At 48.0% G+C, this 57,671-nt stretch carries 47 protein-coding genes and 2 pseudogenes (1 of these 49 running past the window's edge); 22 read left to right on the forward strand and 27 right to left on the reverse strand.

The window, feature by feature from the left end; translation table 11 throughout:
- Positions 1-51: 51 nt before the first annotated feature.
- Positions 52-225, reverse strand: a pseudogene (locus tag IAE30_RS30150) (hypothetical protein); the annotation flags it as partial.
- A gap of 176 nt (positions 226-401) precedes the next feature.
- Here IAE30_RS30150 and IAE30_RS26430 point away from each other — a divergent pair.
- The 3 genes from IAE30_RS26430 to IAE30_RS26440 all read left to right on the forward strand — a co-directional run bounded on the left by IAE30_RS26430 (position 402) and on the right by IAE30_RS26440 (position 3,756).
- Complete coding sequence (locus IAE30_RS26430; protein WP_234472867.1) at positions 402-935, forward strand: DUF2913 family protein; 534 nt, start codon at positions 402-404, stop codon at positions 933-935.
- Between the two features lie 227 nt (positions 936-1,162).
- Positions 1,163-2,584 (forward strand): hypothetical protein, encoded by a 1,422-nt coding sequence (locus IAE30_RS26435; protein ID WP_200681293.1) that lies wholly within the window; start codon positions 1,163-1,165, stop codon positions 2,582-2,584.
- 17 nt (positions 2,585-2,601) lie between these two features.
- Positions 2,602-3,756: a DUF3800 domain-containing protein gene (locus IAE30_RS26440; protein ID WP_200547977.1), complete on the forward strand. Its 1,155-nt coding sequence runs from the start codon at positions 2,602-2,604 to the stop codon at positions 3,754-3,756.
- Positions 3,757-4,155: 399 nt separating this feature from the next.
- Here the strand turns inward: IAE30_RS26440 and IAE30_RS26445 are convergent, their stop codons facing one another.
- Positions 4,156-4,827, reverse strand: coding sequence for a hypothetical protein (locus IAE30_RS26445; protein ID WP_200547976.1), 672 nt, complete (start codon positions 4,825-4,827; stop codon positions 4,156-4,158).
- A gap of 56 nt (positions 4,828-4,883) precedes the next feature.
- On the opposite strand from IAE30_RS26445, the gene IAE30_RS26450 reads away from it, so the two are divergent.
- The 7 genes from IAE30_RS26450 (at position 4,884) to IAE30_RS26480 (ending at position 15,449) form a co-directional block, all read left to right on the forward strand.
- Positions 4,884-6,101 carry a tyrosine-type recombinase/integrase gene (locus IAE30_RS26450; protein WP_370585638.1) on the forward strand — a complete coding sequence of 406 codons (1,218 nt, stop codon included), beginning with the start codon at positions 4,884-4,886 and terminating at the stop codon, positions 6,099-6,101.
- A 265-nt stretch (positions 6,102-6,366) separates the two neighbouring features.
- Positions 6,367-7,722 carry an amidohydrolase family protein gene (locus tag IAE30_RS26455; RefSeq protein ID WP_234472868.1) on the forward strand — a complete coding sequence of 452 codons (1,356 nt, stop codon included), beginning with the start codon at positions 6,367-6,369 and terminating at the stop codon, positions 7,720-7,722.
- Positions 7,723-8,341: 619 nt separating this feature from the next.
- Positions 8,342-10,771 (forward strand): membrane-bound PQQ-dependent dehydrogenase, glucose/quinate/shikimate family, encoded by a 2,430-nt coding sequence (locus IAE30_RS26460; RefSeq protein WP_200578525.1) that lies wholly within the window; start codon positions 8,342-8,344, stop codon positions 10,769-10,771.
- 110 nt (positions 10,772-10,881) lie between these two features.
- Positions 10,882-11,706, forward strand: a complete 825-nt coding sequence (locus tag IAE30_RS26465; protein WP_234472869.1) for a sugar phosphate isomerase/epimerase — start codon at positions 10,882-10,884, stop codon at positions 11,704-11,706.
- A 107-nt stretch (positions 11,707-11,813) separates the two neighbouring features.
- Positions 11,814-12,728, forward strand: coding sequence for a myo-inosose-2 dehydratase (gene iolE, locus IAE30_RS26470; protein ID WP_200547975.1), 915 nt, complete (start codon positions 11,814-11,816; stop codon positions 12,726-12,728).
- 14 nt (positions 12,729-12,742) lie between these two features.
- Entirely contained in the window at positions 12,743-14,173 is a 1,431-nt protein-coding gene (locus IAE30_RS26475; RefSeq protein WP_200547974.1) for a sugar porter family MFS transporter, read from the forward strand.
- Positions 14,174-14,378: 205 nt separating this feature from the next.
- Positions 14,379-15,449, forward strand: a complete 1,071-nt coding sequence (locus IAE30_RS26480; protein WP_200547973.1) for an oxidoreductase — start codon at positions 14,379-14,381, stop codon at positions 15,447-15,449.
- A gap of 559 nt (positions 15,450-16,008) precedes the next feature.
- On the opposite strand, the gene IAE30_RS26485 is transcribed toward IAE30_RS26480, so the two are convergent.
- Positions 16,009-17,034: a LacI family DNA-binding transcriptional regulator gene (locus tag IAE30_RS26485; protein WP_200547972.1), complete on the reverse strand. Its 1,026-nt coding sequence runs from the start codon at positions 17,032-17,034 to the stop codon at positions 16,009-16,011.
- 453 nt (positions 17,035-17,487) lie between these two features.
- Here IAE30_RS26485 and IAE30_RS26490 point away from each other — a divergent pair, with 453 nt between their 5' ends.
- The gene (locus IAE30_RS26490) at positions 17,488-18,522 is read left to right on the forward strand and encodes a substrate-binding domain-containing protein (protein ID WP_200547971.1); all 1,035 of its coding nucleotides are present in this window, start codon (positions 17,488-17,490) and stop codon (positions 18,520-18,522) included.
- A gap of 277 nt (positions 18,523-18,799) precedes the next feature.
- On the opposite strand, the gene IAE30_RS26495 is transcribed toward IAE30_RS26490, so the two are convergent.
- Both IAE30_RS26495 and IAE30_RS26500 read right to left on the reverse strand, forming a co-directional pair.
- Entirely contained in the window at positions 18,800-19,411 is a 612-nt protein-coding gene (locus IAE30_RS26495) for a hypothetical protein (protein ID WP_200539156.1), read from the reverse strand.
- Between the two features lie 589 nt (positions 19,412-20,000).
- Positions 20,001-20,732, reverse strand: a complete 732-nt coding sequence (locus IAE30_RS26500; protein ID WP_200539155.1) for a GntR family transcriptional regulator — start codon at positions 20,730-20,732, stop codon at positions 20,001-20,003.
- A 103-nt stretch (positions 20,733-20,835) separates the two neighbouring features.
- Here IAE30_RS26500 and IAE30_RS26505 point away from each other — a divergent pair, with 103 nt between their 5' ends.
- The 5 genes from IAE30_RS26505 to paoC all read left to right on the forward strand — a co-directional run bounded on the left by IAE30_RS26505 (position 20,836) and on the right by paoC (position 27,500).
- Positions 20,836-22,191, forward strand: a complete 1,356-nt coding sequence (locus IAE30_RS26505; RefSeq protein ID WP_200539154.1) for an adenylosuccinate lyase family protein — start codon at positions 20,836-20,838, stop codon at positions 22,189-22,191.
- Between the two features lie 59 nt (positions 22,192-22,250).
- Entirely contained in the window at positions 22,251-23,543 is a 1,293-nt protein-coding gene (dctA, locus tag IAE30_RS26510; RefSeq protein ID WP_200539153.1) for a C4-dicarboxylate transporter DctA, read from the forward strand.
- Between the two features lie 167 nt (positions 23,544-23,710).
- Positions 23,711-24,352: an aldehyde dehydrogenase iron-sulfur subunit PaoA gene (paoA, locus tag IAE30_RS26515; protein WP_200539152.1), complete on the forward strand. Its 642-nt coding sequence runs from the start codon at positions 23,711-23,713 to the stop codon at positions 24,350-24,352.
- A complete protein-coding gene (locus IAE30_RS26520; protein WP_200539151.1) occupies positions 24,349-25,305 on the forward strand; it encodes a xanthine dehydrogenase family protein subunit M in 957 nt (318 codons plus the stop codon). Before paoA ends, IAE30_RS26520 begins: the two co-directional genes overlap by 4 nt.
- Positions 25,302-27,500 carry an aldehyde oxidoreductase molybdenum-binding subunit PaoC gene (gene paoC / locus IAE30_RS26525; RefSeq protein ID WP_200539150.1) on the forward strand — a complete coding sequence of 733 codons (2,199 nt, stop codon included), beginning with the start codon at positions 25,302-25,304 and terminating at the stop codon, positions 27,498-27,500. The genes IAE30_RS26520 and paoC overlap by 4 nt, the downstream gene beginning before the upstream one ends.
- Positions 27,501-27,566: 66 nt before the next feature.
- Here the strand turns inward: paoC and IAE30_RS26530 are convergent, their stop codons facing one another.
- The 5 genes from IAE30_RS26530 to IAE30_RS26550 form a co-directional block, all read right to left on the reverse strand.
- Positions 27,567-28,142, reverse strand: a complete 576-nt coding sequence (locus IAE30_RS26530; RefSeq protein WP_353621450.1) for a nucleotidyltransferase family protein — start codon at positions 28,140-28,142, stop codon at positions 27,567-27,569.
- Entirely contained in the window at positions 28,139-29,134 is a 996-nt protein-coding gene (locus IAE30_RS26535) for an XdhC family protein (RefSeq protein WP_200539149.1), read from the reverse strand. Before IAE30_RS26535 ends, IAE30_RS26530 begins: the two co-directional genes overlap by 4 nt.
- Before the next feature lie 73 nt (positions 29,135-29,207).
- Positions 29,208-30,545 carry a cytochrome c gene (locus IAE30_RS26540; RefSeq protein ID WP_200539148.1) on the reverse strand — a complete coding sequence of 446 codons (1,338 nt, stop codon included), beginning with the start codon at positions 30,543-30,545 and terminating at the stop codon, positions 29,208-29,210.
- Positions 30,546-30,572: 27 nt separating this feature from the next.
- Positions 30,573-32,813, reverse strand: a complete 2,241-nt coding sequence (locus IAE30_RS26545; RefSeq protein ID WP_234465546.1) for a xanthine dehydrogenase family protein molybdopterin-binding subunit — start codon at positions 32,811-32,813, stop codon at positions 30,573-30,575.
- Positions 32,810-33,268 (reverse strand): (2Fe-2S)-binding protein, encoded by a 459-nt coding sequence (locus tag IAE30_RS26550; RefSeq protein WP_200539147.1) that lies wholly within the window; start codon positions 33,266-33,268, stop codon positions 32,810-32,812. Before IAE30_RS26550 ends, IAE30_RS26545 begins: the two co-directional genes overlap by 4 nt.
- A 353-nt stretch (positions 33,269-33,621) precedes the next feature.
- On the opposite strand from IAE30_RS26550, the pseudogene IAE30_RS26555 reads away from it, so the two are divergent.
- Positions 33,622-34,512, forward strand: a pseudogene (locus IAE30_RS26555) (LysR family transcriptional regulator).
- Here IAE30_RS26555 and IAE30_RS26560 read toward each other — a convergent pair.
- Complete coding sequence (locus tag IAE30_RS26560; protein ID WP_200578530.1) at positions 34,484-34,762, reverse strand: hypothetical protein; 279 nt, start codon at positions 34,760-34,762, stop codon at positions 34,484-34,486. The pseudogene IAE30_RS26555 and the gene IAE30_RS26560 overlap by 29 nt on opposite strands.
- A 96-nt stretch (positions 34,763-34,858) precedes the next feature.
- Here IAE30_RS26560 and IAE30_RS26565 point away from each other — a divergent pair, with 96 nt between their 5' ends.
- Positions 34,859-35,728 (forward strand): aldo/keto reductase, encoded by an 870-nt coding sequence (locus IAE30_RS26565; RefSeq protein ID WP_200539146.1) that lies wholly within the window; start codon positions 34,859-34,861, stop codon positions 35,726-35,728.
- A 211-nt stretch (positions 35,729-35,939) separates the two neighbouring features.
- On the opposite strand, the gene IAE30_RS26570 is transcribed toward IAE30_RS26565, so the two are convergent.
- Both IAE30_RS26570 and IAE30_RS26575 read right to left on the reverse strand, forming a co-directional pair.
- Positions 35,940-36,686 (reverse strand): SDR family oxidoreductase, encoded by a 747-nt coding sequence (locus IAE30_RS26570; RefSeq protein ID WP_200539145.1) that lies wholly within the window; start codon positions 36,684-36,686, stop codon positions 35,940-35,942.
- A gap of 348 nt (positions 36,687-37,034) precedes the next feature.
- The gene (locus IAE30_RS26575; RefSeq protein ID WP_200681294.1) at positions 37,035-38,003 is read right to left on the reverse strand and encodes a GlxA family transcriptional regulator; all 969 of its coding nucleotides are present in this window, start codon (positions 38,001-38,003) and stop codon (positions 37,035-37,037) included.
- A gap of 179 nt (positions 38,004-38,182) precedes the next feature.
- On the opposite strand from IAE30_RS26575, the gene IAE30_RS26580 reads away from it, so the two are divergent.
- Positions 38,183-39,364 carry an S-(hydroxymethyl)glutathione dehydrogenase/class III alcohol dehydrogenase gene (locus IAE30_RS26580; RefSeq protein WP_200539143.1) on the forward strand — a complete coding sequence of 394 codons (1,182 nt, stop codon included), beginning with the start codon at positions 38,183-38,185 and terminating at the stop codon, positions 39,362-39,364.
- Between the two features lie 131 nt (positions 39,365-39,495).
- Positions 39,496-39,912 carry a phosphoribosyl-AMP cyclohydrolase gene (gene hisI, locus IAE30_RS26585; protein ID WP_200539142.1) on the forward strand — a complete coding sequence of 139 codons (417 nt, stop codon included), beginning with the start codon at positions 39,496-39,498 and terminating at the stop codon, positions 39,910-39,912.
- Between the two features lie 363 nt (positions 39,913-40,275).
- On the opposite strand, the gene IAE30_RS26590 is transcribed toward hisI, so the two are convergent.
- From IAE30_RS26590 to metC, 4 genes are read right to left on the reverse strand one after another with little or no spacing between them, the layout of a single operon-like run.
- On the reverse strand, positions 40,276-41,040 hold the full coding sequence (locus IAE30_RS26590) for an amino acid ABC transporter ATP-binding protein (protein ID WP_200539141.1): 765 nt from the start codon (positions 41,038-41,040) through the stop codon (positions 40,276-40,278).
- Positions 41,037-41,687 (reverse strand): amino acid ABC transporter permease, encoded by a 651-nt coding sequence (locus IAE30_RS26595; protein WP_200539140.1) that lies wholly within the window; start codon positions 41,685-41,687, stop codon positions 41,037-41,039. Before IAE30_RS26595 ends, IAE30_RS26590 begins: the two co-directional genes overlap by 4 nt.
- Positions 41,687-42,511 carry a transporter substrate-binding domain-containing protein gene (locus tag IAE30_RS26600; RefSeq protein ID WP_200539139.1) on the reverse strand — a complete coding sequence of 275 codons (825 nt, stop codon included), beginning with the start codon at positions 42,509-42,511 and terminating at the stop codon, positions 41,687-41,689. Before IAE30_RS26600 ends, IAE30_RS26595 begins: the two co-directional genes overlap by 1 nt.
- 35 nt (positions 42,512-42,546) lie before the next feature.
- Entirely contained in the window at positions 42,547-43,698 is a 1,152-nt protein-coding gene (metC, locus tag IAE30_RS26605; RefSeq protein WP_200539138.1) for a cystathionine beta-lyase, read from the reverse strand.
- A 108-nt stretch (positions 43,699-43,806) separates the two neighbouring features.
- On the opposite strand from metC, the gene IAE30_RS26610 reads away from it, so the two are divergent.
- A complete protein-coding gene (locus tag IAE30_RS26610; protein ID WP_200539137.1) occupies positions 43,807-44,715 on the forward strand; it encodes a LysR substrate-binding domain-containing protein in 909 nt (302 codons plus the stop codon).
- A gap of 141 nt (positions 44,716-44,856) precedes the next feature.
- On the opposite strand, the gene IAE30_RS26615 is transcribed toward IAE30_RS26610, so the two are convergent.
- From IAE30_RS26615 to IAE30_RS26625, 3 genes are all read right to left on the reverse strand, one after another.
- Positions 44,857-45,879, reverse strand: a complete 1,023-nt coding sequence (locus IAE30_RS26615) for a hypothetical protein (RefSeq protein WP_200539136.1) — start codon at positions 45,877-45,879, stop codon at positions 44,857-44,859.
- Positions 45,867-47,216: a GTP-binding protein gene (locus IAE30_RS26620; RefSeq protein WP_200539135.1), complete on the reverse strand. Its 1,350-nt coding sequence runs from the start codon at positions 47,214-47,216 to the stop codon at positions 45,867-45,869. The genes IAE30_RS26615 and IAE30_RS26620 overlap by 13 nt, the downstream gene beginning before the upstream one ends.
- Before the next feature lie 433 nt (positions 47,217-47,649).
- The gene (locus tag IAE30_RS26625; protein ID WP_200539134.1) at positions 47,650-48,291 is read right to left on the reverse strand and encodes a TetR/AcrR family transcriptional regulator; all 642 of its coding nucleotides are present in this window, start codon (positions 48,289-48,291) and stop codon (positions 47,650-47,652) included.
- Between the two features lie 100 nt (positions 48,292-48,391).
- Here IAE30_RS26625 and IAE30_RS26630 point away from each other — a divergent pair, with 100 nt between their 5' ends.
- On the forward strand, positions 48,392-49,333 hold the full coding sequence (locus IAE30_RS26630) for an aldo/keto reductase (RefSeq protein WP_200539133.1): 942 nt from the start codon (positions 48,392-48,394) through the stop codon (positions 49,331-49,333).
- A 212-nt stretch (positions 49,334-49,545) separates the two neighbouring features.
- Here the strand turns inward: IAE30_RS26630 and IAE30_RS26635 are convergent, their stop codons facing one another.
- From IAE30_RS26635 to folE2, 7 genes are all read right to left on the reverse strand, one after another.
- Positions 49,546-50,730 carry an FAD-binding oxidoreductase gene (locus IAE30_RS26635; protein ID WP_200681296.1) on the reverse strand — a complete coding sequence of 395 codons (1,185 nt, stop codon included), beginning with the start codon at positions 50,728-50,730 and terminating at the stop codon, positions 49,546-49,548.
- Positions 50,731-50,771: 41 nt separating this feature from the next.
- On the reverse strand, positions 50,772-51,668 hold the full coding sequence (gene amiA / locus IAE30_RS26640; RefSeq protein WP_234465544.1) for an N-acetylmuramoyl-L-alanine amidase AmiA: 897 nt from the start codon (positions 51,666-51,668) through the stop codon (positions 50,772-50,774).
- Between the two features lie 9 nt (positions 51,669-51,677).
- Positions 51,678-52,694: a porphobilinogen synthase gene (gene hemB, locus IAE30_RS26645; RefSeq protein ID WP_200539132.1), complete on the reverse strand. Its 1,017-nt coding sequence runs from the start codon at positions 52,692-52,694 to the stop codon at positions 51,678-51,680.
- Between the two features lie 25 nt (positions 52,695-52,719).
- Positions 52,720-54,069: a dihydroorotase gene (locus tag IAE30_RS26650; RefSeq protein ID WP_200539131.1), complete on the reverse strand. Its 1,350-nt coding sequence runs from the start codon at positions 54,067-54,069 to the stop codon at positions 52,720-52,722.
- 80 nt (positions 54,070-54,149) lie between these two features.
- Positions 54,150-56,108 (reverse strand): threonine--tRNA ligase, encoded by a 1,959-nt coding sequence (thrS, locus tag IAE30_RS26655; RefSeq protein WP_200539130.1) that lies wholly within the window; start codon positions 56,106-56,108, stop codon positions 54,150-54,152.
- A 181-nt stretch (positions 56,109-56,289) separates the two neighbouring features.
- Positions 56,290-56,850: a carbonate dehydratase gene (locus IAE30_RS26660; protein ID WP_200539129.1), complete on the reverse strand. Its 561-nt coding sequence runs from the start codon at positions 56,848-56,850 to the stop codon at positions 56,290-56,292.
- Positions 56,840-57,671 carry the 3' portion of a GTP cyclohydrolase FolE2 gene (gene folE2 / locus IAE30_RS26665; RefSeq protein WP_200539128.1) on the reverse strand. It continues 98 nt past the right edge of the window, so the window shows 832 of its 930 coding nt (coding positions 99-930); its start codon lies beyond the right edge, outside the window — the gene reads right to left on this strand; the stop codon is at positions 56,840-56,842. The genes IAE30_RS26660 and folE2 overlap by 11 nt, the downstream gene beginning before the upstream one ends.

Genomic DNA, 57,671 nt, shown 5'->3' on the forward strand with positions numbered 1-57,671 from the left:
CTTGAGAGTTTACTCACTTAGTCGCGTGTCCACTATTCGCGGGTAGGATCAATCATAGTCCTTTGCGAAGCAGTGAAATGAATAGGTCACCCAGAATCTGTAGGTTATGTCTTCCTTTCCCTCTGCCGAATGAACGTAGACAGCTTCGTGCGCATCAAGGAACGACAGATCACGAACAGTTCCGTCTGGATGATTAAACGCAGTCCATTTTTCTACTTCTGCCACACATTTCCCCGAGGTGAGTAAGCATATCCTTGTATTATATTAATAATTAAATGCACAATGAAGTCTGCCGATAACTTACTTGCGTTGTCTCTCATAACTACCAGACAAACCCCAAGGTAAAGCGAGTGGATTGAGAAAGCATCTATCATCATCAAATGCTAAACGTAAGTAACTTTATGACACTTCAAGTGACAGCTCAAAATACAATGATGGTTGAAGACGACTGTATGAAATCTCAAAACCTTTACGTTGATCATCTTGCCTGGTGTGCTCTAGTAGCTCTAAATATGGCCTGCAAAGATGGAATCGTCAGCTCTCCTGCTCAGGAAAACATGTTCTTATGCCGTTGGCTTGCTACAGCTGAGAAAAAGCGGCTATTCCGGCGAGAGCTATCTACAGATGCCCAGTGGCTTTTAAAAGAAGGCCGTGAGAAAGGTCTCAGGGCGGATCTTCGGGGCAAGTTTGATTACCTCTGGCGTGCAAGTCGAGGCGATCTTTTAGAGCAGAATGACCTCTTCCGACTCCAACACATAATGCATGCTTTAAAGCTAACTGGCATAAAATATGGTGTTTTGAATGATAGAGAGTGGGAGGGGAAGCATGCAGTCAAGCTCAGTGAAAAGGTACCGGGAATCTTTATACGCAAAGCAGACCTTGACTCTGAGTTTGATGCCGAAGGTAATCAAAAAAAGCCATTTCTATTCGTATAACTGCAAATTTTTCAGCAGTTGACGATTTGTTAATTCGTGCCAGATGGCAACGAGTACTCACAGGCTCTTCACCAATTGAACACCAGCTTAAAGTGCCAATTGTTTCGAAATAAACGTGAGTGGTAAAATTAACTATTTACTCAAAATAACACGAATTTAATAAATCCACCCCAAAGTAAAGACATACAGAATATTTATTTTTATAACGCAAAAAAGGATTTTAAATTATGATGAATGCATTACCTTCTAATTTAAATGTTTTAGTTCATACAATCGAAAAAACAATAAACGATTGGCCAGTAAAGATCTCATTAGAGCATGCAATCAAGTGGGTTTTACAATTCGAAGTTGAACATTATGCTTTAGCAGTGAGGATTTTAGAGAATTTAGACATTCTTGACTCATCTAGCATTAGATCTTCATTGGAGGTTGCTCAAACCAAGCTCATTCGTAAGATTTCTGAGAAAGGTTCCCCAATGAAAGGAAACAACACCTTATTTGCAGCGATAGGTAATACTGCCAAAAGTGGTGCATTAATTGCCTATCATTACAGGGCAACAACTGGGATATCTGAAGATGACTTTGTGTCTAGTGATGAAGAAGAACAACTTGATCTCTCAAAAATAGACAATATTGTTTTAGTGGATGATGTAATTGGATCAGGTAAGACTATAGCAAAAGAAGTTAAACGCGTAGCTGAAGAAGTTTATTCATTATCAAAAACCAGGAACATATTCGTATTGACAGTGGCTGGTTACGATGATGGCATTAAGCATATTACGAAAGAAACTGGGGCAACTGTTGTAACAGCATTGGAATATAATACAAGAGATACTGTTGCAAATCTTGATGCGGCTTTTTATAAGGGAATGCCGGTTGCAGAGAGGAATGCGGCTTTAGAAACCATAAAAAAATATTGTCGTTTAATATCCTCATCAAACTTAGGTTATTCAGAACTTGGTGGTTTATTAATATTTGATCATAATACTCCTAATACGACCCTTCCAATTATTTGGAGTAACAGTAAAGGCTGGCTTCCATTATTTCCCAGAACAAAGAAAATGCCGGGAGTTGCAAAGTTACTTAAAAGTGCAGAGGAAGAGAGAAGAGTAACAAGCCCTTCAAATCAGTTGACTTTGTTTGTCGAAGGTAAACTAGATGAGATATTCATTGACTGCTTCCTGAAAACGAAGAATTTATTACAGGAATTACAAGTTCCTGATATTAAGGCAATCGCTTTAGGTGGACTTAATCAATCTGAAAGATTGCTTGAGCTAATCACTGAGAGCAAAAAACAGGCAATTTTCATCGTCGACAATGATCTTTATTCTCAGCGAGCATTAGAACGCATTGATTATATAAAAGAATCACACGTTCTTAAGCTGAACCCTACATTCGCAGCTATGCTGGATATTGACAAAATTTACGAGAACAAAGAAAGATTTCCTAAATTACCAGAAAAAATTCCTAATATTGATGATGAAAAATGGTGGAGTGAGTTTGAACACGCCATTTTAAAAAGAGGACCAATATTAACAAACTATAACAGGATAGATCAAATCATTGAAGAATTTCTTGATCAAGAAAAGTACAGAGTTTTTTGTGAAAATCTGAAATTAAAAATACAAGAAATGTTGAATTTTAAATAATAAAAATAGGTTATTTTATGAAAATCTACGTAGATGAAGCAGGGTTATTTAATCCTCACACGGTATTGGACAATATTGACAAAGCATGGGGAACTGTCGGGGCAGTAACTATTCCGCACAAAAGCGAAAAGAAAGTTATTTCAGCATTAAACGATTTAAAAACTAAAATGAATATCCCCTTGAATGAAGAGATTAAAAAAAATAGGCCTGATCCTAGCACTAATGATTTCTCCAATTTTGTAGATGAACTTAGAGATGCTAATTGTAGCTTACATGCCATGACAGTAAACCGTGCATCACTAAACAATGAAAGCTCAAGCGCTCACAAAGAAGACCAAATAAAAGCAAGAAAAAATTATTATGATAAAATCAAAAGTAACCTAAGCCCAGAACAACAAAATGAATATTTATCAGAGCTTGAGGATATCAATGTTCTAATTAACACAACAGGACTCCAGGAATATAATCAAATAGTAATTCAGTCTAAATTAATATCTTTCATGCTAGATAAAACCATGACATTTTATGGCCGTGTAAGTCCACGCGAACTAACTAGATTTGAATGGATATTTGATAGAAAGAACGAATCCCCTAAAAAGTTTGAGCTATTATATTCCAAATTCATGCCAGCAACTGTGCAGGTTGATTTCATAAGAGAGACAAGAGGGGTGGCAATTAATAAAGAAGATATAGTATATTTTACAAGAAATTATGGGAATAAAAAAGCTCCGTATGGAATGGGTGAAGATGAAATTGAATTTCGAAAAAACATTTACTCAGTAGATCACTCATCGATTGCAGAAAATGTAGTCTCATTTGATTTCAAAAAATTACTTAATGATAAACTTAGTTTTTCCAACTCGAAAGAGCATGCCGGATTACAAGTAGCTGACTTGCTTATTTCGGCAGTAAACAGGTATCTAAAGGGAAATGTTGATGATGTTAATAAAAGTGCAGAAATATTAGGTTCATTATTCCTTAACTCACCAAGAGATGATGTCCCTTCAATACCACATATCAATTTTTACAATGAAGATATTGCGAAACCAGAGATTGATTTCAACACACTAAGATTAATCAATGCTAAAACAAGGATTTTATACAACCCCATTTACAGAAGAAACTTCACAAAGAATATCCAAGATTTGATTGAACGACAAAACGGCATTTGATTGATAAAACCAGTGCTATAAACCAAATCAATAACAAATTCATAAGTCCACTGTTCAAGGCATTTATCAGTATTTGAAAGTACATTATTTAAAATTTGAGATAAGAAGGCAATGTTCATGCCATGGACTTAACATTGCCGGATCCTTTTAAATCATCGATAGAATTCGATTTATGGAATTAATTAAATACGCATCTCATCTTTCATAGAAAGAGTATATACAACGTTCTGGGAAAACTAGTGACTTCGGCACGCCGTGCCTGATTCTCAGGCATGGAGAAGGTAATAATAATGTGAATAAACCTTATCGTATAGTACGCCTTAGATATGGTCTTAGTAAGCTTTCAGATATCTTATTCAACATAATAAACCTTTTGCGAATTCATGTAACATACTGATTTTAATCACTTTGCATTGAAGCTGTATCATCCGCGTGATCTTTTTCATTAAGATATTTCTTGTACTTTTTCTGGAAACGGAACGCCGGTATTGAATAACACACTGTAGACTTCAATAAAAACAGAAGAATAATGGCAAAGCCTAAAAGAGCAACACACGTAACTGCCATAAATATAACAACCCATAATGGTCCTGATTTTATGTTCTGGAGGATAATATTGACATAATCATTTATTGACCAAACCACAAAAGCTAGAGCCAGGGTACTAAATAAAATCAAAGTAATTACAGACAATACCGCGAATCGATGCCTCTTCGCACTTCCGTTATCTTCACATTTAAACAAGCCCGCCATTTGCAAAAAACAACTGAGGTCTGAATTAGCAAGAGATATATTTTTGTCTTCGATATAATTGAATAGTTTTTGCATGAATGAATAGCTGTAACGGACATTATAGCTTTCAAGTTCGTTTTTCATCTCAATCTGATCATCATAGTTAATGGTGGTATTTCGTCCACGGATCAACTGTATGAAATTCCGCCTCTTCTTATAGCTTAATTTAGCGAATGTCTGTTCAGATGAAAAAACTTTCATGCCTGAGGAGAGTTTGTTTAAAGCCAGCAAAATTAAAGTTGGAATCACTGCTTTCAGAATGTCATACGTAAGGTTCATTCCCTTTCCCCTAAATAGCGCGGTTACCCTAATGATTTTTGTGCTGCGATTTGTCCATGGATTGCATAGTGTTCTGTGAGAACCAGCGCAACCTGCTCGATGAATCGCCTCAGCCCCACCTTAACTCTTTACGCTCTTCATTCAAGGAAAGAGTGCAGAAAAATAGCTACTTATTAAAATATGTATTTGAAAAAGTAGCTTTACCGGAAGCACATGTGCAGGGGATAATCCTGTCAGATTTCAACTGTCGCGAAGGCTGCAGCCTTTTCAACCCAGAGGTATACATGACCGACTCTGCCAACGATGGCGCTCTTTCACGCGATCTCGCGCTGTCGACAGACGAAGTCCTTGATGCATCCGCTCTGGCTGCCATTAGCAGCAGTCCGTCGCTGAACCCGGCTCAGTCATACCTCATTGGTCTCTCCTCCGCCACCAGCCGGCAGACCATGAAGTCCTTTCTTAATATCGTGGCGGGCATGCTTGGCTTCAGCTCCCTGCAGACATGCGCATGGGGAAGTCTCCGCCGTCATCATATTCGTGGCCTGCTGGAAATGCTTCAGGTCAGCGGTCGGGCGCCGGCCACCATCAACACCTATCTTTCAGCACTGAAGGGTACCGCCCGCGAGGCGTGGATGATGAAGCTGACAGACACAGAGAGTTATCAGCAGATTCAGGCAATACGAGCAGTAAGGGGAAGCCGGCTTGCCCGCGGACGTGCACTGGCAGCTCAAGAAATTCAGGCGCTGTTCCGCTGTTGCGAACAGGACTCCGCCTGCAAAGGCCCGCGTGACGCGGCCATGCTGGCGGTGATGCTCGGCTGCGGCCTGCGACGTTCAGAAGTGATTGGCCTGGACTACGCCAGCATTCTTCCCAAGGAGCAGGCGCTGATGATACGCGGTAAGGGAAACAAAGAGCGGCTGGCCTTTATGCCGGAAGCTGTCTGGCAGCGCATCCTCACCTGGACGGAGACGGTGCGCGGCGAACGGGATGGGCCGCTGTTTTCCCGCATACGCGCAGGTGACAGCGTCACTTATGAGCGCATGACTCCACAGGCGGTATACCACATTCTCTATGAGCGGCGTACTCAAAGTGGGATTGATGCGTGCGCGCCGCACGATTTACGCCGCACATTCGCTTCAATGATGCTGGAAAACGGCGAAGACCTGATTACAGTCCGTGATGCTATGGGCCACGCCAGCGTTACCACGACGCAAAAATATGACCGCCGTGGTGATGAACGCTTACGCAAGGCAGCTTGTAAATTGACCTTTTAAAAATGCCTTGATAGAGAGTTTTAGCGAATACTTAAAAGCCACTACAGATAAGCCAGCCTCACAAGAGTTAACATAATCATAACTACCACATTGTTATAACCTCATAATTTATGAAGATTTAATGTCACTTTCCACAGTGGTGAACTTAACTCGTAGACCCTTTTATTGAGTCCAGAATCAACCATTAAACATCGCACGTGTCTCATCAGCTTAACGGCAAAGCCTATACTGTGATTTAACCCCATTAACTCACGAAGGAGTAGGTATGCCCTGTAAACTTCGCGCTGTACTGTTTACTGCCAGTTGTTTCTCTGCTTCGATTAGTGCCTTCCCTGACAACACTTTACTTATCCGGCAGGGTTATCTGTTACCTATGACAGCCAACGGAGAGGACCAGCCTTCTGCCGACATACTGGTTCGAAATAACCAGATAGTGAAGATTGGCAAAAATCTTGTGGCACCCGATGCAAAGATAATAGACGCCCGCGGAAAGTATGTAATGCCGGGGTTTGTTGATGCACATAATCATTTATGGGTTACCACCATGCGCGGGCAGTTCCGAAACAAGCAGGGAAAATTTTTTCCTGTTAGCAACAAGTTAGCAAAGGAGATGCAGCCGGATGACATCTGGCAGGCAATGTATTCAGGTTCGCTTGAACTGCTACAGTCAGGAGTCACTACTACTGGCGACTACTTTGATAACATTCGTGGCCCTGCCTGGGGTGATGCTGGATTTAGAGCTCTGGAAAAGAGCGGCATTCGCGCCATTATGTATTATGGTGGTCCTGATAAAACCACAAAAAACATGATTGATTTGAAGCACCTGGCTGAACTGAAAAAGCAGGCAACAGATCGGGTCCAACTCGGGCTGGGCTGGCGAATACCCCGGGACTTATCCAGCCAACAGAACTGGGCAATGCGGGATGAAGAATACAGGTTCGCCGTTCAGCACAAACTTCCGATTCAGGTGCATGTCAGCGGCGATGCTCGCGCAATGTTTGATGCACTGATAGACCGGCAATACTTATCGCCATCGCTGACAGTTATTCACGCAAGCAATGCGCTCCCCCAGCAGTTAAACGCTTTGCAGGGAGCTGGCGGTGGGCTGGTGTTAACTCCAGTCAGCGAACAACGCGTCGGCTATGGGTTGACGCTGCTTAATCAATTTAAGGGTGTTAAAAGGCAGGGGCTGGGCATAGATGGGAATGCTTTGTCTGGCGGAGCTAATATGTTCGAAACGCTTCGCACTGCAGCGCTGACTGAAAGCGGTAATGCTAAAGATGAAGCACTTCCAGACCCGCGCGAGCTTCTGACGCTGGCAACGCGTCGCTCTGCAGAATCGATTGGACTGGGTGCATTAACCGGAACCCTTGAAGAGGGTAAGCGGGCAGACATTCAGATCATCAATCCAAATACTCTGAATATGGCCGGCTTTGGCGGAGGGGATCCGGCAGCGCTCATCGTCTACTCGGCTCAGCCGGAAAATGTTGAGACAGTTATTGTCGATGGTCGTATTATCAAAGCAGATGGAAAACTGCAGGGCATAAATGTGGAAGAGCATCTGAGAGCCACTAATGCATCAGCTAAGAGACTTCTGGAGCAAAGTGAAATGACACAGTAGCAAGGCCAGCAAATGTCCCTTAGGAGATGAAATATTGAAAAATCTCAGGGGCATTTTTCCTATTGAAAGCTTTGGCGAAAGGTTGCTGGCCCTTGCATGTCGTCCCTCCGGAATCGATATTCATCTGATATCCAGATATGGTCACAATAATGATGATTTTAGAGTGATGCATTCTCTAACTCGGAACCAATCCTATACCTTTACTGCCCGGATTTTAATAGGCAGGTAGTGGTGAGTCTCAACCACAGTTGCCTAGATTGTATATCCCTTTTGGAAGTGCCCAGTTCTCTCCTTTACCCCCCGGATCATACTTAAGGTACAGGTCTGGCTCATCTTTGAGTCATTTTGAATCATTTCACCTAGAGCCCCGATTTTTACACATCAGCACGAACTTCAAATCCGCATAACCTTGTACATTTTAGATTAATCGGTTCATCACAAGGACTTTTTGAAATAAAAGTTCGATTTGGGTCTCATTTTTGATCTTCTTTAATTGTCTTCGATCTTTAGAATGATCTAATTTGTCTCTATTATGATTCTCTATGCATCAAAGATAGACATATTGCCGCATGAAGCGGTGTTTCATAATAATAATGGCAGGTAAGTGGAAGAAGACGATATGAAAAAATCTGTTTTACTACTGGGCGTTATCGGCGCTCTGGTAACTTTAACGGGGGTAGGGCTGGCAGCAGGCGGCGCGTATCTCGCGGTTTTAGGAGGAGCTTGGTTCTATTTGTTAGCAGGGATCCTTTTGTGCATCACGGGCCTTGGGTTAATGCGTAGGCGTTTCTATGCCTGGCCGGTCGCAATCGCACTGGCGCTTTACAGTGTAATATGGGCTTTCTGGGAAATTGGCGACGACTTCTGGCAATTCTTGCCGCGCGTAACGGTATTCATCGGTATAAGCATGCTGGTATCTCTGTGCGTACCGTGGCTAAACCGGAAAGGTGGTTTGCCGGCACCCAGAAAGTCTGCTTTCACCATAGCTGGCGTATGCTTTGTTGCACTGATTGCACTGATTAGCGGTATTTTTTTTCCACATGCGGAAGTCACCGCAACAAGCGAAGCCGCGAAGGTCATCAATCCTCAGGCTGGTCACGAAGGTGGGAACGACTGGTCAGCCTGGGGACGTAACACCCTCGGCGAAAAATATGTCCAGTTTGACCAGATCAACAAAAGCAATGTTAAGGACCTGAAAGTCGCATGGACCTATCGTACAGGTGACATGGCGGTTGATGGTGCAGAATATCAGGTTACACCTTTGAAAGTGGCCGACACGGTTTATCTGTGTACTCCGCTAAGTAAAGTGATTGCAGTTGATGCCACCACAGGCAAGGAGAAGTGGCGTTTCGATCCACATCCGGAAATCTTTGAAAGCGACAAAGGCTGGAAGCGATGCCGTGGAGTGGGCTATGCCGATATTGACCAGTTATCAGCTAAAAACCCCACCTCTGGTGAGGTTGCTGCTACGGCAATTTCCTCTGCGGCTACTTGCCGCAAACGTATCATTGAAACCACCATTGATGCCCGCATCGTGGCGCTGGATGCCGAAACCGGAAAACTGTGTGAAGACTTCGGTAACGGGGGTTACGTCGATCTGACAGTGAACATGCCCGCTGACGCCAAAGGCGGGCAGCAGGGTAGCTACAACGTGACCTCTGCGCCACTGGTGGCCGATGGCGTAATCATGGTGGGTGGACGTCTGAATGATAACCTCACCGTAGGCGAACCTGGCGGCGTGGTCCGCGGATATGATGTGGTCAGTGGCAAAATCCTTTGGGCCTGGGATGCGAAACGCGGTGCCAGCGACAGCAGCCCGCTGCCAGCCGGTGAGACTTACCCTCTTGAAACGCCTAACTTCTGGGGTACCGCCGCTTACGATCCTAAACTGGGACTGGCCTATTTCCCGACGGGCAACCAGACACCTGACTTCTGGACCGGCGATCGCCATCCTTACTCGAACGAGTATACCGATGCCATCGTGGCCGTTGATCTGAAAACCGGCAAGGAGCGTTGGCACTTCCGTACCGCCAACATTGACCAGTTTGACTACGACGTTTCAACACAGCCGATTCTGTACGACATGCCGCAGAAGGATGGCACAACCCTTCCGGTGATCATACAGGGCACGAAACGCAGCCAGATCTTTGTGCTTGATCGCCGTACCGGCAAGCCGGTCTACCCGGTAGAGCAGCGTAAAGTGCCAACTGATGTGATGCCAGGCATGCAGGTCTCTGAAACGCAGCCTTATTCCGCGCTATCAGTAGGCGTTGATAAGCTGAAAGAGTCTGACATGTGGGGAGCCACGATCTTTGATCAGCTCTACTGCCGCGTCCAGTTTAAGAAGTTGCGCTATGAAGGTGAGTGGACACCGCTTTCGGATAAACAGGACACGCTGATTTGGCCTGGCTATTACGGTGGTCAGAACTGGGGCAGCATGGCGATCAACCCGGCCACCGGTACGCTCTATGTGAATGACATTCGCATGGCGATGGTGGGGCGTTTCCTGTCTCGTGAGGAAGCAGCAAAAGGTGGCCTGAAGCCGTCAACCGAAGGCGAATATTCAGAGCAGAAGGGCACGCCGTGGGGCGTGGAACGCGGTATGTTCCTCTCACCACTAGGCACACCATGCTTCAAGCCGCCATTCGGTTCGCTGACCGCTATCGACCTGGCGAGTAACAAGGTGAAATGGCAGGTGCCGCTCGGTGGGATCCAGGATGCGCCAATTCACAACAACTTCTTACCGAAAGAGGGCATTGTGCCGAACCTGTATATCCCACTGGGGATGCCAAACCTCGGCGGTCCGCTGGTAACGGCAGGTGGCTTGAGCTTCTTCCATGGCACGCTGGACTATTACCTGCGCGCGTTTGATAACGATACCGGCAAAGAAGTCTGGCGTACTCGCCTGCCAGTCGGTGGCCAGGGTACACCCATGAGCTATATCGGCAAGGATGGTAAGCAGTACATCGTGGTGGTGGATGGCGGTGCGACCCGCACTGGCACCAATAAAAACCGCGGCGATTATGTTATTGCTTACGCCTTACCATAAATAGTCATTTAAACGGCGCTCTGGCTATGCAGAGCGCCTACCGTAAACGCGATTAATAATATATAAATTCGATAAAACAATATTATTATCTACATATCATGGTGATTATCATGCTTACCTCTTTACACGGTATTTCGACAAGTCACGGTAACTTAATAACGGATGTTCGCCTAGCTAAAGAGGCGGGATTTGATTCATTGGAAATATTTTACCCTAAGCTTGTGCGTTACTTAGAAAATAGCGGAACAACTCATGATATTAAAAGAATCATTGCTGATGCCGGGCTATCAATTTCTTTTCTTAGCGCACTGGACAGAATTGAACGACATCAGGGAAGTGAGAAGCAGCAGCTGCTGAATGAAGCAGAAAAAATTACTCAGGAAGCCTCTGAGCTGGGTGTGGAAACCGTCATGGTATTACCGCGTAATGGCATAGACCACTATTCCGATGAAAAGATCATGGACATCATGAGCGAAAATATTGCTGCTATTGCCGCCATCGGTGAACAGCACGGTATTCGCTATATGATTGAGTTACCAGCTTTCACCAAATTCCGTACGCTAAGCCAGGCGCAGGAGGTGATTCGCCGCATTGGTAAAAAAAATGTCGGTGTGGTGGTTGATTTCTGGCACTTCTATGCCTCCGGCGCAACGCCACAGGATGTTGCTAAGATGGATAACGCGATGATTTTTGGCGTGCACTTCGGCGACGGCCGCGTGCCGCACAGCCCTGAAGAACCCTGGGATGAAACGGTATTACGCGACTGCATACCCGGCGAAGGGGAAATCGATTTGCGCGCCTGGTCAGAAGCCGTTAAATCAACTGGATATAATGGAGCCTGGTCGATTGAATTAATCAGCCCGCGCTTATGGGAACGTGATCCGGCGTTATTAACAAAAGAACTATTATCCTCCATTAAGAAATACGCATTTTAATTTAGAAAAATCAGACTTTAGGTGATAACAATCATTAATAATTATTAACTTCGGATTGACATCACCTTTATTACCTCCCTGTATCAATGAGTGACTGAGAGAATAATATGAATAAAATGATCAAAGCTCCTCGCTTAACAGTGAGAGTGGCCATCAGTCCACTCTCGTGGGCCAATGAAGTGATTGAAGAGTTTGGCAAAGATGCCACGGCGGATATATGCCTTACGGGTGCATTGGCTGCGGGTTATGAGGGCGTCGAAATGAGCCGCTTATTTCCCCGCAATCCTGATGAGCTGAGTAAGCTGTTATCCGATTATAAACTCTCCCTCGCATCCGGCTGGCACAGCGGCTTTCTGGCTGAGCGCAGCGTGGATGAAGAGCTGAGTGCAGTGCATGAGTTTGCCACGCTGCTACAAAAAACCGGTGCGCAGGTAATGGTGTATGGCGAATGTGCAGCAATGGCAGAGAATGCCCTAGATGTTCCGTTGTCCCGCCGCCGCCGCTTGACCCCCGAGCAGATGGCCGCCTATGGCGCACGCCTGACCGAATTCGCCAGAAAACTGGCGCAGGGCTATGGCTTGGCCATGGCGTACCACCACCACCTGATGATGGTCGTGGAAACGCAGGATGAAGTCCGCCAGCTGATGGCGGCAACCGGTGATGAAGTTGGCCTGCTGCTGGATACCGGACATGCGGTGACAGGTGGATTCAGTTATGTCGATCTGATCAATGAGTTTGGCCCACGTATTAAGCACATCCATCTGAAAGATGTGCGCACGCCAATACTAGAAGCTGTACGCAGTAAAGACCTCTCTTTCAACGAGGCGGTTCGGGCCGGCATGTTTACCATCCCTGGTGACGGAGTGATCGACTTCCAGCCGCTGTTCGAGTTTATCAACGACTCTGGTTTCGCTGGCTGGGTAGTGGTGGAAGCTGAGCAGGATCCTTCCCTCGAACGTCCGGAAATCACCGTGGCCAGAGCACGTGACTGGCTCAGCACTATCCTGCCTACCCGAGCATAAAGGAGAGCAACATCATGTCTTACCATCACAAGTTTAATGCTCGGTATGTATATATGCTTTGCCTGGCGGCCGCCGCTGGCGGATTTATGTTTGGTTACTCTGAAGGGGTGATTGCCGCTACGCTGGATTCGATTCAGAAGGTCTTCGGGCTGAGCTCGATAGAAACCGGCTGGGCAGTTTCCAGCGTCATTTTTGGCGGCGTCATCGGTGCGCTGACAGCCGGAAAAATGGCGGATAAAACCGGTCGCAAACCAGTCATGCTGGTCAGTGCAGTCCTGTTTGTGGTGACTTCCTATCTTTCGGCCGTTGCCGATTCGTTTGTGTTGTTTACCAGTGCAAGACTGATATGTGGCATCGCCGTTGGACTGGCGGCGACGGTAACGCCAATGTATATCTCTGAAATTTCGCCAGCCAAAATGCGCGGTAAAGCCACCGGTACTTACGATCTCTCTATCGTGGCCGGGGTGCTGGCGGTATTTACTGTCAACTATCTGATTGCGCGTGGCATGCCGCAGGCATGGATGGTTGAAACCGGCTGGAGAATCATGATGGCGGTACAGCTGGTGCCGTCGCTGGCGATGCTGGTCTTGATCATTCTGGTTCCTGAGTCACCGCACTGGTGCATCCGGCATAACCGAGGCGAGCATGCGATCAAAGTGCTCTCGCGTATCTATCCGGAATTTAATCAGGAAGAAGCGCGTCAATTGTTCCAACTGCCATCTTCTGCTGCCAAAAAATCAACCACGGCGCGCAAGGGCGTTATGCCGGAAAATCCGGTACTGCGCTATATCCTGGTGGTTGGGGTAGCGATTGCTGTTCTGCAGCAGTTTACCGGCATCAACGTCATCAACTACTACACGCCGATGATGCTGGAAGGCACCACCAGTAATAAAGACATTATCTTCTTCGAAACCATTTTTGTGGCCTTGCTCAATGGTGTTGGCGCGTTTATCGGCATGCACCTGTTTGACCATTATGGCCGCCTGCCGATCATGAAGATTGGCACCGTGGGGGCCATCACCGGACTGCTAATCGCCTCATGGGGTCTGTATACCAATGATGTCGGCTATATCGCCATTAGCGGCATCCTGATCTTTACGTTGTTCTTTGGTATGGGTTGGGGAGCAGGTGCATGGGTGATGATCTCAGAAATTTTCCCGGACAGAATCCGTGAATCCAGCATGGGGTTGGCCGTGGGCCTGATGTGGGTCTCCAATTTCCTGATCACCCTGGTGTTCCCAATCGTCAACGACAATGTCTGGTTGCAGGAGCAGTTCCATGGCGCATTCTCCATGTGGATCTTCGTAGTGTTCAACGCGTTCTGTTATTGGTTCTTGTCGCGTTATGTACCGGAAACCCGTGGTATCGCCCTGGAAGATATCGAAAAGGTAGCGGAAGCGAAGATGCTGAAAAATACGCTTTCTGTGCAGACGGAGAAAGTCTGAACCCACGGAAATTCGCCGGCGGGTTTTCCGGTAGAGAACAGAAAAAGTCCAGTATCAGTATCCTGTATTAGTCATATCATCTGTCAGGCGAGGAGATTGATTCTTTTGGCAGATGATATTTATTGTGTCCAAAATCAGGATGCCGGATTCGCAGTGTTTTTAATTTATAACAAATTCACTCTCAATAAATCCATCAGGACTCTATATGAACAATAAAAATTTAGCGATCAATGTAGCCCTTATTGGTTATGGATATGTCGGCCAATATTTCCATGGCCCTTTACTCAGTGCCACTGAGGGCTTACGTCTAAAAACCGTGGTTTCAAGCCAGGTAGATAAAGTGAAAGCTGATTTCCCTAACGTGATAGTAGTTAGCTCAGCCGAAGAAGCGATAAAAGATAGCGATATTGATTTAGTGGTGCTGGCAACCCCAAATGAGACTCATGCCCCTTTGGCTGAACTTGCCTTAAAAGCCGGTAAAAATGTTGTCGTAGACAAGCCTTTCACTTTAACCCTTGACCAGGCTCGCCACCTGCAACAAGTAGCGGAAGAAAACCAGGTTATACTTTCTGTTTTTCATAATCGTCGCTGGGATAGCGATTACCTTGGCATTAAAGCCGTCATTGAAAGTGGCAAGCTTGGGCGCATTGTTCATTTTGAGTCTCACATTGATAAATTTCAGCCACGGGTGATAGATCGCTGGCGCGACAAGAATTTACCAGGCAGTGGTCTATGGTTTGATATAGGCCCCCATATCGCGGACCAGGCATTACAGTTGTTCGGCTTACCGGAATCTATTCAGGCCAACATAGCCAACCTGCGTGATAATGCTGAAATAGATGACTGGGCGCATGTGGTTTTAAATTATGCAAAACTTAAAGTCATTTTAAATTGCACAATGCTCTCAGCCGGTGGCGTCTCACGGTTCACTGTCCACGGAACTGAAGGCTCTGCCGTTAAAAGCGAGGCCGACAAGCAGGAAGACCAGTTGATCGCAGGGATAAAACCGGGAACGACGGAGTGGGGTGTAGATTCGGATGATGTGATATTGTTTGGTGAGAATCTAAGTCCATCACCACAGGCGACGCCTAAAGGTGACCAACGCCAGTATTATTTAGCCATTCGTGACACCCTGCTGGGTCAGCGGCAGAATCCTGTAACTCCACTGCAAGCGATTGCGGTAATGGCAGTAATAGAAGCTGCCTATTCTTCTGCAAAGTCCGGTAGAGTCGTTGAATTAACTTTAACCTCTGCTGAAAAAGAGAAATGGATTTAAACCAAAACTTACAAAGCCGGAGAACAGTAAGCGATGGCGATAAAGAGTAAGATAAATGCGGAATGTTTGTTGTGCTTTTTACACATTCATAATGTTGAAGACCTGAGTAAGCAGAATCAGGAACTGTGCGTATTGGCATAACAGGAAACATCCGGATCAGGTTGCTTATTCTGGCAACCTGCTGATTTTTAGAAAAACCTGAAAAATATTACCCATCTAATCGCCATACGCAATTACTGAATACTCTTTCTATAGTGTAATTTAAATGAATCACGCTTTTCCGCCAGAGGAAATAGCTTTTTAGTTTCAGCAATTCTGTTGATGCACGCCCTTAAGTCTTACCAAGTCACTATAATCTATTTGAAGGTTGAATTTAATGCTAATAGTCAAAACCAAAGACGATGAATATATCTACTAGAAATAAGACATTCACAGAAGACTACATAAATTTCGACAGTAAAATCAAAAAGGGTAAAGCGAAGTTAACTCAGAGGTGATGGCGGTTTTTATTCCTGTATTTCACACGCGCTTTATTGATTCAGAAGTCTTTTAATGATAGTTAAGTAATGTAAGATGCAGGATGAATAGCAAGTTTTTCGAGATTAAAAGGTAAGTAGTTATACTCACTGTACTGAATTCGCGGACCCACATCCATAAAAGTAATAAGCACCATCGCACGCTCAATAATTTCATTAAGTGTATTGCTGAAGGAAGCATGATATCTATTTGTATTAAATATATTTTCTGCGAAGTGCGTTCCTGAAGATAGTTCTTCATCAGGGGTATGATTCTGTGATGATTTAATCAAAGAAAAAAGGTAACACCCTGTCACAAAAATAATTTTAACGTTATCTCGTATCGCTCCTAAAAATTGGCTATTGCCTTCATCCTTTAAAATCTGATTTAAGTCCTTATTGTCCATGTCTCTTATGTAATATCCGTTGAGATGTTTTCTGACGAAAGACCTGAATCCCATTTCCTGTTGTTCATCCGAAATAAGATTAATCTGTCCCGGCACAATATAGATTTCAGGTGAACAGAGCGAAAGATCTCCTTTTAACTTTTCGCCCAACGCCCAGCCAAGAGCCCTATTGTCTACGCCAAGGTAGGCTTGCCTGTGACTAGAGGGCAGGTCAGAAAACATAGTCAGTACGGGCACCTTTTTGGATACTTGACCAAGCTTCGAACATATCTCAATGTCTTGCGCGGAAATTATTATAACAGCATTATACATAACGGTTCCGAGAATCATATCAGTCAGGTGCTGCTTGATAGACTCCTTACCGCAGCAATACACCGTAAAGCAAATCTCCCTGCTTGCAGTGAAAGGGTTGGCATTATTAAAACCATCAGCAATATGATATGCCGGGAATCGCGTTGATTCATCTATAAGGACCGCAACCCGTAGATGGTCGTGGGTATGCACATTATCAAACTGAGTGTACCCAAGCTTCCTGGCGTTACTTAAAATACGCCTCATTTTCGATTCTGATACTCTTGCCCGGCTTTTCAATACTCTATCAACTGTGCTCACACTGACATCAGATACACGGGCAAGATCGGTAAGCATGTTTCTTTTAGACATTTGCTGAAAAAACCTTCTTTATCAATCAATCCTCCGGCTACCCGTTCCCCCAAGAAAGCTTTATAAGCCGAATAGGCTGCCCTCCGATGGGTAATGACTGGTTGCCTGTGCTCGCCAGCACACCAATGATGTATTAATAATCATTACTGAGTCATATTACAATACAAATTGATCCTTTTAGCCTCATATTATGATCCATCTCACATAACTGAAATGAAAAAGTTATCTAAATTTTTACAATAATTTCAATATGATAGTCTAAATTTAAACTTTGCATGGTGAAGCCGATGGGATACTAAGAAATTATGGTGGTATATAATGACTCAAAAAACTCTCATCATAAGTCATGGTATGTAACCAGAGGCATTATGCTTCAACCTGATTGTCCGGGGACTTGAGTTGTAAAATGAGTTAACATCCGATAAATGAACAAGTTATTACAGGCAAATATTAATGAATCGCAAACCCACTATGAAAGAGCTTGTTGATGCAACTCATCTCAGCAGAGCGACTATAGATCGCGTATTGAATAATCGCCCTGGAGTAAATCCCAAAACCATTGAAACTGTACAACATGCATACTCTGCACTGCTTGTAGAGGCTGCCGGCTTGGTTCATGCCCCTAAAATGCGAACTTCAAGTGTATTTTCTGTTGTGGTTCAGGCCGGAGATGAGTACAACGCTTCTTTGAAATCGGCCGCAGAGCGAATTAAGGCGAGTTTAAAAACTAAAGGTATCACCCTTAATGTTTGCTGTAGCTCAGATATGAATGACGATGAAGTCATCAGACTGCTGCATAAACAAGCTGAGCATGCTGACGGTATTGCCATTGTAGCTAAAAATACTCCCGCTATTAATTCTGCAGTGCACAAATTAAAATTGAAAGGTAAGCATATTATCGCATTGGTAAGTGATATTGAACCCGATGCCAGAGATGCGTATGTTGGCATAAATAACCGAGCTGCAGGGCAGGCCGCAGGATTTATTCTTGGTAAGCATCTGCAATATTGTACTGATGCAAGTGTTGCTGTCATCGTGGGTACATTGTCTTATAGTTGCCATGATGACAGAGAAATAGGATTCAGAGCACAAATTCGTAAAACCTTCCCGGCGGTGAGCGTATCTGAGGTTATTTCAGGCAATGACAATACTCAACAAACCTATGATGCCGCAATTCAACTTTTAAATAATGTTAAAAACATTCGCGCAATCTATAATGTTGCTGGTGGAAACGCAGGTCTTGTTGCAGCTCTGGATGAGATTGAAAGTGAAGTACGTCCAATTCTTATCACACACGAGGTAAATGAAGTAACCGAAAAGTTAATTATTAACGAGAAGATTGATTACATAATTTCTCAGGACATGTCGCAACTCTTAATAAAAACCGCTGAGAAACTTCAAAACATCAAAGAAGGAAATGATTTTGGAATTCATACCTTCCTTCCTATCGAAATAATCACCAGATTTACGCTTCCAACATTAATATAAAATGATGGTGGGTTTAATTACTGATCTCGATACTTTGGCTGTGCATATCGAATTTCATTGAGAAATATAAAGTATAATGTGATGCCATAGCATTGTAGGCGCCATTTATTTAACATAATGTACGTTTAGCGCCTTTTAATTTTTATCCGGATTAATCATTGGTTATTACACATTTTCGCCTTCAAGCAGATTTTGGATGGCGTAGATTATGTCTGCCTACGCCATGTATTTTTGCTACTGGAATAATTGCATTTTGGAATGCGTATTTATTTCAGGACTAGACTTTTTCTCGTGTCTCTTTCAGAAAAAGCACCGTCGAAAGAAAGCAGACGCTGTAACCCATTAATTCTGATGCTTCCTCTGCCATGTTTTTAACGACCCGGTTGTAACCATCAAGCATCAGGTGTTCCCATAGCTGGTGCATTCCAATTAACCGAGAAAAAACTAATACTATGATCAAACCAGTCGCAGTCATGAGCCATGTGCGGTGCTGAAAAAACGCAGTAAGACCTGTTATCATACTTCTTAAAGTTCGGAATGAAAGAAATACACAAATAGCCGTTGTTGCGAGAGCAAACCACAGCCAGCTTCCATGCCTGATCGTATCGAATATATCATCCAGTTCGCGAATCAGCATACACAAGTAAAACCCACCTATGAGGATAAGGCCCCCACGTTGATCAGGGCGCCTCACCGATGACCAAAAGAAAAGTCCTGTTGTAATTGCCAGTATCACTTCCTGAAGAAGTTCTGTGAACGAGTTTTCATGCAACGAGTTGTGCATCCAGTTAACGTCTATGTATACCGCGGACATTGCAAAACCTATGAATAATGCTGCAACTAAGAATGCAGCGCATTCGCGGCTGATGAGTAAAAAGAGAGATAGCATGGCAATTCCGTATAATGATTAGCCTGCTTATTATAATTTTTTCACAAAGTCTCTTTTTTCCGTATCATGCTCAAAATCTATATTCTCCTCTTCTACCGAAGCTTTCGCACTTCATAACACAACTTTGGATTTTGCTAAAAACCACCAACCCAAACCTAACCACTTGATAATAAATGATAATTTTGGATTTTTTATCCACAATACTAAACACGTTAGTAACAGTTCACAGATTTTTTATTGAACCAGTTTATTGACATGAGAAAACTCTCACATTCCAAAGTTAAAACACGCGGTTTAGCCGTGCACTGCGTAACATGAGCATTGAACGAAGCTATATCAACAGCAGCCTAGGCAATGGACGCGTTGAACACATCAACCAGATAGCTGATCAGGTTGCATAATCAGCCCCATCTGCGAGGCGAGCCACCTGGTTGCCAACTTGTTCTATGACTTAATTCTACGCATTGCGCGCCCAAAAATTGCTGATGCCTACACTGCTGCTTTATCGGCCTCTTACTGAAGGACTGACGTGATTGCAAATCTCCCGACCAGCAGAAAAGAACCTCGCTTTCGGCTTTACAAATTGTCTTTAAACCCGATCACGTTCAATTTTCATTACCAGCGTGAACCGCTCGCGCGGATGAACTGTCACTGACATTGCCATCAACTGGGCATCCTGATCGCGATAGATACGCGTGATTTCCAGTGCGGGCTCACCTGCCGGGGTATTCAGCGCTTTTGCCCGTTCTTCGGTGATAGATACCGCCTCAACGCGCTGTTCAATGGTGGTGATAACCAAACCAAATTCCGCTTCGATAATGGCGGCGATCAATTCACCTTTACGCTCTTTCGCTAAGGGAACCACCGAGGCAAAAGGGTCTGCCATATAGACGTCAGTCCAGCATACAGGCTGGCCTGGATGGTCACTGTCGGTTCTAATACTTGATATACGCACATACTTACCTCCTGGCTCAAATCCCAGCCGTTCAGCCTGCGCTTTATCTGCAACAAAAGATTCGACCTCTTTCACTTCACGGGTTTGCGTTTTTGCCAGGTGTACCAGGTCAGCAATCGTGCCTAAGGTCTGTGAGTAACCTTTCTGACGTGTTGCCGCTTCCACGCGTGTACCCACGCGTTTCTTGCGCGAAACCAGACCTTGATCTTGTAAACAAGCAATCGCCGCCCTGATTGTGCTACGACTGACCTGAAACATCTCGGATAACTCGTGTTCTGTTGGTAACAGCGTGCCAACGGGATACTCACCGCCGTTGATCGCGTCTGAAAGCTTTCTGGCAACCATTAAATATCTAACCGAGATCATGTTTCTCACATTCCGTTTAAGGATCAAATTGACTGTGCTCCTGTGTCATCCTAATTATGTACGTACATATTTAAATGTACGTACATATCAGTCAGGAGTTTTTATGTCTAGCACCGTATACGATTCAATGCTGTTCAGGAATATGTTTGCCACAGAAAAAATGCGTGCAGTCTTCTCTGATAAGGCATTGATTGAACGCTATATAGAGACTGAAATTGCTTTAGCCAAAGCCGAAGCGCGCTGCGGGGTTATTCCAACCAGCGCGGCAGTCGATATCGCCGAAAAATCACGCTATGAAGCGCTGGATCTCAATGAGATGCAGCACCAGACAGAAATCGTCGGTTATCCCATCCTGCCGCTGGTTGAGCAACTCTCCAAAATCTGTGGCGAAGCCGGGCGTTATGTACACTGGGGAGCCACCACTCAGGACATCATGGATACGGCTGTGGTGTTACAGATCCGCGCTGCACTGGACATAGTGGCCAGCGATCTTCAGCAGGTGAGAACGGCACTGACCAGACTGGCGAAAGCACATCGCGACACACCGATGGCTGGACGTACTCATCTGCAACACGCCCTACCCATCACCTTTGGCTATAAATGTGCGGTCTGGCTAAGTATGTTTGATCGCCACGCCGAGCGCCTGGTGCAATTGCGTCCACGCGTTGAAGTGGGCCAGTTCGCAGGAGCTGCCGGAACCCTTGCATCACTGGGCGATAATGGGCTTGAGGTGCAGCAAGCCATGATGGAAGAACTCGATTTAGGCGTACCGCATTCCACGTGGCACGTTGCTCGCGATGGCTTCGCTGAAACCCTCAATTTCCTCGGTCTGGTAACCGGTTCACTCGGAAAAGTAGCTTTGGATATCATGATGATGATGACCAGCGAATTGGGCGAAGCCTATGAACCCTTTGTTAAAGGTCGTGGTGCCAGCAGCACCATGCCACAGAAGCGCAATCCGATCTCCTGCGAAATTATCTATGCCGCAGCGAAAGGCGTCCGCCAGCACGCCGGCTTGATGCTGGACGCCATGGTGCAGGATTTCGAACGTTCTACCGGGCCATGGCAGGCGGAATGGGTCGCAATCCCTGAATCGTTCATGCTAAGCAGCGCTGCGCTTGAGCAGGCGGTGTATATGTTGAACGGCCTGGAAGTGAAACCCGACAACATGCGCAAAAACCTCGACATGACACGCGGTCTGATCGTTGCTGAAGCAGTGATGATGGGACTGGCACCTCAGTTAGGACGGCAGACCGCACATGATGTGGTGTATGACGCCTGCCGCATCGCCAATACCCAAAATATCTCATTACTGGATGCGTTGTTGGGTAATGAGACTGTCACCGCCAGGCTCAGCAGAACGGAATTACAGGCCCTGACTGAACCGGGCAACTACACCGGACTGGCGCCAGTGATGGTTGATCGTGCCCTGCTGGCTTCCTCCAAAATTAACCACTAAAAAATCGATAAGGGCAGTGCACTGCCCTGTACCCTACCTGCCAATAAGAGAACTATGCCATGTCTACAGTAAAACCGTTCTGGAAAGGGTTGACGTTTCAGGTGCTCGCCGCCATGGTTTTGGGAATTATGCTGGGCTTCGCCCTACCCGAGTTCGCGGTGAAATTCAAAATCCTCGGCGATATCTTCCTGAAACTGATTAAAACTGCCGTAGCACCGCTGATCTTTTTCACTGTGGTACACGGCATTGCTTCGGCAGGCGATATTAAAAAAGTAGGCAAAATTGGCGTACGCGCGCTGATTTATTTCGAAGTAATCTCCACGCTGGCACTGGCGTTAGGGCTTGGCTGGGCCAATCTGGTGAATATCGGCGCGGGAATGGGCAGCAGTGTGAGTGCGGCTGCCACCTCTGCTGTCAACGCCACGCTGGCAAAAGGCCACGCGCCATCCAGCACCATGGAGTTCATCTACGCCATTTTCCCTGACAACTTCATTGGCGCCTTTGCCAGCGGCCAGTTATTGCAGGTGCTGGTGATCTCCATCATCTTTGGTTTTGCCTTGCTGGCGCTGAACCACGAAAAACGCAACGTGATCGAGAATGGCATGAATCGTGTTTCCGAATGCTTCTTTGAATTTATCAACCTGATCATGCGCCTGGCACCACTCGGTGCCTTCGGGTCTGTGGCCTACGCTGTTGGTAGCAACGGCAGCGCGGTGTTGCTGTCGCTACTAAATCTGGTGTTGATGTTCTATGTCGCCGTTGCTTTCTTTATCGTTGTCGTGCTGGGAACAATGTGCCGTATCTCTGGCTTCAGTCTGATGCGTTTTCTCAAATACATCAAAGATGAAATTTTCATCGTGCTGGGCACCGCATCCTCAGAAAGCGCCCTGCCACGCTTGCTGCATAAGCTGGAGCGATATGGCTGCTCGCGTCAGAGTGTTGGCTTAATCCTGCCGACTGGCTACGCTTTTAACCTGGACGGCACCAGTATTTACATGTCGATGTGTACGCTGTTTATTGCTAATGCCTATGGCATCGACCTGAACTGGCAGCAACAATTAGGGATTCTGGCCGTAATGTTAGTAACCTCGAAAGGGGCCGCCGCAGTCTCTGGCGGGACTTTCGTGGTGTTTGCCGCGACAGTAGCAACTGTGGGCCATTTACCGGTTGAGGGTCTGGCGCTGATCTTTGGCGTTTATCGCTTTATGTCGATGGCTGTCGCCACCTGCAATACTATTGGCAACAGCGTAGCCACGGTGGTCGTTTCACGATGGTGTGGAGAATTCTCTGAAGAGAATTCAAAACAGGAATATAGCCGGACTTCTGGACGCAGTCCGGAAGCCTCCCTTTAGTCTATTGCAACCTTCCTCAGTACATAGCCTGAGGAAGATTTGAAATCGGTGTTGCACCAACACCCGGCCAGCCCGCAATGCCAAATTGACGTCTATGCTTAGAACTCCAAAAAACCTTATAAACAGAGGTGCCTTAGGCACCCTACTTTTTTTACTGGAGGCCGGGTATGAGCACCCCACACAATGTTAACCACCAGCAGGATAACGATAAAGCCAGCACTGCAACCGCGACCAGTGATTCATCCGTTGCCGCGTTGGGTAAGCATGGATTAGCGACCACACCACCACCACCCGCCATGATGTCGGTGACCTTAAATGTGAACGGTAAGGAGCGGTCACTGCATCTGGATACCCGCACTACTCTGCTGGATGCCCTGCGCGAACACCTGCATCTCACCGGGACCAAAAAGGGCTGCGATCATGGCCAGTGCGGTGCCTGTACCGTTATCGTAGATGGGCGACGCATTAATTCATGCCTTACACTGGCGGTGATGCAGCAGCATGCAGAGATCACCACCATTGAAGGATTGGGAACGCCTGACAACCTGCACCCGCTACAGGCTGCATACATCAAACATGATGGCTATCAGTGCGGTTACTGCACGCCGGGACAGATATGCTCTTCCGTGGCAGTACTTAAAGAGATTGCAGACGGGATCCCCAGCCACGTTTCCTCAGATCTGCTGGAGCAGCCAACACGGCATGCAGATGAAATTCGCGAGCGCATGAGCGGGAATATCTGCCGCTGCGGGGCCTACGCTAATATCCTCGCCGCCATTGAAGACTATGCGGAGGGCCAGACATCATGAAAGCCTTCAGCTATGAAAAAGTCACCTCTCCTCGAGAAGCCGCCACCCGCGCACAAAAAAATCCCGGCGCAAAGTTTATTGCTGGCGGCACCAATCTGCTGGATTTAATGAAGCTGGAGATAGAAACCCCCGCTCATCTTATTGATGTGAACGGTTTAGCGCTGGATAAGGTTGAGCCAACCCAGGAAGGTGGACTGCGTATCGGTGCGATGGTGCGTAACACCGATCTTGCCGCAGACATGCGGGTGCGCAGGGACTACGCGGTTCTCTCACGCGCGTTGCTTGCGGGGGCGTCCGGTCAGTTACGTAATCAGGCCACGACCGCAGGAAATCTGCTCCAACGCACGCGCTGCCCGTACTTCTATGACACCAATCAGGCCTGCAATAAACGTCAGCCCGGCAGCGGCTGTGCGGCGATCGGGGGGTACAGTCGTCATCATGCCGTGGTGGGTGTCAGTAACGATTGTATTGCGACCCATCCCAGCGACATGGCCGTAGCAATGCGACTGCTGGATGCAACCATCGAAACTGTCAGCCCAAATGGCAGCGAGCGCGCTATTCCAATCGATGAATTCTACCTCGCTCCGGGTCAGACGCCTCATCTTGAAACGGTGCTTAACGCTGGCGAATTGATTACCGCAGTGGTACTGCCGCCGCCGGTGGGAGGCACGCACATCTACCGTAAGGTGCGCGACCGCGCTTCTTATGCTTTTGCGCTGGTTTCCATTGCGGCTATCGTACACCGCGATAACTCAGGAAGGATCGCCGTGGGCGGTGTGGCACACCAGCCCTGGCGGCGGACATCGGCAGACAGCGAACTGCCTAATGGTACTCAGCCGGTTTTTGATAAGTTGTTTGAGGATGCGCAACCTATGGCAGATAACCAATTTAAGCTGGTACTGGCGAAGCGCACCCTGGCTTCGGTACTGGCAGAAGCGAGGGCAAAGCCATGAAATTTGAGAAACCTGCCGGCACCAATCCTATCGACCAGCTCAGATACGTGGGACGTCCCTTTGATCGCATTGATGGTCCGCTCAAAACCACCGGTAGCGCGCCTTACGCGTATGAATGGCATGATGAAGCGCCCGATGTCGCGTATGGATATGTGGTGGGGAGCCCGATTGCCAAAGGAAAAATCACTTCACTCATTACCGAAGCCGCTGAACGCGCACCGGGCGTACTAGGCGTTATCACCGCTAAAAACGCGGGAAAACTCGGTAAGGGGGAGATGAACACGGCAACGTTGCTGGCTGAATATCATATCGAACATTACCATCAGGCTGTGGCACTAGTTGTCGCTGAAACGTTTGAACAGGCACGTGCCGCGGCCCAGCTGGTTGAGGTCAGCTATGAGCAGGAAGAAGGCGTTTACAGCCTCGAGGATGCGAAACCCTACGTCACCTCTGCACCGGAAGATACCCCGGATAAAACCGTGGGCGATGCAGAACGAGCCCTGAGCGAAGCAGCGTTTGTGCTGGACGAGACCTATACCACGCCGGATCAAAGCCATATGGCCATGGAACCTCATGCTTCAATGGCCCTGTGGGATAGGGACAGGGTAACGGTCTGGACGTCAAATCAGATGATTAACTGGTGTCGAACTGATCTCGCGAAGACCCTGAACCTGCCGCTGGAAAAAGTGCGGGTGCTGTCGCCTTATATTGGCGGTGGTTTTGGCGGGAAGTTGTTTCTGCGCAGTGATGCCCTGCTGGCTGCTTTAGGTGCGCGTGTCGTAAAACGCGCAGTGAAAGTGATGCTGCCCCGGCCAATGATACCTAATAACACCACCCATCGACCTGCGACGAACCAGCATATTCGCATTGGTACCGACAAGTCCGGGCATATCACGGGCATTTCTCATATCAGCTGGTCGGGTAACTTACCGGACGGTACGCCTGAGACCGCCGTACAACAGACAGAACTCCTCTATGCCGGAGCCCACCGTCTGACGGGCCTGCGTCTGGCAACGCTTGATCTGCCGGAAGGTAATGCGATGCGGGCACCGGGTGAAGCGCCGGGATTAATGGCGCTGGAAATTGCCATAGATGAGATTGCAGAGAAAGCGGGTATCGATCCGGTACAATTCCGCATCCTAAATGATACTCAGGTTGATCCCGCCGATACCCAACGCCCCTTCTCACGCCGCCAGCTGATTGAGTGTCTACGCACGGGTGCAGATAAATTCGGCTGGCAAAAGCGCAACTCGATACCTGCGCATGTAAGGGACGGGCGCTGGATGGTGGGCTTAGGCGTGGCCGCTGGATTCCGCAACAATCTTCTCGCCCCCTCCGGTGCACGGGTGCATCTGGATGCACAAGGCGTCGTCACCGTCGAAACCGACATGACGGACATCGGTACCGGCAGTTATACCATCATCGCCCAGACGGCAGCAGAAATGATGGGCGTGCCTGTCGAACAAGTGACGGTGAAACTGGGAGATTCAGATTTCCCGGTATCTGCAGGATCGGGCGGTCAGTGGGGCGCGAATACCTCAACAGCCGGCGTTTATGCCGCCTGTGTGAAGCTGCGTGAGCAGGTGTCGGCAGCACTGGGCATCAATCCTGATGACGCTGAGTTTGTGGAAGGGCAGGTTCGCTCAGGCAACCACAGCGTCCCGCTCTCTGCGGCGGCGGCCAAAGGCACACTGACGGCAGAAGATACGATTGAGTTTGGCGATCTCGATCAGCACTATCAGCAATCCACCTTTGCCGGGCATTTTGCCGAGGTGGCGGTGGATATCTACACCGGTGAAGTGCGGGTACGCCGCATGCTGGCTGTCTGTGCAGCTGGTCGAATACTCAACCCGAAAACCGCGCGAAGTCAGGTCATCGGTGCGATGACGATGGGATTAGGCGGCGCCCTGATGGAAGAACTCGCGGTGGATACCCGCTTAGGATTCTTTGTCAATCACGATATGGCAGCGTATGAAGTGCCGGTTCATGCTGATATTCCCGAACAGGAAGTCATATTTATTGAAGATACCGACCCGGTTTCTTCGCCGATGAAAGCCAAAGGCGTAGGTGAACTGGGATTATGCGGTGTCGGGGCGGCCATTGCGAATGCCATCTACAACGCGACGGGTGTCAGAGTCAGAGACTATCCAGTCAAGCTGGATAAACTCTTGGAGGCATTACCTCAGACCGCTTAGCGTTACCCGAATACACTAACCCGCTGTACTGTCAAAAAGACCTTGCAGCGGGTCTGCCTCATATTCTTATAAGTAAGGATCCTGATTACACCGCGTCAGATCTTCAGCGGTATCAATATCCGTGATACAGCCGCGGTCTGATAAGTCAACTACCGTGAGAGCATCAGCATTCAGCAATTCCCTCGCCCCTCTGTCACCCTTTAATGCACAAAGCTGCGGATAGAAGGATTGCTGAAAGCCGACGGGATGGCCTTGCATACCCTTTATTCGTGCACGCACCAGGGGTGAGTTGCGCAGCGCATGCGCAACTTTCTGATAGCTGGATGGCGTGATAAAAGGCATATCCGCGAGGGTTATCAGCCAACCGTCATATTCTGCTGTAGCGGAAACGCCAGCAGCAATAGATTCCCCCAGTCCCTCACTTGAGCAGGTCACGATGCGTTCCTGTGCCATGAAACCATGCAGTTCAAGGTCCTCAGGTCGAGCCACCACACAGAAGTCAAAACCAGTGGCACGCACGTTATCCAGCGTATGTTGAAGCACCGGCTTGCCCTGCATTATCGCAGCGAGTTTATTCCCTTGGCCGGACTGCCTGAAGCGACTGCTGTAGCCTGCCGCCATGACCAGAATGATAAGGTTCACGTTGCGCCTTCCCTCTGCTGCTGAGCGTCCACCAGGCCATTTTTATGACGTACGATATCGGCCAGAATGGATAGCGCAATTTCAGCGGGTGTTTTGCTACCAATATCCATACCCACCGGTGCATGTATGCGATCAATTTGCTCAGGATGAAGCTCGCCAATCCTGACCAGCCGCTCTTTACGCCGCAGGCTGTTGTTGTGCGACCCCATGGCCCCTATATAGAAAGCTGGCAAATTAACTGCCTCCATCATCGTGAGATCGTCAATGCGCGGGTCATGGGTAAGGGAGAGAATAGCAGTGCCTGAGTGGCAACCTTCGCGCTCAAGATAAGTCGCGGGAAACTGCCTGATTAACGTGACAGATGCTTCAAGCTCATCCCCCAGGTTCAGCAAGACGTCCTCTCGATGCTCACACACCAGTGTTTCAAATCCCAGCGCTTGTGCAAAATTAGCGCAGTAAAGCGCCACGCTGGAGAGTCCAGCGATGACCACTCTGGGAGGGGCACACAGTGTCAGCACGACTTCCGTCCCCTGCACTTGCGTATGCGTCCGACTCAGATACGTCCCGGGTTGAAGCGAGTGGCACGGTTCGGGCAACTTCAGCGTCTTAATCACGGAATGCGGCCCCGTCAGCGCTGAATACATCTGTCGTAGGTAGTCGAGCGTCTCTTTCCCCGGTAGCAGTTTTTCAACCAGGATATCCACGATCCCCCCGCAGGGTAACGCTCTGTCCGGTTCAAAGCCGCCGTCACCATAACGCACAATTTGACTGGGCGAGGAAAAAAGATCGTCGCCAATACGGGCGATAAAGCTCTCTTCCACACAACCGCCAGACAATGATCCGCAATAGCGGCCATCACCTCTGATCACCATCATTGCGCCAGGCGGTCTCGGTGACGATCCAAAAGTACTGAGGACCGTACATAGCCACACTGGCTGCTCCTCAACCCATGCCAGCGTTGCGTTCAAAACCTGCACATCAAGATGATGCATGTACTTCTCCGGTTAGGGCGTTAAGAAGCTGCATTACGCTGAATGCAGCAACAGTATGGCAGCGCATCATTGCTCAACGCATTTGTAAAATAATGACGCTACTGCTCGCCGGATCGGTCTTCTCTCGCATATCCGTCACCGCTTTGGTTTCAACTTTCGTTCCCTGGTTGCCCCAGGACGAGCGGATGAAATTCAGCACGTCAGCGGCCTGCTGATCGGTAAGCTGCTTACGGTAAGGCGGCATGCGATAGGCATCCGGTAAGCCATTTGCCACAATACGCGCAGAGCCGTTCAGCACCACGTTGATTGAGGATGACGGATCCACCTGCATCGACGTAGCGCCCGCCAGTGGCGGGATCCACGGTGCCTGCCCACGGCCATCAGCACCATGGCAACTGCTGCAGCGAGCCATATAGACCTGGCTGCCGGGGTGGTCACTCACAGCGGATTTAGCCGCCTCGGGATACTGCCACTGATTGCCGGCATTGTTGCTTCCGGGTGGCAGGGCTTTCAGGTAGTGGGCGATTGCCTTTAAATCGTCATCGCTCATAAATTGGGTGGAGTTATTAAACGCATCCGCCATCGAGCCAAACACCACCGCATGCTGGTTACGGCCTTGCTTGAGGAATGTGACGACATCCTGTTCACTCCAGCGGCTGATGCCGGTATTGGCATCATTACGCAAGCTGGGGGCGTACCAGCCGTCCAGTAATGCACCGGCCAGGTAATCATCACTGCTGGCATCCAGCGCTTTCTCATTAAAAGCCAGACCACGTGGCGTATGGCAGCTACCACAATGGCCTGGGCCTTCAACCAGGTAAGCCCCCCGATTCCAGTGTGCATCCTGGTTCTCTTGCGGCTGATAAGGGCCACCACGCGAGAAAGCCGCACTCCACAATGCCAGCGGCCAACGCATATTCAGCGGCCAGGGGATTTCAGACGCCCTGTTCTGACGTGATACAGGTTTGACACCCTGCATCATGAAAGCATACAGCGCGGCAATATCGTCATCCGAAAACTTCTGATAAGACGGGAAAGGCATCGCGGGATAGAGACGATGCCCATCCCGCGCGACGCCGTGACGGACGGCGCGATCAAAGTCGGCCAGCGTATAGCGGCCAATACCGGTCTCTTTATCCGGCGTAATATTGGTGGTGAAGATTTTTCCTACCGGTGTTGCCATCGCCAGACCACCACTGAAAGGGGCACTGTCCGGCGTGCTGTGGCAGGCAACACAGTCACCCAGACGAGCGACATACTCCCCCTGCTTAATCAGGTCGGCGGAGGGCAGTGTCGTTGCCGCAGTGTCATGATCAAACGTTGAAGCGGGTGGGCGCGTTAGCCATACAGTGACCACAGCGGCCACGCACACCAGACCTGCCAGCACCAGGCTAAGCCGTTTCATTTTCATGGTTCATTCCCTTTAGCCGTGGCAGGCTTAGCTAAATTTCAGACGTGAAAGAGGCATAGAGCGAACGCGTTCGCCAGTGAGTCGCGAAACCGCATTAGCCACAGCAGGTGGCACCGCGGGCAGTGGCGGTTCGCCAATGCCGCCCATTTTTGCGCCGCTTTCCACGATCCGCACCTGCACCTTTGGCATACGTGAGGGAGGTAAAATCGGATACATGTCGTAGTTACGCGCCACCGGCTGCCCTTTTTCATAGACGCTCTCTTCAAGCAGTACCTGAGACAGTCCAAGCGCCACCGCACTGTTGACCTGTGCTTCAACAATCGCTGGGTTCACAATGCTGCCAGGATCGATTGCCTCCCAAACCTGATGCACAACCACCTGGCCGTTTTCGATGGACACTTCCGCGATCGCCGCGGCTTCCGTACCAAAAGGAGACGCCATGGCAACACCGCGTGCACGACGGCTGCCGTCGGATGCGGTGTAAGGACCTGCCTGCCAGCCGCCGGATAGCTCAGCCACCGCATTCAACAAGGTGGTCAACCGTTGATTGCCCTCCAGCAAACGCAGTCGGAGCGCAAACGGGTCGAGCTTGCTCTTCTCTGCGATCTCATCGAGGAAACACTCGTAGAGAAAATCATTCATCGAGTTACCCACCGAACGCCAGTAGCCCAATTTAACCGGTCCCTTATTATAGATTTGCGCAATGCGCACGTTGGGAATGGCATAGGACTTACCCGCCAGGCCTTCTACTGCGGTGGGATCGAGTTTCGCCCCTTGTTGACCTGCGATACCTTCCGTCGGCCCTTCACAAATGCTGATCGCCTCCAGCGCGATGGGATAGCCCTCGGCATCGAGGCCCGCCTTAAATCGCACCGCCGCCGCAGGTCGGTGGGTATCGCGCAGAAACTCTTCTTCACGGCTCCAGATAAGTTTGACAGGCCGGTCCACGGCTTTGGCGAGCGCAATCGCCTGGGGATACACCATCGCCGTGTCATAGACAAAATGGCGGCCAAAAAAACCGCCCAGCAAGGGCGAATGGATCCTGATTTTTTCTGGATCAAGCCCGGTACGTTTGGCAGCATCAGCCTGAAACATCTCAGGTGCCTGATTCGGGAGCCAGAGATCCAGTGAGCCATCCGCATTAAAGCGCGCAAGCGCCGAAGGGGGTTCAAGTTGCGCATGATTGAGATACTGGCTGTGGTAGGTGGCGCTCAGTGTGGTTTTCGCCGCAGACATCCCCTGGGCGATATCCCCTTTCACTTCCGCGTCCTCACCCTGGCCGGGCTGCTGTGCCAAAGCTGTAATAAAGGCATCAGAGGAAAAATCAGCTGGCATGTAATTCCCGTCTGGCTTTTCCGGTTCGTTCCACACCACCTGCAAGGTTTCTGCGGCGCGTTTTGCCTGCCACCAGCGTTTAGCCACCACGGCGACAGCGCCAGGCAGCACATGTACAGAGTGCACGCCTTTCATCGCCTTGACCTGCGCTTCATTGCGGATCTCACCGGCACTCAGTCCAAGGCGCGGGGCATGTTGTACGGCTGCATGCAGCATGCCCTCTACTCGACTGTCAATGGTGTAGATGGCCTGCCCGGTTGATTTCTCATGCATATCAAGACGCTGTACCGGTTTACCAATCCAGCGAAAATGCGCGGGGTCCTTAAGTTTGATGGTGTCTACAGGCGGAACGGGCACATCCCGTGCACGGGCAGCCAGGTCGCCATAAGAGACTGAACGCCCGGACGACGCATGGATTACGCGGCCCGGCTCGGTATGAAGTTGATCCACCGGAACGGAGAGTTCCGCCGAAGCAGCCTGAAGCAACATTTGTCGAGCCAGCGCGCCAAGACGCCGCATGGTGGTATAGCTAGACCGGACAGACTGGCTTCCTCCGGTAATACGTATCCCACTGTCCATCACTTTATAATCGGAGCCTGCTGGCGCATTCTCGACCACAAAGGTCGCCGGGTCGGCATCTAATTCCTCACCGACAATCTGCGCCATCGCTGTGAAAATGCCCTGTCCCCCTTCAATAAACGGGGATAAAAAACGCACTGAGCTGTCTGGCCGAATCTCGAGAAAAGCAGGCACACGCGTACCGGCAGGCAGTGCATTTACCGCTGTTTGCGCACGACTCTGTCCAATCGGTAATCCCACGCCCAGCACAAAGGCACCCGCCAGGCTGCTGGTAGCCACCAGAAAACGGCGGCGTGAAAGATTAGCCGGTTGTTCACTCAGCGTTTCCATTTCCTCCCGTGCACGGCGCATCATGCCTGATCCCCCGCACCCGCCACTTCATTGATAGCCGACCGGATGGCGTTGTAGGTTCCACAGCGACAGAGGTTGACCATAGCCGCCGCAATCTGTTCATCAGAAGGATGGGCAGATTGCTGTAACAGCGCCATGGCCGCCATGATTTGTCCTGATTGACAATAACCACATTGTGGCACCTGATGTTTCACCCACGCCGCCACCATACGTTTACCCAGATCATTGCTTTCAATCGCTTCAATGGTGGTGATGTGCTTGCCGCTGGCTTTTTCGACTGGCGTGACACAGGAGCGCACAATCTGCCCGTCAATCATCACAGAACAGGCACCACACTGTGCTAAGCCGCAGCCGTACTTGGTGCCCGTCATGTCGAGATCATCACGAATCACCCACAGGAGCGGTGTGTCTGCATCCGCATCAATTTGGTAGGTCTGGTTGTTAATGTGCAGTTCCATCGTTGTACGCTCCCACAGGTCATGCATTGCTCTAAAAAAACCCACCACTCACGGGACTGATTGGCATTTAGCAGTCTTGCGCTACACGCAGAAATGGCAGGTGAAAGGAAATTTTTTAATCCTTACAAAGAATAGAAGATTTATGAATAGTCTCTGGCAAAATGTGGTTATGAGGAAAATTCAATAATCTTTTCATGCGCTATAACAATCCCCTAAGTACGGTTGACGATGAATAAGTATCTGTAACCTTGTGTGCTTTTTTTTAATGCGCTGTCCGAATGAATTGGAATACCCGCCACATACAGGGTAATTTCTACTAACTTGTGAGGATTAATCAGTAATGAGGTGTGGTCATGAACGATTTACAGGCTTTTATTGCGGTTGCGCGAGCGCAGAGCTTTACTAAAGCGGCAGTAACTCTCGGGGTCAGCCCCTCAGCATTGAGCCATACCGTTCGTAATCTTGAAGCGCGTATCGGCGTCAGGTTGCTGGCACGCACTACTCGCAACGTGGCGCCAACCGAAGCAGGCGAGCGTTTGCTGCAAAGCATTGCGCCTTAGTTTGACCAAATTAACAGTGAAGTAAACCAGATTAGTGAGTTACGCGATAAACCGGCCGGCAATATTCGTATTACCTGCTCTGATGATGCGGCTGAAGGGTTGTTACGCCCTATGCTACCGGCTTTTCTGGCAAAGTATCCCGACATCAGTGTTGAGATATGTATCGATTACAGTTTCACCAATATTGTGACAGAACGCTTTGATGCGGGTATACGATTGGGTGGATCCATCAGCAAAGATATGATCGCAGTCCGCATGGGACCGGATTGGCGACTCTCCGTTGTGGGTTCCCCAGCTTACTTTAAGTCTTACCCACTTCCTGCTGTTCCTCAGGATTTATCAGTTCATCGCTGCATTAATATCCGCCATTCTCCTGCTGGCAGTATCTATACATGGGAGTTTGAAAAGGAGGAGAAAAAGATTAATGTGAGAGTTAATGGTCCATTATTGTCCAACAGCATAGTCCATGTTCTGAACGGTGCTTTAGATGAAATTGGCTTAGCATATGTTCCTGAGGCCATGGTCAAAGATCATATTAATAATGGTGATCTAATAGAGGTTCTTGGGGACTGGAGTCCTCTATTCGAAGGATTTCACCTTTACTATCCAAACAGAAGGAATATGTCCCCAGCTTTTTTAGCCTTTGTTGAAGCAGTTAGATACAGCAATATAAATCAAGGATAAATATCAACTGATTTTGAGCAACCTCAAATAATCCTTGACCAGCCATTGATAAAAATGACAGGTGAAGAGCTTTGCGCCATTCAGTGATGCAGTCAGCCCCATAAAACTTCAACATTAAACTTAATTTAATTTTTAATGAATTTTTTTCTAAGAGCATTGCCAACCAGTCATCTCCCTGTGAGTTCACATATTCCTCTGAAAAGATTGATGAAAAAGTACTCCATGTGAATTTCAGACATTTAGCATTCATGATTAAGTTTCATAAGTGCAATCGAATATCACCCACTTATCATATCCAGCTCCATACCCTAATATTATATCTTTGCCCAAGCGGAGATTTGCAATCGTGGAATATACAGTCTTAAGTAACAACATAAAGATGCCAATGGCTGGTTTTGGCGTTTTTCAAGTGACGGACAAAGAAGAATGCAAGCAGTCTGTATTGAATGCGATAAGGTCAGGCTATCGTCTTATCGACACCGCCGCTGTTTATGGAAATGAGGATGCCGTTGGTGACGCTGTCCGTGAAGCCATCGCTTCTGGCTTGTGTACTCGTGAAGAATTATTTATCACCTCAAAATTGTGGGTGCAGGACATGGCCGACTTTGACTCGGCTAAGCAAGGCATTGAAAACTCCTTAAAAAAATCAGGATTAGAATATTTTGACCTCTATTTACTCCATCAGGCAATGCGTGATTATTTCAGCGCGTGGCGAGCATTAGAAGATGCCTATGATGCAGGGAAACTGAAAGCGATCGGAGTTTCTAACTTTTATGCTCATGTCCTGGCGAACTTCTGCGAAACAGTCAGAATTAAACCGATGGTGAATCAGGTTGAGTTACATCCCTATTTCGCACAACCTGACGCGATTGAAACCATGAAGTATTACAACGTTCAGCCAGAAGCTTGGGCTCCATTAGGAGGCGGGAGACATAAGCCTTTTGAAAATGAGGTCCTTCAGGCGATTGCCGATAACCATAAAAAATCCGTTGCTCAGATTATCCTTCGCTGGAATTTACAACGTGGTGTTACAGTCATTCCTAAATCCACAAATATCAAGCGTATTGAAGAGAACATTGCTATCTGGGATTTCTCACTGACGGATGATGAAATGACTCAAATAAATTCACTCGATTTAGGCTACGTTGGCGAATCAGTGAAACATTTTAATCCTGCATTTGTTCGCGGTTGTCTGGGTGTAAAAATCCACGAGTAAACCGATTTTATTGGATTAATTGTTGATATAGCTGGTTTCTGCCACCTATCATCTTGGTTAGTGTGATAGGTGGCAGCGGAAAAGAAAGATGATTGAGAAGTTGTCTGTATTGCTTATGTCAGCGTGTCCTGAAAATACTCCCCCTCTCTGCCTTCCCTTTCTAGCCCTCTGGTCGCCCATGGCACGACCGGATCGCGGATTCAGTTAAGAATCATAGTTCCTGAGCGGTAGGTCGGAAGATTATTTCGTTCACCCCTACGTCATCTGGCTCGTTAATAGCGAAGGCAACCATCCTAGCAAACGTTTCTGGAGGCACGCCGACTTTGCCAACGTAGTCTTGGTTTATAGACTGGATATCTTTATCACTAATGTGATCCAGTAATTCTGTAGTTACCGCTCCAGGTGAGATAATGGTGGCCCGAATATTGTAACCGGCCACTTCACTTCGAAGACCTTCTGTAAGGGCCCTGACAGCAAATTTTGTTGCTGAATATACGGCTGAGGCCGGGAAAAGCAGATGCCCAGCAATGGATGCGTTGTTAATGATATGTCCAGATTTCTGGGCTTTCATGTATGGCAATGCTGCCGCGATACCGTACAGCACTCCGCGCAGGTTCACATCAATCATCTGATCCCACTCATTGACTTTTGTTTGTTCGAGTAAGGACAGGGGCATTACGCCTGCATTATTAATGAGCACATCAATACGCCCCCATTTTTCAATTGCAACATTAACAAGTTGTGAGACGCTTTCCTGATTAGTCACGTCTGTGACGACAGCAATTGCCGTGCCTCCACTTCTATTTATGTCTGCTGCGAGGGTGTCGATACGGTCCAAACGACGTGCAGCGACAACAACACGGGCCCCTTTCTCAGCCAGATGACGTGCTGCTGCCTCGCCCATCCCGCTTGAAGCACCCGTAATCACAATAACCTTATCTTTAATATTTTCAGCCATAAGTCTTCCATTCCGATTGTGTATTTAGACGTAAATTTAAGCCTATAGTTATAACCGTGGTTAGGCTTTAACAAGCTTATCAGGCAACAATTTGTTTGAGAACTACCGTAAAAATATAACCGTTATGAATCAGGCTTATTAATAGCGTTAAATACTCCTGTGCGCAGAATGCAGCCAAGAGGATTTAGTACAATTGAAATCTTTCTTAAGCGTCGTGAGTTTAAGAAAAAATACAGTAATAAATCTATACCCCCTACCATAATAGGGTAAAAAACGAATCAAAGCACAAAGTGTACAAGTCAGATATAAAACCAATACTGTTGCCTATAGTTGAATAAAAATCATCATTTAATTTACAACCTGCAACGCATATTCTTTCGGGGTTACGCCACAATTACGCTTAAAAACTCGCCTTAAATGTTCATCCGAACTAAAGCCACAATTATGCGCTATCACCTTAATAGTTTTTCCGCCTTCCTCCAATTGTCGGCGTGCCAATTCTATTCGGGAACGCTCGACAAACACTGCAGGTGAACATCCGACTTCCCGATAAAATACGCGGGTAAAATTACGGGGGCTCATTGCTACTCGCTTCGCCAATTCAACGACTGAATGCGATTTTTCGAGGTTTGTAAGAATCCATTGCTGAAGATCGCGAACACTATCGTGTCGGGTCATCTGGCTAGAGAGATGCTGACTGAATTGTGCTTGCCCACCCGGCCGCTTCATAAACACAACCAGTTCGCGGGCTACATCAAGCGCAATGGAGTGTCCCAAGTCTTTTTCAATCAATGCCAGAGCCAAGTCAATAACAGCAGTAACACCTGCTGAAGTCCAAAGCTTGTCTGAGTTCACAAATATCGCATCATCTTTTACGTCGATGAGTGGATAATTACTCTTCAGCATAGCAGTGGCGCTCCAATGCGTCGTGGCTGGTAAACCATTTAGGAGCCCAGCTTCAGCCAGGAAAAAAGTACCCGTGCAGATGCCCGCAAGCAGTTCAATTGGCTTGGCTGCTGCTCGTCTGCACCAATTAACCAGTTGTGGTTGCTGCACAAGAGATTTTTGGATGTCCCTAGATCCCATTACCAACGCAATATCAGGAAAATCATTCTCACTTAATGATTTTTCAGCTTCAAGAACTACCAGAGTATCCGATCGGATCATGCCCGCACTAGGAGCACTAAGTGTAATATCATAAACAGGTGGCTTTTTTTCCTGTTCTAATCTGAAATTTGCGTATTCGAATACGCTCACCGCACTTACTGCTTCGATAGCTTTGAATCCCGGATAAATGATGATATCAACACTTTTCATAGGCATTAAATTTTTACTCTTATAACACTCGGTTATTAATAACGTCTGAAGGAATGCCTACAACCGTAACACTCGGACATTTTCCCCTCTAAAACGGACATCTTTGCGTCCCCCCCTAACATCCTCTGACGGTACACATTACCCTTAACGTAATGTTATAACATAATGGATGCGAAGTAATGAAAACCAGAGCAGCTATAGCGTGGGCGCCAAACCAACCGCTTGAATTTGAGGAGATCGACCTCGATGGTCCGAAGGATGGTGAAGTACTTGTTCGAATCGTGACAACAAGTCTTTGCCATACAGATGTGTTCACATTGTCAGGTCGTGACCCGGAAGGTAAGTTTCCTTGTATCCTCGGACACGAAGGGTGTGGGATTGTTGAAGATGTTGGACGAGGTGTCACCTCTGTGAAACCCGGCGATTATGTCATTCCTCTATACACACCAGAGGACCCAAACTGTCCTTATATCCAATCAGGTAAAACTAACTTATCTCAAAGCATACGCAAAACCCAAGGTGAAGGGCTCATGCCTGACGGGACCAGCCGTTTTTCCTATAAAGGTAAGACAATATTTCACTATATGGGTACCAGTACCTTCAGTGAATATACTGTTCTACCCGAAATTGCGGTGGCTAAGATCAGTCAGGATGCTCCACTTGCAAAAGCCTCAATTATGGGTTGTGCCATTCCAACCGGGATTGGTGCAGTCCGTAATACCGCGAAAGTAAAACCTGGCGATACTGTTGCCGTATTTGGTTTGGGCGCAGTAGGCATGGCTGTTATTCAAGGTGCGGTCATGCAGGGTGCAGGGAGGATCATTGGTATTGATGTCAATCCCGCAAAATTTTCTTTGGCTCAATCATTAGGAGCGCATGAGTGCATCAATCCTGCGGACTTTAAACAACCAATCGAACAAGTCATTGTGGAAATGACCAATGGCGGAGTCGATTTCTCTTTTGAGTGTGTTGGCAATGTCCACTTGATGCGAGCAGCGCTGGAATGTTGCCACAAAGGTTGGGGTGAAAGCATCATCATTGGTGTTGCCGGAGCCGGGGAAGAAATCGCCACACGGCCGTTTCAGCTAGTGACCGGCCGCGTGTGGCGAGGTTCAGCCTTTGGCGGAGTGCTCGGCCGCACCGGCCTGCCGAAAATGGTTGATGAATGGTTGAAAGGGGATATTAATGTCGACCCTTACATTACCCATAATATGGGGCACGAGGCTCTAAACGTGGCTTTTGATTTGCTTAAAAGAGGTGAGGCCATTCGCTCAGTGATTCATTATCAAGAGGGTATGACCATGACCAGTGATATGCCAGGCGTGATTGTTGACAGATTTGGGAAGACAATCCCAGTCTAAGCCTGTAGTAAGCGGTATATCGGAGGATTTTGATAAAAAATAATTTATCCGGTTAATTAAATTAGTGAGGGTAGTTATATAATGAAAAACTACTCTCACTTATAAAGGAGTTCATTTTTAATGAGGAAATCATGTTTAATGATATGGAAAAAGCCAGTAATGGTCAGCGCTTTGCATTAGATGATGTTATAAGCGCCATCCCCTGGAACAGCCAGGGATTAATCGCTGCCATTGCTCAGCAGTACAATACGAAAGAAGTTTTGATGCTGGCTTGGATGAATATAGAAGCTTTAAAGGAAACCTTAGTGACCGGCAGAGCCTGTTACTGGTCTCGTTCAAGGAGATGTCTTTGGCGTAAAGGGGAATCATCTGGGTGTACTCAAGAAATACATGGTATTCATCTTGATTGCGATGGCGATGCAGTTTTGCTCTATGTAGACCAAAAAGGAGGTGGCGCCTGTCATACTGGACGGACAAGTTGCTTTTACAATAGAATTGATGGTGATGAAATTATTGTTTCAGGTGATCCTGTAAATTTTAAAACTTGAAGCCGTCCCTGCCTATTTTATTGGGACAGACAAACCTTAGAGAGGTGATAATTTTCAATCAGGCCATGATGGATACTAAAATTGGAATCTGGACCGCCGTGCTTGCGGCGGCCATATAATTTAGCAGTAGTAATTTTACCAGTTGATAATAAATCAAATTATAGCGCTTTAAGTCCTGCTGACGAACTCAAAAACTTATTTCAACCGAGTAATGCTGACCATATCATTAAAGCAATGATTATATATACGCAACCTCCAAGTGTAGTGGTTTATTATTCAAATAAGCATACCCCATTAATAATAGCCTTAACGTCATTGGTGAACACCTATAGAGATATGCACTCAATCCAAACCATTTATGCTTTAGTACTTGCAAAGAAACTGCTGAACGCGCGAACTTGAACTTTTTCCGAAAAATATCTCAGGTTCTTCGTTTGCAATCACGACTCCGCCTTCCATAAAGATCACGCGGTCAGCAACTTCCCTGGCAAATCTCAGTTCGTGCGTCACGACAATCATTGTCATGCCTGCCTTGGCTAAATCACGCATAACTGTCAGAACCTCATCCCTTAGCTCCGGATCCAGCGCGGAAGTCGGCTCATCAAAAAAGATAACTTCCGGATCCATTGCCAACCCACGTGCGATTGCAACGCGTTGTTTCTGTCCACCGGATAGTTTTGCCGGATAACTGTCGGCCTTCTCAGCCAGTCCAACCTGCTTTAGCAATGCGTGACCTCGCTGATTGGCTTGATCTTTATGCAACTTTCGCACGCTAATCAGGCCCTCAGTCACGTTTTCAAGTGCACTTTTATGCGGGAAGAGGTTGAATGACTGAAACACCATCGCCGTTTTTTGCCGCAAGTGGGTAATTTCATGTTTTTCTGCTCGAGAGAGCGCTTTTCCTTGCTGTACACGTATGTGATGACCACATACCTCTATATCACCGCTGTCCGGTTGTTCAAGGAAGTTCAAAGAACGCAGCAGTGTCGTCTTACCAGAACCTGAAGGCCCGAGAATGACCACCACTTCTCCGGCATAAACCTGAAGGTTTACATCCCGCAGTACGGGCTGCCGGTCAAAAGATTTTGCCAGCGAGGTCACGGAAACTTTAAGTACTGCTTTGTTCATCGCATATGCCTCGACAAGTGGCCCTCAAGCCAGGTCTGTAGAATGGTGAGCACCTGATTAATCAGCCAGTATATGCATCCCACCATCAGGAACATTTCCATATAGCGGAAGGTCGTTGCGCCTACCTGTTCTGCCACGCGCGTCAGCTCCATAACTGTCACCGTGGAGGCCAGTGAGGTGTCCTTCATTAATGCGATCAAACGGCTGCCGAGCGGCGGCAGGGCAATCCGAAACGCCTGAGGAAGGATGATACGTTTCAGGCTTGTCCAGTACCCCATTCCCATAGCGTTGCAAGCTTCCCACTGACCTTTATCCACACTGTTAATGCCTGAACGGAAGTTTTCGCTCAGGTAAGAAGCCGAAAACAACGTCAGCGCCGTCAGCGCGGCGGGAATAGGATCCAGTGTTATGCCCAGCCGGGGAAGGCCAAAGTAAACCAGCAAGATCTGCACTAACAGCGGTGTGCCGCGAAATATTGATACATAGGTGAAGGCAATGATCCTCAAAATGCGTAGCGCGGAATTCCTCATTAGAGCAATCGCCATACCCAGTATGCTGCCCAGGACAAACGCGCTGAGCCCAAGGCCCAGCGTGATAACAATGGCCTGTTTCAGCAGCGGCAGCGCGCGCAGAAAAAGCTCATACATTATTTGACCTCGGCTTTGGCTTTAGCGATATCATCCACCATCTGATAATCAGGCCCGATATAGTGTTGCGAAAGCTTTGAAACAGTGCCGTCGGCAATCATGCCTCTGATTGCTTCGTCAATGGCCGCTTTGAGGCTACTGTGCCCTTCTGGCAGCGCAGCGGCAGAGAGCTGATAGGTCAATGGCTGCCCAACAGCTTTAATAGGCAGATTGTTTGCCTTGCGATAGCGCTCGCCACCGAAGTAGGAAGAAATCACCGCATCAATGCGTCCTGTCGCCAGATCGTTAAAGACAAGTCCGCCGTTGTCATAAGCGAGGATATCAGAGCGGGTGAGATGCTCACGCGACCAGGACTCATTAGTAGTCCCTGCCGTGGCACCGACCTTTTTACCTGCTAAATCGTGCTGTTCATGTATATCTTTATTATTGTCCAGCACATAGATGCGGAATTCTTCAACGCCGTAGGGTTCTGAGAAATCTACCTGCTTCTCCCGCTCGGGCGTTGGCGTCAGGTCGTTCATCACCAGATCGTATTTATCGGTTTTCAGGCCCTCGACGAAATTTTTAAATGTATCCGCTACAAAAGTGATGTGAGGAATGCCGATACGCTTTGTGATTTCCTTCGCCATAGCGACGTCATAACCATCCGGCTGGTTCTGATCGTTAATAAAGCTCCACGGGGGGCTGGCCTGGGTATTGGCAATGCGAATATCGCCTCTGGCACGAAGACTGGCCAGCGAGTTGTCAGCGGAAATAGCGGTAAAACTGCTCAGGGAAAGCATAGCCCCAGTTGCCAGGGCTAAAACACGGCGTTGCATTTTCATTGTTATACCCTTGTCTGTCGTCTTGTAAGAAAAATCTAACCGGCAGCCATTTGCCAGGCGTTCAGCGCCTGTTTCAGGTCTGCTATTAGCAGGTCCGGGTCTTCAAGCCCGATAGAGATGCGAATGATTGCTTCTTGGGTTGGCGTAAACGCCCGTGCCTGCTGCTGACCTGCAGGGTAATAGGCGATGAGGCTATGGGTTCCACCCCAGCTGGCGCCAATCGGGAAGTGATTTAGCGCGTTAAAGAAAGCGCTGATGGCTTCCTCTTTGCCGGGCTGGAAAATAAATGAAAACAGACAACCACTGCCGCTGAACTGTTTTTTCCAGGTTTCATGTCCCGGGTCGCTTTCCAGTACCGGGAATAGCACGCTGTGAATTTGCGGCTGCTCCGCAAGCCAGGCGGCCACTTTTCGCGTACTGGAACTCTGGTGCTGAAGCCGAAGCGGGAACGTCTCCAGCCCACGCAGTACCAGGAAACAGTCCTCTGGGCTGGTATTCAGTCCCATGATGCTCTGGGTTTCACGTAGAACCGCATAGTCCTCAGCATTATTCATGCTGATAGTCCCCATTAATAAATCGGAATGTCCTCCAAACATTTTGGTCGCGGCTTCAATCGAAAAATCGACACCGTGGTCGAGCGGACGGAAGTAGAGTGGGCTAGCCCAGGTATTATCAAGCATAGTTTTGACGCCATACTTTTTGGCCACCGCAACGATTGCCGTGACATCCTGCATTTCCATGGTCACCGTCCCAGGTGCCTCCATACAGATCATCCGGGTGTTAGGACGGATCAGTGCTTCGATCCCACCATCAATGGTCGGAGGATAAAACTCGACTTCCACCGCCATCTGGCTCAGCCAATTGCGGGCAAAGGTTTTCAGCGCGCCGTAGCAGGAATCTGAGATGAGCAAATGGTCACCACCGCGAACGAAAGCCATCACAGACACCATAAGCGCAGCCTGCCCGGAGGGTACAACGATGCAGTGCTGCGCATTTTCCAACGCGGCCACCCGACGCTCGAGCTCGCGCGCCGTTGGCGTGCCGGTAATCCCATAGCTGTAGCCATCAGGCTGACGCTCTTTGCGCGCGGCAAATTCCTCAAAGTTATCAAATACTACGGTCGAGGCGCGCCAAACGGCAGGAGACAGACTGGCGAATTTCTTATTAGCAGGGTCGATATATTGCATTTTTTTGGATTTCCACTGGTGTTAGTGCTGACATTGATTCTCAGGGATGGTTATGATTACAGCAATATCAGAAATTATTTACCTTATAAGCACAGGTTATAGCTTGTCATGTACCGAGAGATTGAAATCTTCCGCGCCGTCATGCTGACGGGTAGTACCAGCCGCGCTGCGGAAAAGCTGGATATTTCCCAACCCGCAGTGAGTCAGGCTATCCGTAAACTTGAGGAGAATGCCGGGCTGAAGCTATTTGCCCGCGTGCGAGGACGGCTTTTGCCTACTCAGGAAGCCACTGCACTGATGGTCGATGTGGATCAGCATTTTACCGGTATGGAAGCCATCGCCCATCGCCTGCGATCTCTAAGCGAACTGGGACTGGGAAGACTCGCGGTGGCCGCCTATCCGGCGGTTGGAAATCTGTTTCTTCCCCGTGCCATCGCCAGCTTCAATGTTGAACAGCGCAATATCCAAATCTCCCTCAAAGTACTCAGTTCACGGGAGGTTTATCAGCAGGTCATGGCAGGCCAGGTTGATTTCGGGCTGATGGCGGACGAGATCCCGCCCGGCGGGCTTGAGCATTCCCCCTTTTTGCAGGCCGAGGGGGTAGTCGTCATGGCGAAACATCACCCCCTAGCCGGCAGGGAAATTATTCATCCAGCTGACCTGGCACAGACTGAATTTCTGGCGTTGAGTCCAGAAGACAGCAGCCAGCAGCAACTTAACCGCCTGATGGATCATCTTGGGCTGTCGCTTCAGGTGCGGGTCGAAACACCTTACTCGCTCACCATCTGCGAAATGGCACGTCTTGGACTGGGAGTCGGGCTGGTCAATCCCATCGTTGCCTATGATTTTATGCACACGGATTTGGTTATCCGCCCCTTCAGCAGCGCAGTAAACTTTGCAGGATTAATGATATTTCGACCCGGCAAGCCGCTGTCAGAAAATGCCCGCGAATTTATGCGCGCATTGCGCATTCAGCTGGATAAAGATATGCGAACCATCCGACAGCGTATGAGCTGAAGATAAGCACAGAATGGGTGACAGCATGGTGCCACCCTTAGGATTGTAGGTGCCATTTGCTCATCTGCATCCTGATTGTTCTCTGAACAATAAACTTAATATCTACAGTTGTAGCAGCCTGATATTAAGCAATAGATGATTTTACATGGTGATTTTTAGCAAATGTACGCCACCATCAATCGTACCTGCGGCTATTACTGACTCAATGGGATGCCAGGCAATACAACTTATCGCGGCGTCCCCTTGCACAGCTGCAAGCGCATTAAAACGCGATGAATCATAAATAAAGAGACTTCCATCCTCGCCCCCGGAAGCAACTACGGGCTGATGAGGATGTGAGGCTAGCGCGGTAATGTTGCCATCGTGGCACAGCTGGTAGTCAGGACGGGTTCCCTCGGGGCCTTGTCCCTTAAAATCCCAGACTACAAGCGCCGCTCCACCAGCTGTATACAGATAGCGACCATTACAGCTCCAGACGATGTGCCGGACTTTGCCTTCATAGCCACCCATTTGAAACTCATTCTCTTTTTTCAGGCGCCAGAGATGAATGTCCCCCTCCTGGCTGCCTGCGGCAATGATTGAACCATTCGGTCGAACAGCAAGGCTTAAAAGAGAACCTTTCCACTCATATATTCTTACTGGCTTACTTTTGGTGGGATACCACCGTGATACTTGTCCATAGCTGCTAGTCAGCAAACTGCCATCATCCTGCCATTCAACCCCTGTGAGCGTGCTCTCAGAGGCCATAAAATCACTAATGAGCAGCCCGTCGCTGTTCCAGACTTTCAGCTCCTTACCCGTTATGCCTGCGAGTGTGCCTTGGGAGGACCAGACCAACTTTTCGACCCACCCTCTTCCACTGGTTAGCGTATGCTTTTTGACACCTGTCGTTCCTGACCAAATGATGATTCGGCTGTCCTGACCACCGCTTACCAGCGTGGCATTGTCGGGCGACCAGGCAAGCGCACTGGCACCCAGTCCGTGTACCACTTCTCGCCACAGGCGCTTACCCTCAGGCCAGCTGTAGACCGCAACGCTACCATCCGCACAGGCAGTTGCCAGATGCTTGCCGTCAGGGGAGAACGTTATCTGATTAACATACTCGCCTTCAGTGACAGACCACACCGGCTCATAGCCCGATCCTACTGGCGTTAAATTCGACATGCATTCACACCTTCAATGAGCGCCTGCCGATCAAGACCACGGCCGATAAACACGATTTCACTTATACGAGGCTCATTCACTTGCCACAGGCGATCTCTATTGAAATCCATCAACATATGAACACCCTGGAACACTACCCGGCTCTGCTGACCAGCAATGTTGAGAATCCCTTTGGAGCGAAATATATTTTCCCCCTGGACTGATAACAACATGCGTAGCCACTGGCTGAATTTTGCTTCAGACAGCTCTCCTTCCAGCGTGATGCCAACAGAGGTAATCTCATCATCATGGCTATGCGCAGCGCTATAGGCATGGAAGATACTGGGTGACAAGTCAGTGCCGTTGCGTCGAAGGGAAAGATGAAACTCTTCAGGCATGTGTTGGGTTGCCAGCGCATAAAATCCGGCTTCTTCAATCTCTACGGTAAACGAAAGTGTGCCCTGGGCTGGAACCGGTAAATCTAAAAGCTGTTTTGCAGGCTTGAGAGGGCCTGTCGTTGGAGCAGAACGCTCTTGCGACTGAAACGTCAAATCTGCCTTGGCAGCGAAATCAGACAGTGTGGCAGCGCTGTCATCAGCAACCCGCACAAATAAGGCCTCAATCTGGGGGTCAGGTCCTTCTGAGTAATGTAATTCATGTACGCCGGCGTCAAGAGCGTAAATGCCAGCCCATTCGAAAGGATATTCGGGCTCCAGAAAGCGCGGCCGCTCCTCAAGAATACGGTTCAAATCGAAGCCGCCAATATTCAGGACCGATGGAATATCGACTTCCGCGTTGACGGTCCGGTCTATTCTGGCCAGCGCATTCATGCTGCGTAATCTCTTCTCAAGTACGTCTAGTTTTTTCCCGTCCGTCAGATCGGTTTTATTGAGTAAAATTACATCGGCAAAGGCAATTTGTTCTCGTACTTCGTCACTGCTATCAATGTGTTGCTCTACATGATGAGCATCGACGACCGTAATGATGCCATCGAGTCGCATCGCTGCATTTATCTCTTCATCTACAAAAAACGTTTGTGACACCGGGCCTGGGTCCGCCATGCCCGTTGTTTCAATCAGAATTCGGTCAAACTTATCGCGTCGACGCATAAGGCTGCCGAGAATGCGGATAAGATCGCCACGCACCGTGCAGCAAATGCAACCATTGTTCATCTCAAAGACTTCTTCATCCGCATTGATAACCAAAGCATCATCAATACCGATTTCACCAAACTCATTTTCAATTACGGCGATACGAAGCCCATGCTGTTTACTGAGTATATGATTCAGAAGCGTGGTTTTACCTGATCCGAGAAAGCCGGTCAGGACAGTGACTGGAATGCGATTATCTTGATTCATGATTGCTCCGAAAGGTAATTACCGCTTTAAACTCAAGTCTGAAAGGCCACCAAGTTGATAAACACCAGCCCAGCAGCACAGACTATGTTACGTTATAATATTACATAAAACGGAAAAATGAACTTTACAGTTAGTAGCATTGCCACGGCAATCTTAGCTTTCTCATGTACGACAGCATTTGCGACTAACAGTCACATCACCTTTAGAACTGTGGCGCTTCCGTAACACTAGATGTTCGCCCGTATCATCTAGATTGGGCATCATTTTACTAAATAATGGTTGGCTGCTTGCGCGCACCAGATAAGTGGCCATGCAGTAGGAACAGTTGCCAGTTATATCAGGGGGGTAAGGCGCCATTCTGTGCCACTGCCCTTCCAGACGGGTTCGGCCTAGCCCATCAAAATCCTAGGCAGGATTTAGATAGGTTGAGATATCACCGAAGCAAGGCTTTTTTTTGTAAATAGCTACTGCAGATGATCAAGAGGTCTGCCTCTAACTTTCTAATTGAATCAATGGGTTCTCTATCCAGACTTTCAAACACCGCACGGGTTGTTCCACTGAGCATGTTTTGCAGGAAAAAAGCCACCTCATCAGGCTCAGAAAAAAATGCATCCTTTAAATTGATTAATACTGTTTTTATCGCAGCACGCATGCGGTAAATCATGTCGCGGACCGGCTCAGAAGCATCCAGGTGACTCACGGCAGAATAAAGTGAAACAGACGCTTCTAGCTCGAACGTCTTGGCATTAAGGTAAGCCTTTACCAGTCCCTCTCCTATTTCTGCAAGGCACTGACACTCAAGTTTCAGACAGGAAACTTCAAAGGCTGAGGCTATGCGCCCCAAGTGGTGAGAAAGAACGGCATAGAGGAGTGCATGTTTGTTAGGAAAATATTGATAGAGCGTACCCACTGAAGTTCCTGCGCGCTCAGCCACTTTTGTGGTAGTGAAGTCAGAAGAACCCCCCATGCGCAAAACCTGAATCGCGGCAGCAAAAATAGCCTCTATGGTTTCAGCAGATCGCCTTTGCTGGGGGGTTTTGCGGGGGATCAGCGTGGTGTGAATCTCACGTTTCAAAAGCGAATTCCGAATCTGAATAATTCTTCATATACTAAGCATACGTCCCATCCATGTCACGTCGGCTGACGTTTTGAAGATCGAAAAAGAGAGGAAAAACATGAAGCAGCGTAAACTTGGCAATCAGGGACTGATAGTCAGCGAGATTGGCTATGGCGCGATGGGAACTGCCGTAGGATACGGTCCCACCAATGATGCTCAATCGGTCAAGGCTATCCGGCAAGCCCACGAGATGGGGGTTACCCATTTCGATACTGCACATATGTACGGTTGGGGCGAAGGGGAAAAGTTGCTTGGCATAGCGCTCGCCCCCTTCAGGGATAAAGTAACCATTGCAACTAAGTTCGGCATTGCCGACGAACAATGGAACCCAGATTCAAGCCTTCAGGCCATGCGGAAAAGCGTTGAAAACAGCCTTCAGAATCTGAAAATCGAAACTATTGATGTTCTTTATCAGCACGTTCACGATCCGAAAATACCGGTCGAGGAAGTAATCGGTGAAATGCAGCGCTTCGTAGAGGAGGGTAAAGTGCGCTATCTGGGAATGTCTAACTCCAGCACCGAGATGATCAAGCGGGCAATGAAAGTTGCACCGATTTCAGTTTACCAGATGGAGTACTCAATATTTTCTCGTGGAGTAGAAGCGGTTTTACCATATCTGCGCGAATTAGGTATTGGCCTCGTAGCATACTCTCCCTTAGCTCGCGGCTTCCTGAGTGGGGCAGTAAAACCGAGAGATGCCTATTCAAGCTCTGATTTCCGTCAATGGATGGCATGGTGGGCACCTGAAAACTTCAGTGAAAATGTTGCACTTGCCGAGGAGCTCAATTCGATTGCAGAATCGAAGGGGTGTAAACTTTCTCAACTGGCTATCGCGTGGCTATTGGCGAAGGGCGGGGACATTGTGCCCATTCCTGGGTCGCGCAGTGTAGAGCGTGTTGCGGAAAATATCGGCAGCGCTGATATACTACTCACTTCCGAAGACCTTATACGCATTGATGCTATTGCTTTAAATGGCGCCCAGGGTGGGATCATCGGATGATGATAAACAAATTGGATTACGCTGAGTCCTGCCTGAAGTAATTAACTCAAGCTGCAGTAAAATTTTTTAGATGAGCATTGGTTTTTGATGAAGCTTCTCTTTAAAAATAGAAAACACGGTCATTAATTTATTATTTAACACACCGCAACTTTAACAAGAGCAACCTCTTGGTTGCTCTTGTTAAACAAGTCAGTACATTAACGCTATGATATCTACTGAGCCGCAGGAAAGTGAAGGGTGGAAAACGCCGGAAAATCTTCAGACGATTTTCCTAGCAGTCGATCAGGCGCATAATCATTAAGCAATGCAGAACGGTGACCCTCAAGGATTTCTTCCGCAGCTAACTTCCCTAATAAGGGTGCCAGGGTCATACCGCTGTGCGTCACCATTAAATAAACTCTGCGGTACGGCGTGACAAATCCAATACCGGGCAGGCCATCAGCCGGTCGCGCACGCTGACCTATTGTAATACGTTCGATTTTTGCCGACTCCGTATTATCAAATAATCGGTGTAAACGGTTCAGCATTTCCTGGCCGATGAAGCCATCACACGTTGGAAAAAATGTGGGGTTAGCGAAGTGGTCGAGGTCTGGCGCCTGGAGCAATAGTCGCCCCCCTCCTTCTGGCCTGACATTAAGCTCCGGCGTAATGAGGTTAGCACTGAGCTGAGTGAATTGCGGCGTGGTATGGGCAAGGAAACCACAGGCAATTTTATTAGGGTGGTTAGGATCAATCATCGCCAGCTCTAAGCCCATACGTCCCATGATCTCTTGTGACCAGCGACCTGTAGCTAAAACAACCTGTTCACCCTGCCAGACGGTTCCATCAGCAAGTGTCAGGGCAACACTACCTCCATTTTCCTGAACATCCACTACGTCAGCATTTATATGTAATTTGGCGCCAAATCGTCGCGCTTCTGCCCACTGGTGCGCCAGGAAAATGGTGAGATGTAACAGACACTCATCTGGAAAATGACAAATACGTTCGATCCTGGGATCAATGCGAATTTCAGGAACACGCGTCTTCATCTGCTCACGAGACAGATCAACAACCGCATAATTCGATTGTCGTAACTTAGCGATGCGTTGTTCAAGCCGCTGTTGTTGGGCTGTATCCGTTGCCCATTCATATGTCCCGGTACGAATTAACCATTGTCCTTCAGAATGAGCCTGTTGTTGCAATGCATAATGTTCCTGCATCGCAGCGACATTCAATGAATGATAACTCTCTGGATTTTTACCATTGGAGTTAATCCAGGCAAATGTTGTCGTGCTGGTACCTGCACCGATAGACTGCCGTTCAAATATGCTGACCTCTGCACCGGTCAAAGCCAGTGAACGGGCAACCGAAAGTCCCAATGCTCCTGCCCCAATAACCGCAATCCGCTTTTTGTTTATCAAATACTTCTCCCCGGTTGATATGAACTACCCGCCATAAGCTAAGCCTGCATATCATCAAAGTAGCTGGTTATCCCTTTTACAATAGCGCCTGCTATCTTCATGCGAAATGCCTGTGTGCCTAAGAGCTTCTCTTCATCAGGATTTGTTATGAATGATGTTTCAACCAACACAGAGGGGATTGAGGGTGATTTTAGTACCACAAAAGCGGCTTGTTCAGTATGACGGCTATGCATAGGGTGGACTGGTTCAATATGTTGGATCATATGCTTACCTAGCCTGAGACTGTCTTTGATGGTGTTATGCTGGACAAGATCGAATAATACATTTTGCAATACAGCGTCTTTGGTTTTTACATCGATGTCCGTGAAGTCATCGGCTGAATTTTCTTTGTCAGCCAAATAACGCTCCATCGTACTGCTGGCTCCACGAGAAGAAAGTGCAAATACCGAAGCGCCGTGCGCTTCGGGTCTGGTGAATCCATCAGCGTGGATGGAGAGGAAAATATCCGCCTCGTGTTGATGAGCGATATTGATTCGTTCATACAAGGGAATGAAATGATCCTCATCCCGAGTGAGTTTCACCTCAATATCTTTACGAGGTTCTAAGAGAACGCGAATGTTTTGCGCTATTTCTAACACCACATGTTTCTCTTCTGCGCCAGTATGACCAACTGCACCAGGGTCTTTTCCTCCATGGCCTGGATCAATCATGACACATTTCACATGTGTCTCACCGGCGTGTTGCGGTTTTTTTGCCATTGTCGATGGACTCGTATGACCGGCTGGTTTCGCCTCCTGGGGGGCTGGGATAAATTTAAGTGTTGCGAACTCCTCTTTAGCAAAGACTGGCGTACAAAACGCCAGACCTGATAATAAAAAGCGACGACGCTTCATCGATACTTTTTGACTGGATAAAAAATTGAGCATTTCCATCATTGTCTTAAACTAACCGTTGCGTTCCGCCATCCACGCGGCCGCCTGTTTTGCAAAGTAAGTCAAAACCCCGTCAGCACCAGCCCGTTTGAAGCAAAGTAGCGATTCGACCACCGTCGGCTGCGGCATCAACCAACCTTGCTGGAACGCAGCCATATGCATCGCATATTCCCCTGAAACCTGATAGGCAAAGACGGGGACGGCGAACTGATTTTTCACTTCCCGAATAACATCCAGATATGGCATGCCGGGTTTTACCATGACCATATCCGCTCCTTCCGTCAGATCCTGAGCAACCTCGTGAAGGGCCTCCAACCGGTTGGCAGGATTCATTTGGTAGGTCTGCTTATCGCCTCCACCCAGCGCCGATGCTGAACCGATCGCATCACGGAAAGGGCCATAGTAATGTGAGGCGTATTTAGCCGAATAGGCCATGATCTGGGTGTTAACAAACCCCTGCGCTTCCAGAGCTTGTCGTATTTTTCCTACTCTGCCGTCCATCATGTCGCTGGGTGCAATAATGTCTGCTCCAGCGTATGCGTGTGCCATTGCCTGTTTTATCAGCACATCATTGGTCGCTTCATTCAATACATATCCCTGCGCATTCAGGATGCCGTCCTGACCATGAGAGGTGTAAGGATCGAGCGCCACATCAGTAATGATGCCTAATTGAGGATAAGCACTTTTGAGGGCCCGAATTGCGCGCGGTATTAACCCCTCCTCGTTAAAAGATTCATCGGCCAGAGGGGTTTTTAAAGCACTGTCAACTGAAGGAAACAATGCAATAGCAGGGATGCCTAATGCTACGATCTCATCAGCCTCCCTCAGTAATTGGTCAACGGACAGACGATATACGCCAGGCATTGAAGCAACTTCCTGTCGTTGGTTCCCCCCTTCAACAACAAACAATGGGTAAATAAGATCGTTTACTGTGAGCTGGTTTTCAGCGGTAAGATTGCGGCTAAATGCCTGTGCCCGGCTCCGCCGTAAACGTCGGTCTGGATAATTACCGGTGAAGTTAAAGTCCATGTTCAATACCTATTCTGAATAAATATTAGCGATAAAAAGAGAGTTTCATCCCTGAAGGGGGTGAGACCAGCTTGTTGTCCCGCCATACAACATTGCCATTAACGAGGGTCATGACTACTTGCCCGCCGCTGAGCGCTCTGCCCTCGAAAGGGGACCAGCCGCATTTGTAGAGCAGCTCATCAGCCCGGACCTTTAGTGATGCCTGGGGATCAATTAACACCAGATCAGCCCAGTATCCTTCACGGATATAACCTCGGTCTTTAAGCTGGAAGCGTTCCGCAACGGCGTGACTGGTTTTAGAGACAACCTGCTCAGGAGTGAAAATGCCCCTGTGGCACAAATCAAAGAGCGCAGGTAAAGCATGCTGCACCAGAGGAACACCTGAAGGTGCAGAACTGTAGGGGTTGCTCTTCTCTTCTGGCAGATGCGGGGCGTGATCGGTGGCGATGATATCTATCACCCCCTCTTTCACAGCGTCCCAAAGTGCTTGTTGATGTGATGATTCTTTAACTGACGGGTTCGTTTTGAGCTTGTTGCCAAGAATTTCATAGTCATTCTGATTAAAGAAGAGATGGTGTACACAAGCCTCTGCCGTAATTGTCTTTTTCTTAAGATCGTGAAGAGTTGGGGCTGCTTCAAAAAGTTTAAGTTCATCAGCCGTGGAGATGTGCAGCACATGAAGGCGTGTACCATATTTCTTAGCCAGTGAAACCGCGAGCGAAGATGATTTCAGGCAAGCGGCAACCGAACGAATATGCGCATGCTCTTTCGCCGGAATATCTTCACCGTACTTGTCCCGCCATATCACTTCGTTGATTTTAATCAGTGGTGTGTCTTCACAATGGGTAGCCACAATACAGGGAGCATGTTGAAATATTTTGTCCAGTACCTGTTCATTATCCACCAGCATATTCCCGGTAGATGCCCCCATAAATACTTTAACACCGCATGCCTCATCAGCTTTCAGGGCGCGTAATTCTTCGAGATTGTCATTGGTCGCGCCAAACCAAAAACTGTAGTTAGCATAAGAATGTTGAGCCGCACGCTGAAACTTATCTTCTAATGCCTGCCGTGTTGTTGTGGGTGGTGAGACATTAGGCATTTCCATAAAACTGGTGATCCCCCCCGCCACAGCGGCAGCAGATTCGGTAGCAATAGTTCCTTTGTGAGTCAGACCCGGCTCCCGGAAGTGCACTTGATCGTCAATCATGCCAGGGATAAGCCACAAACCTTTTGCATCAATAACATCGTAATTAGCATTTACCGAAATATCACTGGCGATACTTTCAATGCGCCCGTTCACAATAAGCACATCAGCGTATCTGGTCACACCTTCATTAATGAGGGTGGCGTTTTTAATCAGCGTGTTATTCACAGATAACCTTTAGAAGTCGGAAGCAGCATGACGACTGCCTGACCATTGATTAAAAGCCGGCAGATAGCCGGCTTAGAGCATTAATGAGAAACGGATTCCTTAGAGGGAAGTTGGCAGCAGAGTGCCAACATTTCCGCAGCTTCATCCAGTAGAAGCGTGCCCATATTGCCACCGTTACGGTCACGAACAGTTGCGCGCTGATCCGCTTCCTCTTTGGCACCCACTATCAGCATAAATGGCACACGAGAAAGTGTCGCTTCGCGGATTTTTAAACCTATCTTCTCATTGCGCAGATCGCATTCGCAGCGAATACCCCGCTGACGCATACTGGCAGCGACTTGATGAGCATAATCGCTTTGCTGGCCAGACACTGTAATGACGACGACCTGAACGGGAGAAAGCCACGCCGGGAGTTTGCCTGCATAGTGCTCCAGCAGTATCCCTGTAAACCGTTCCAGAGAACCAAAAAGAGCACGATGCAACATGACGGGACGCTTTAAACAACCCTCTTCATCCACATAGCTCATTTCAAACCGTGCGGGCAGGTTCATATCAACCTGTAATGTTCCGCACTGCCAGTCACGTCCAATAGCATCCCGTAATACGAACTCAAGTTTTGGTCCATAAAACGCACCCTCCCCTGGATTGACACTCCACTCCAGGTTCTCAGCCATAAGGGATGCTTCGAGTGCGCCTTCGAGGCGATCCCACTCATCATCACTGCCGATACGCTTTTCCGGACGGGTGGAAAGTTTAATGGCAACGTCCTGGAATCCAAACTGATGGTAGATATTCAGCACCAGAGAGAGAATTTTGCGGCATTCAGCTTCGACTTGCTGATCGGTACAAAAAATATGCGCATCATCCTGTGTAAAGTGGCGAACGCGGAGGAGGCCGTGCAATGAGCCTGAAGGCTCATAGCGATGCACTTTACCGAATTCAGACATGCGAATCGGCAGGTCACGGTAGCTTTTCATGCCATGATTGAACAAGGCAACAGCTCCGGGGCAGTTCATCGGCTTAAGAGCCAGGCTACGGCCATCTTCAGTCTGTATAGTGAACATGTTATCGCGGTAATTGTCCCAGTGGCCTGAGATCTCCCATAGCGTTCGATCCATGACATCCGGCGTATTGACCTCAACATACCCTGCCTCATCATGCCGCAAACGCATGTAACGGATAAGTTGCTGGAATAATGTCCAGCCATGTGGGTGCCAGAAAACGGCTCCTGGTGCATTTTCCTGGAAATGGAAAAGATCAAGGTCGCGCCCGAGTTTACGATGATCGCGCTGCTCAGCTACCGCCCGGCTCTCAAGCCATCCCAGCAACTGAGTTGAAGTCGCCCAGGTGGTAACGTGAATACGTTGTAACTGCTCCTTACTGGCGTCACCTCTCCAGTAAGCCCCTGCTACGCTCAATAATTTAAAATGCTTCAGGAAGCGCGTATTTGGTACGTGAGGTCCCGGAAATTCGTCAACATAATCCTGGTGGTGCCAGAGATGTACAAACGCGTCATCCGTTACCTGGTCAAGAGCGGAAACCTTATAAGGTTCATTCTGTGCTTCGAACCAGGCAATAGCTTCACTGCGTTTTACCTTCTCAGTCACTATTGCTGCTTCATGACTGATTAGCTGCAACATGCGTTGCTCAATACGAACAAGATCCGCCGTGGTAAATGGGGTCTTGATTTGGAAGTCATAATGGTAACCATGCTCGTTAAGCACCACTTCAACCCTTCGAACATCGGGGTAAAGTTCTTTTACGGCCTGGCCTAGCACCAATGCACTGCTCAGGCGGATGATCTCAAGCGCCTCTTTATCGTGCAGGGTTATGATGTTGACCTGAGCATCTTCCGCAAGCGTTAAGCTTAAATCCACGGTATTGCCGTTCAGTTCCGCAGCGACTGCACTTTCTGACACCGTTTTTCCCAGGGTTTCAGTCACCTCGAAAAGCGTCTTTCCTTCTGCAAAATCCCTGCGTGAACCATCGGGTAAGGTTAATGAAATTGTTTTTGGGGAGGGATATAGGGCTTCCGACATAATAGTTTCCGGCATCGCTGATTTGTAAATGCAATCACATTGCAATAAGTGCAAAGAAAGATAACGCAACGATGTTGCATTATCAACTTTAAAAGTAGGTGTTCTTTGTTAATGAGCGACGACTCTTTAGAGCTTCATTAAAGGCAAGAAAGACCAGCCATAGCGGCTGGTCTTCATCTGTTTAAAACTCATTGCGCAATCGTTGATAGCCTTCAACAAGCTGAACATTAGTTGAAGCGACCTCTTCTGAAAACTGAAGTGAGGCAGGATCCACCTGTAAGAAGCTGGTTAAATCACTGTCAGGCCCGACGCGTTCTGTAGAGGGTACGTAGGTGCTTTCTGGCAAAGTTACACCATCAACAACCGCGTTATAGCGAATGACGCAGCCAGCCTTGATATGACAGTTAAATAAAACGCTGTTAAAGCCGATAAATACGCGGTCATCTACCTTACACGGGCCGTGAACAATGGCGCGATGTGCAATAGAGCTTCCCCGTCCAATGGTTACCGCAGCACCACCTTTTGAGTGGATTACCACCCCATCCTGAATATTTGAGTGCGAACCGATGATAATAGGTTCCATTTCTCCATCAGCATTCACCTCATCTGCACGAATCACCGCATAAGGGCCCACATACACATAGTCTTCAATGATGACGCGGCCACAAATAACCGCCGTGGGATCAATAAATGCTTTCGTTGAAACCTCAGGTGAATGACCGGTGGGATTTTTACGCAACATGATTTTTTTCCTTCCAACTTACTTTAGCGACAGCATTATGAGCATGCAGGCTTTCCTGATGCTCTATTCGAATATCAAATGCACAGAATGCTTTTTCGTTCTCTAGACACCGATAAAGAAGACGTGCCGCATCTTCACAAAACATCAAATTCTGACCACAGGCGAGAGCAAACGCCTGTTCATCGCTTCTCTTCACGACGGTTTGTACCGCTGTACCCAAAGCCATCTCACACAATTCAATGACATATCGCAGGGGGAATGTCGGACTGTCAGGTTTTAACTCCACATCGACCCATGCCCAGCTTCGCTGAGCGTGTGGTGTGGCAGGCAGACCTTGCTTACCTAACCACTCAACAACTTCTTCAAGCGGTAAGCGATCAATCCGTTGCCCAAATTGTTTACGAAATTCCAACTGAGCAACCTGCCGGCTTAAAGCGGCAGAATTTGGACAGGTGGAAGCATATGGAATGCCGACTTTCATTCGGATAGCATTGGATTGCCCCGCCATAGCTGATATGTGTATGGGGTAGGCTTTCCAGCCATAGTGATTCGAGTTGAGTGACTTGCGTGACAGCAGTAGTTCACTGGTTATTGCCAAACTTGTATGGCTGCTTTGTCCATCATGAGAAGCCAGAAAAGCATTCAAAACTTCACGGATCTTGGGCGGGGTAACCTCTCCTTCAGTCAAACTATCCAGCAACATATACAACCGCGACATATGGATCCCTTTTGCCGCCTTTTCATTGTTAAGCAGGTTAATACCCGCATCAACTTTGGCACTGACCTGCCGCCCCTCAAATTCAAGTGGCAGATCGATTTGC

It is taken from the genome of Pantoea sp. S61 (assembly GCF_016625145.1).
In the GTDB taxonomy this organism is placed as follows: Bacteria; Pseudomonadota; Gammaproteobacteria; order Enterobacterales; family Enterobacteriaceae; genus Pantoea; species Pantoea rwandensis_B.

Bases quoted from the DNA above. Each gene is read 5' to 3' on its own strand.
- IAE30_RS26630 (WP_200539133.1), top strand. From the start codon at position 48,392: ATGAAGCAGCGTAAACTTGGCAATCAGGGACTGATAGTCAGCGAGATT.
- IAE30_RS26560 (WP_200578530.1), bottom strand. From the start codon at position 34,762: ATGAATGCTAAATGTCTGAAATTCACATGGAGTACTTTTTCATCAATC.
- IAE30_RS26445 (WP_200547976.1), bottom strand. From the start codon at position 4,827: ATGAACCTTACGTATGACATTCTGAAAGCAGTGATTCCAACTTTAATT.
- paoA (WP_200539152.1), top strand. From the start codon at position 23,711: ATGAGCACCCCACACAATGTTAACCACCAGCAGGATAACGATAAAGCC.
- IAE30_RS26620 (WP_200539135.1), bottom strand. From the start codon at position 47,216: ATGAATCAAGATAATCGCATTCCAGTCACTGTCCTGACCGGCTTTCTC.
- IAE30_RS26505 (WP_200539154.1), top strand. From the start codon at position 20,836: ATGTCTAGCACCGTATACGATTCAATGCTGTTCAGGAATATGTTTGCC.
- IAE30_RS26520 (WP_200539151.1), top strand. From the start codon at position 24,349: ATGAAAGCCTTCAGCTATGAAAAAGTCACCTCTCCTCGAGAAGCCGCC.
- IAE30_RS26600 (WP_200539139.1), bottom strand. From the start codon at position 42,511: ATGAAAATGCAACGCCGTGTTTTAGCCCTGGCAACTGGGGCTATGCTT.
- IAE30_RS26440 (WP_200547977.1), top strand. From the start codon at position 2,602: ATGAAAATCTACGTAGATGAAGCAGGGTTATTTAATCCTCACACGGTA.
- IAE30_RS26460 (WP_200578525.1), top strand. From the start codon at position 8,342: ATGAAAAAATCTGTTTTACTACTGGGCGTTATCGGCGCTCTGGTAACT.
- IAE30_RS26465 (WP_234472869.1), top strand. From the start codon at position 10,882: ATGCTTACCTCTTTACACGGTATTTCGACAAGTCACGGTAACTTAATA.
- IAE30_RS26480 (WP_200547973.1), top strand. From the start codon at position 14,379: ATGAACAATAAAAATTTAGCGATCAATGTAGCCCTTATTGGTTATGGA.
- IAE30_RS26580 (WP_200539143.1), top strand. From the start codon at position 38,183: ATGAAAACCAGAGCAGCTATAGCGTGGGCGCCAAACCAACCGCTTGAA.
- hemB (WP_200539132.1), bottom strand. From the start codon at position 52,694: ATGGACTTTAACTTCACCGGTAATTATCCAGACCGACGTTTACGGCGG.
- IAE30_RS26495 (WP_200539156.1), bottom strand. From the start codon at position 19,411: ATGCTATCTCTCTTTTTACTCATCAGCCGCGAATGCGCTGCATTCTTA.
- IAE30_RS26660 (WP_200539129.1), bottom strand. From the start codon at position 56,850: ATGTTGCGTAAAAATCCCACCGGTCATTCACCTGAGGTTTCAACGAAA.
- IAE30_RS26455 (WP_234472868.1), top strand. From the start codon at position 6,367: ATGCCCTGTAAACTTCGCGCTGTACTGTTTACTGCCAGTTGTTTCTCT.
- IAE30_RS26450 (WP_370585638.1), top strand. From the start codon at position 4,884: ATGGATTGCATAGTGTTCTGTGAGAACCAGCGCAACCTGCTCGATGAA.
- IAE30_RS26540 (WP_200539148.1), bottom strand. From the start codon at position 30,545: ATGAAAATGAAACGGCTTAGCCTGGTGCTGGCAGGTCTGGTGTGCGTG.
- amiA (WP_234465544.1), bottom strand. From the start codon at position 51,668: ATGATGGAAATGCTCAATTTTTTATCCAGTCAAAAAGTATCGATGAAG.
- IAE30_RS26610 (WP_200539137.1), top strand. From the start codon at position 43,807: ATGTACCGAGAGATTGAAATCTTCCGCGCCGTCATGCTGACGGGTAGT.
- dctA (WP_200539153.1), top strand. From the start codon at position 22,251: ATGTCTACAGTAAAACCGTTCTGGAAAGGGTTGACGTTTCAGGTGCTC.
- IAE30_RS26615 (WP_200539136.1), bottom strand. From the start codon at position 45,879: ATGTCGAATTTAACGCCAGTAGGATCGGGCTATGAGCCGGTGTGGTCT.
- IAE30_RS26435 (WP_200681293.1), top strand. From the start codon at position 1,163: ATGATGAATGCATTACCTTCTAATTTAAATGTTTTAGTTCATACAATC.
- thrS (WP_200539130.1), bottom strand. From the start codon at position 56,108: ATGTCGGAAGCCCTATATCCCTCCCCAAAAACAATTTCATTAACCTTA.
- IAE30_RS26550 (WP_200539147.1), bottom strand. From the start codon at position 33,268: ATGGAACTGCACATTAACAACCAGACCTACCAAATTGATGCGGATGCA.
- paoC (WP_200539150.1), top strand. From the start codon at position 25,302: ATGAAATTTGAGAAACCTGCCGGCACCAATCCTATCGACCAGCTCAGA.
- IAE30_RS26430 (WP_234472867.1), top strand. From the start codon at position 402: ATGACACTTCAAGTGACAGCTCAAAATACAATGATGGTTGAAGACGAC.
- IAE30_RS26590 (WP_200539141.1), bottom strand. From the start codon at position 41,040: ATGAACAAAGCAGTACTTAAAGTTTCCGTGACCTCGCTGGCAAAATCT.
- metC (WP_200539138.1), bottom strand. From the start codon at position 43,698: ATGCAATATATCGACCCTGCTAATAAGAAATTCGCCAGTCTGTCTCCT.
- hisI (WP_200539142.1), top strand. From the start codon at position 39,496: ATGTTTAATGATATGGAAAAAGCCAGTAATGGTCAGCGCTTTGCATTA.
- IAE30_RS26485 (WP_200547972.1), bottom strand. From the start codon at position 17,034: ATGTCTAAAAGAAACATGCTTACCGATCTTGCCCGTGTATCTGATGTC.
- IAE30_RS26545 (WP_234465546.1), bottom strand. From the start codon at position 32,813: ATGATGCGCCGTGCACGGGAGGAAATGGAAACGCTGAGTGAACAACCG.
- IAE30_RS26570 (WP_200539145.1), bottom strand. From the start codon at position 36,686: ATGGCTGAAAATATTAAAGATAAGGTTATTGTGATTACGGGTGCTTCA.
- IAE30_RS26475 (WP_200547974.1), top strand. From the start codon at position 12,743: ATGTCTTACCATCACAAGTTTAATGCTCGGTATGTATATATGCTTTGC.
- IAE30_RS26535 (WP_200539149.1), bottom strand. From the start codon at position 29,134: ATGCATCATCTTGATGTGCAGGTTTTGAACGCAACGCTGGCATGGGTT.
- iolE (WP_200547975.1), top strand. From the start codon at position 11,814: ATGAATAAAATGATCAAAGCTCCTCGCTTAACAGTGAGAGTGGCCATC.
- IAE30_RS26500 (WP_200539155.1), bottom strand. From the start codon at position 20,732: ATGATCTCGGTTAGATATTTAATGGTTGCCAGAAAGCTTTCAGACGCG.
- IAE30_RS26575 (WP_200681294.1), bottom strand. From the start codon at position 38,003: ATGAAAAGTGTTGATATCATCATTTATCCGGGATTCAAAGCTATCGAA.
- IAE30_RS26490 (WP_200547971.1), top strand. From the start codon at position 17,488: ATGAATCGCAAACCCACTATGAAAGAGCTTGTTGATGCAACTCATCTC.
- IAE30_RS26595 (WP_200539140.1), bottom strand. From the start codon at position 41,687: ATGTATGAGCTTTTTCTGCGCGCGCTGCCGCTGCTGAAACAGGCCATT.